Raw genomic sequence first — 57,671 nt, 5'->3', positions numbered from 1 at the left:
CTGTACGGCATGCCGCAGGAGTACGACGAGGACGGCAACTACAAGTACCCCGAGGGCTTCGACCCCGAGACCAACGAATGGGTCGAGGGCTACGAGGCTCAGCGTGAGACCTGGGAGCAGCAGTACGCCGCCGCTCAGGAACGCTGGGAAGAGCACAAGAAGCAGGTCGCCAAGGCCATCGCAGCGGATGCTGAGGCCTCCGCAGCCGATGCCGTCGGATCTGCCGAAGCCGCTCCGGCCACCGGATCGTTCTCCTCCGAAGAGGCGAGCGACGAGGGCACCCTGGCCAGCGACGAAGCTCTCGCAGCCTTGCGTGAGAAGCTTGCAGGCAGCTGATAGCAGCCACCAGAAGGGCTCCCGGTCGGAAGGCCGGGGGCCCTTTCTGTATGCCCCCACGGCTCGGGCACGCCTGCGCCCGTGGCTGTGGTACACGCTCATCCTCTGTGTCGGCAGTCTGACCGTCTTCGGCTCCGTCGCCGCGGACCCCGGCGGCAGCGTCGTCGCCTCCAATGACGACACCTCACTGTTCATCTGGTGGCTCGGGCACGGCGCACAGGTTCTCGCAGACATCCTCGGATTCGGACCTGGGGAAACCGGCGGCCTGCTGTACACGGAATCGATGAACGCCCTCGGCGGGGGAGTCAACGGAGCCTGGAATACCTCGCTCGCCGGGTTCGCGATCCTGCTCGCTCCCGTGACGTGGGTGGCCGGCCCCATCGTGAGCTACAACCTCCTCATCCTCGCCTTCCCGGTGTTCGGCAGCCTGGCCGCAGCTGTGCTCTTCCGCCGCTTCCTCGACCGTCTGCCCGCTTTCATCGCCGCTGCTGGGGTCGGCTTCTCCAGCTATGTCATTGCCCAGCTCGGCGGCCACCCGAACCTCGCCTATATCGTCACTCCGCCCCTGACCGCCTGGGCGATCCTCGCGCTCCTCGACCTCGGCCGAGCGATACAGGCGGATCCCGGCCGTTCACTGCTGCGCAGCCGTCGCCTGTGGCTGCTCGGAGGAGGCTTCGGGCTCCTCCTCGGCTTCCAGTTCTACGTCTCCACCGAAGTTCTGGCCGGGACCTTCCTCGCCGCACTCTGCTTCCTGGCCAGCCTCGCCGTCTTCGGACGCCGCCTCCACCGCTCCCGGTCATGGGTCGCCCTCGGCCTCGGTTCCGCAGTCGCCGGCTGCATCGCCATGCTGTGTGCGATCCCGCTGCTGGTGACCATGTCCGGACCGAACGCCCCACAGGGCGCCATCCGCCCACATGGAGTATGGAACACCGACCTGCTCGACCCGATCCTCCCCGCCGCCCCGGCCTGGCTGAGCTCCGGAGTGTCCCCTCTGCCCCGGATCATGGAGATCGACCCCGCCGAACTCGGCGCCTACGTCGGCGCACCAGCTCTGGCGGCGGCCGTGCTCATCGTTCTCGGCCTCGCCCGCCGGTCCGCACATGCGGTGCCGGTGCGCATCGCCGCGGCAACCGGCCTCCTCGTCGGCCTGCTGGCACTGGGCTCACCGATCCTCCTCGGCGGCCGAATCGCCCTCGAGACCGGTCCGTTCGCGCTCATCGAAGCCATCCCCGTTCTCAACAACATCCTGCCCATGCGGCTCGTCCTCCACTCTACGATCGCGCTCTTCGCCGTACTCGGAATCGGCCTCCAGTGGGCGCTGAACCACCGGAAGCTGCTTCGCGCCCGCGCCCTCCTCATCCTGCTCGTCCTCGCCGCCGTGGCCGTCCTCCCCGCTCCGCAGACCGCCCATGAGGTGACAGTTCCAGACTTCTACGAGCACTCCATCGCCGAGGTGATCCCCGCCGGATCCGTCGTCAAGACCTTCCCCCGCCCCCTCGCATGGGCCGAGCCCCACGCCGACGAAGCCATGGTGTGGCAGTCGGTCAGCGGATTCGGCTACCGCGAGACCGGCGGCTACTTCATCGGCTCGAGCCCGGAATCTGCGGTGACCTATTCCGCCCCCGAGGATGCCCTCGACGAACTCCTGCACGGCTCCGTCTTCGACGGGGAGCCCATGCCTGGCGCGGACAGCCCGGAAGTCGCCTCGGCGGTCGCCGAACTGAGGGAGACCGGGGTCGACTTCATCGTCCTCGCCCCCGAAGCTCCGCTCCTGCCGGGAGGTGAGGGAGAGTATGCGGCATTCCTCGATGCCGCCGTCGGAGATCCGATCTTCGCCGATGAGGGAGTGCGGGTCTACCGACTGGATCAGTAGGATGATCCCATGCTGAGAATCGGTCTCACCGGCGGAATCGGCGCCGGAAAGTCAACGGTGTCCGCAATGCTCGTCGAACACGGGGCAGTGCTCGTCGACGCCGACAGGATCGCCCGCGAAGTCGTCGAACCCGGACAGCCGCTGCTCGAGAAACTGGCCGGGGCCTTCGGGCCGCAGGTGCTGCACTCCGACGGTTCGCTCGACCGGCCGGCACTGGCCGCGGCAGCCTTCGTCGATTCCGACCACACAGCACGGCTCAACGGCCTGATGCATCCGGCGATCCGCGACCGGACCGCCGAACACTTCGCCAGACACGCCGATGCCGAGATCGTCGTCCACGACGTCCCGCTGCTCGTCGAGAACGACATGACATCGGCCTACCACCTCAATCTCCTCGTCGACGTGCCCGCCGAGGTGCGCCTGCAGCGGCTCATGGACTCCCGCGGAATGGACCGCGAAGACGCCGTCGCACGGATCTCCCGCCAAGCCGATGACGACACCCGCCGAGCAGCCTGCGATGTCATCATCGACAACTCCGGTCCCGTCGAAGAGACGAAGGCCGCGGTCGGCCGGCTCATCGAATCGCGGATCCGCCCCTTCGCCGCCAATCTCGCGTCCGGGCTGCGGGCATCGAATGCTGCCCTCGAACTCGTCGATCCCGCGGATGCCGACTGGATCGGTGACGCGCAGAGAGCGATCAGGAAGCTGCAACACGGCACGGGCGAGCAGTTCGCCATCGAACATATCGGCTCCACCTCTGTGCCGGGACTGCCCGCCAAGGACGTCATCGATCTGCAGCTCCTCGTCCCCGATCTCACCGCCGCCAGGGAGCTGGCACCTCGACTGGCCGAACTCGGTTATCCGGGAGCCGAGATGAGCGACCACCTCGGCGAACAGTCGACCGAAGGGAAATGGCTCCACGCGAACACGGATCCCGGCCGTGCCGTCAATCTGCATGTGCGCACCGCGGACTCGGTCGGTGTGCGCTTCGCCCGCGCGTTCCGTGACCTGCTCATCGCGGACACGGGGGAGCGTGACCGTTACCTCGAGATGAAGAGAGACCGTTTGGCCGAAGCGAAGGCTGCGGGCGGGACGAACGGGCAGATGATACGAACATATGCGGAATCGAAGGAACCGTACTTCCTGCAGATGCGCCGCCGACTGGTGCCCGACAGCTTCGACTGACACGGTGACCCACGTCGGCGGGCACTTCGCCGAGGCTGTCGTTCCGACTCCGGTCTGCCCAATGTCAGGGGCGAGGGCTAGGGTTGGACTATGAGCTCAGAACGCCCCCTGCCAGCGATCGGCCACCGCCCCGACGTCACCCGCGAGGTGGCGCCCTTCGAGGTCGTCTCCGAGTACTCTCCCTCCGGTGACCAGCCGACGGCGATCCGAGAGATCTCCGACCGGCTCGACGCGGGAGAGCGGGACATCGTCCTCCTCGGTGCCACCGGCACAGGCAAGTCGGCAACGACGGCATGGCTCATCGAGCAGGTGCAGAGACCGACCCTGATCATGGCGCCGAACAAGACTCTCGCCGCGCAGCTGGCGAACGAGTTCCGACAGCTGCTGCCCAACAACGCGGTCGAGTACTTCGTCTCCTACTACGACTACTACCAGCCGGAAGCCTATGTGCCGCAGACGGACACGTTCATCGAGAAGGACTCCTCGATCAACGACGAAGTCGAACGACTCCGGCACTCGGCCACGAACTCGCTGCTCACCAGACGCGACGTCGTCGTGGTCTCGACGGTGTCGTGCATCTACGGTCTCGGCACTCCGGAGGAGTACGTCGACCGAATGGTCACCCTCCACAAGGGCGACGAATGCGATCGGGACGAACTGCTCAAACGCTTCGTGTCGATGCAGTACGCCCGCAATGATATGGCCTTCACCCGCGGGACCTTCCGCGTGCGCGGAGACACCGTCGAGATCATCCCGCAGTACGAGGAGCTCGCGCTGCGGATCGAATTCTTCGGCGATGAGATCGAATCGCTGCAGACCCTCCACCCGCTGACGGGCGAGATCGTGCGCGACGAGGACACCATCCACGTGTTCCCGGCCAGCCACTACGTCGCCGGTGAGAACCGGATGGCCACCGCGATCAGCGGCATCGAGGACGAGCTGCAGAAGCGGCTGAGCGAGTTCGAATCGCAGAACAAGCTGCTGGAGGCACAGCGGCTGAAGATGCGCACGACCTACGACCTCGAGATGATGGAGTCGATGGGCTTCACCTCCGGCATCGAGAACTACTCCCGGCACATCGACGGCCGCGAGCCCGGTTCGGCACCGAACTGCCTGCTCGACTACTTCCCCGAGGACTTCCTGCTCGTCATCGACGAGTCCCATGTCACGGTCCCGCAGATCGGCGGAATGTACGAAGGCGATATGTCGCGCAAGCGCACGCTCGTCGAGCACGGATTCCGCCTGCCCAGTGCCATGGACAACCGGCCGCTGAAATTCGACGAGTTCCGGGAGCGCGTGGGACAGAGCGTGTACCTGTCGGCCACACCCGGCAATTTCGAACTCGGCAACGCCAACGGATACGTCCAGCAGATCATCCGCCCCACCGGACTCGTCGACCCCGAGATCAAGGTCAAGCCGACGAAGGGGCAGATCGACGACCTCCTCGACGAGATCAAGACCCGTGTCGACGCGAACGAGCGTGTGCTCGTGACGACGCTGACGAAGAAGATGGCTGAAGATCTCACCGACTATCTGCTCGAACACGATATCCGGGTCCAATACCTCCACTCCGACGTCGACACTCTGCGACGTGTGGAGCTGCTCACAGAGCTGCGCGCGGGCGAATTCGATGTGCTGGTCGGCATCAACCTCCTGCGTGAGGGTCTCGACCTTCCCGAGGTCTCCCTCGTGGCGATCCTCGATGCCGACAAGGAAGGCTTCCTCCGGTCGTCGACATCGCTCATCCAGACGATCGGTCGTGCCGCACGTAACCTCAACGGCCAGGTGCACATGTACGCCGATACGATCACGGATTCGATGCGCACCGCCATCGACGAGACCGACCGCAGGCGCGCCATCCAGATCGCCTACAACGAAGAGCACGGAATCGATCCGGCCCCGCTGGTCAAGCGAATCGCAGACATCACCGAACGACTGCAGCGTGAGGACGAGGACACTCGAGAGCTGCTCACCGAATTCGACTACGGCAAGGGCAAGCGCGGCTACAACTCGACCCTGACCGACGAGCAGAGGGAAGCCGCCGGCAAACCCGGTTCGCTGCGCCCGCCGGCGGCCGACCTCACCGAACTCATCGAATCGCTGACCTCGCAGATGCATTCGGCCGCCGCGGAGCTGCAGTTCGAGCTCGCCGCACGACTGCGCGATGAGCTCTCCGACCTCAAGCAGGAGCTGCGCCAGATGAAGGAGGCCGGGCACGCCTGATCCACACCTGTGACGCGCGAGTGATGCTCGCGTGTTTATACTGGTGTGCTGGCGAAAGGGAGTATCCCGTCCATCCGCGGTCGTCACCACGACCCCACATGGGGTCCGGCCGCGGAGCGCACGCAGCTTCACCGCGTGGGAGAGACTTTCGACCTGGATACATCCTGTTCACCACGAAAGGCATCCATGGATATCCTGTCCTCCACGCTCGCGGCCGGCGGCAATGCCGCTGCTGCGAGCGAATCTCCGATTCCCGTCTGGTTCATGATCACCTCGGGAATCATCGTCGTTGCGATCCTCGTCTTCGACCTCCTGCTGGTCGTCAAGCGACCGCACACCCCGTCGATGCGGGAAGCGAGCATCTGGGTCGCCTTCTACGTCGCCCTGGCTCTGGTCTTCGCCGGCGCGCTCTTCGCCATCGGCGATGCCCAGCACGGCAGCGAGTTCCTCACCGGCTGGCTGCTCGAGTACTCGTTGAGCATCGACAACCTGTTCGTCTTCATCATCATCATGGGCAGCTTCTCGGTACCGCGGAAGTACCAGCAGGAAGTGCTCATGGTCGGCATCATCATCGCCATCATCTTCCGCGGCATCTTCATCCTCGCGGGTGCGGCGATCATCAGCGCCTTCGTCGAAGTCTTCTTCATCTTCGGCATCTTCCTCCTCATCGTCGCCTACCGGCAGGCCTTCAGCTCCGAAGACGACGGCGACGGCGAAAACGGTCTCATCCGGTTCCTGCGCAAGCGGATCAACGTCGTCGACGAATACCACGGCAACAAGCTGCGGGTGACCCTCGACGACAATAAGAAGTACTGGACCCCGATGTTCATCGTGTTCATCGCCATCGGCTCGACCGATGTGATGTTCGCGCTCGACTCGATTCCCGCGATCTTCGGCGTCACTCAGAATGCGTTCCTCGTGTTCACCGCGAACGTGTTCGCCCTCATGGGACTGCGTCAGCTGTACTTCCTGCTCGGGGGACTCGTCGACAAGCTCGTCTACCTCCACTACGGAATCGCCGCGATCCTCGGCTTCATCGGCGTCAAGCTCATCATCCACGCTCTGCATTCGAGCGATTGGGAGTTCCTCTCGTGGGGTCACTCGATCCCAGAGGTGCCGACATGGCTGTCCCTGACCGTCATCGTCCTCGCCATGGTGGTGGCCACTGTCGCTTCACTCGTGAAGATGAAGAAGGACGGCATCTCCTTCAAGGATGTCAGCTCGAACGAATCCGAAGAGGCCTGAGCCGATCGGACCCGGTCGCGCTGACACCACCTCGGTGTCGGCACAGAACGAGCGGGGTCCGTCTCGATCTCTCGAGACGGACCCCGCTCGTGTCTTCCCGGTCCGGGCAGACCCAGACCGGCAGTCCGGCGCTCAGCCCTGGGCGAAGGGGCCGAACACGGGAGTCCATTCGCGGATGTCCGTCGACTCGATGACACCGAGCGAGGCATAGGGATCGGCGGCGAGGTGGCTTTCGACCTCCGCACGGTCGGCGACGTTGAGGATCAGCAGCCCTGCCGGCTGCGGATCGTTGTCCAGTGGACCGGAGGCGAGGATCGTCCCGGTCTCATTCAGCTCCGCCTGCCAGCGGCGATGCGCGGGGCGGTGTTCCATCCGCGTATCCGTATCGGGACCATAGTGGTAGGTGACGGCGAAGACCGGCATATGTGACTCCTCGGTGTCGAGCAATAGGATGGAATCAGTCTAATCGGAAAGGTCTGTGCATCAGCGTGGCCAGATTGCAGGAGATCCCAGCGGAATTCGCTGACGACGACACGATCTACGAGTCCTTCGGCGAATACTGTCAAGAGATCGGTGTCGAGCCTTACCCGGCTCAGGACGAGGCGTTCCTCACGATCCTCGCCGGAGACAATACGATCATGGCGACCCCGACCGGCTCGGGGAAGTCACTCGTGGCTCTGTTCGCTCTCTACCAGTCCTTCACCCGCGGGATCCGGTCGTACTACACGGCCCCGCTCAAGGCCCTGGTGAGCGAGAAGTTCTTCTCCCTCATCGACGCCTTCGGCGCCGAGAACGTCGGGATGATCACCGGCGACTCCACCGTCAACCCGGAGGCGCCCGTCATCTGCGCCACGGCGGAGATCCTGGCCAACCAGGCGCTGCGCGAAGGCGGAATGCTCGACGCCGGAATGGTCGTCATGGACGAATTCCACTACGTCGCCGACCCCTCTCGCGGTTGGGCCTGGCAGGTGCCCCTCCTCGAGATGCCGCAGACCCAGTTCGTCCTCATGTCCGCCACCTTGGGCGACACCACCGACATCCGACGGACGATGACGGAGACGACCGGACGCGACTCCTCCGTGGTCACCTCGGCGACCAGGCCGGTCCCGCTCGACTACGAATACTCGACGGAGACTCTCTCGGACACTCTCCGCGGACTCGTCCGCAACGACAAGGCCCCGGTCTACGTCGTCTCCTACTCTCAGAACGGTGCCATCGACCTCGCCACCAACCTGCTCTCGGTCGATCTTGCCTCAAAGGAACAGAAGGCCGCCATTGCCGCAGCCATCAAGGGCTTCACCTTCGGCAAGGGATTCGGGACCAGCCTGCGCAAACTGCTGCTCCACGGCGTCGGCGTCCACCACGCCGGAATGCTGCCGAAGTACCGCCGCCTCATCGAACAGCTCGCGCTGAAGGGACTGCTGCTCGTCATCTCCGGCACCGACACCCTCGGTGTGGGCATCAATGTGCCCATCCGCTCCGTGCTGCTGACCGGACTGACGAAGTTCGACGGGCGGAAGATGCGCAGACTCAGCGTGCGCGAGTTCCAACAGCTCGCCGGACGTGCCGGCCGCGCCGGATTCGACACCCGCGGCTACGTCATCGCCCAAGCCCCCGAACACGTCATCGACAACCTCAAGGCAGAAGCCAAAGCGGCCAACGATGACAAGAAGAAAAAGAAGAAGGGCAAGAAGAAGGCCGCCCCGGTCGGTTTCGTCGGCTGGTCCGAAGAGACCTTCGCAAAACTCATCGAAGGCGAATCCGAGACCCTGCGACCGCGGATGAAGATCGACCATTCGACGATCCTCAACCTCGTCGCCCGCCCCGGCTCCGATGTGTCGACCATCAGCGACTTCATCGACAAGACGCATGAGACAAGGGAACGCCGGCTCGACCTCAAACTCACCGCGATCAGCATCGGACGCTCCCTCATCGATGCCGGACTCATCGAGGTCCGCGGCAGCGAACTCATCGCCACTCAGGACCTCGGCCCCCAGTTCGCGCTCAACCAGCCCCTGGCTCCCTTCGTGCTCGCCGCACTGGAGCTTCTCGACGAGAACGACGACACCTATGCCCTCGACGTCGTATCCATCGTCGAGGCGACCACCTCGGTGCCGTTCCAGATCCTCAAGGGCCAACTCGACCGGATCAAGGGAGAGACTCTGGCCGAACTCAAGGCCGAAGGCGTCGAATACGCTGAACGCATGGCGATCCTTGACGAGATCGAAAGCCCCGCACCCCTGGCCGAGATGCTCGACCCGGCCTTCGACCACTTCGTCGAGACTCATCCCTGGCTGCACCGTGGCGGCTTCGAACCCAAATCCGTCGTCCGCGACATGCTCGAGCAGGCCATGGGCTTCACCCAGTTCGTCGGCTACTACAGTCTCGCCCGGGCCGAGGGCAGCCTGCTGCGCTACCTCACCGACGTCTACCGCGCACTGCTCCACAACGTCCCCGCGGAGAACCGGACCGAGGAACTCGAGACCATCATCGAATGGTGTGGTGAGACCATCGCACGGACGGATTCGTCGCTGCTCGACGAATGGCGCACCCTGCAGGGACTCGACCCCACCGAAGCCCCCGACGAGCTGCCGGCACTCGACCGCCGCTTCTCCGAGAATACGAAGGTGTTCACCGCGGAGGTCCGCAATGCCCTGTTCCACCGTGTTCTGCTGGCCGAACGTGCGAACTACACGGAACTCGGCCGCCTCGACGCCGAATCCGGATTCGACTCCCGTGCCTGGGAAGACGCGATCGAGGACTTCTACGACGAATACGGAGAGCTCATCGTCGACCAGAAGGCCCGCGGTCGGGAATATATCGATATCAGCCCCGGTTCAGACACATGGAGCGTCCGACAGATCCTCGCCGATCCCGACGACAACAGGGACTGGGCCATCGACGCCGAGGTGGACGTGGCCGCCAGCGACGAATCCGGAGATATAGTGCTCCGCATCCTCTCCGTCGGAGAGATCGGCAGATGAGCCGGAATCCGCTGCGAATACAGCTATGTCAGTGCCGAGTAATACAGTGGTCAAGTGATGAAAACCAATAACGGTGAGCAAGTGACAGGCGTCTCCCATCTCGACACCCTGTGGGTCAAGGGAGCGCGAGCACACAATCTCAAGAACGTCGAGATCGCGCTGCCGCGCGATTCGATGGTCGTGTTCACCGGCTTGTCCGGTTCCGGCAAATCCTCGCTGGCCTTCGACACGATCTTCGCCGAGGGGCAGCGACGCTACGTCGAATCCCTGTCCTCCTATGCCCGGATGTTCCTCGGGCAGATGGACAAACCCGACGTCGACTTCATCGAAGGGCTGTCTCCAGCGGTGTCGATCGACCAGAAGTCGACATCGCGCAATCCGCGTTCGACCGTCGGCACGATCACTGAGGTCTATGACTTCCTCCGCCTGCTGTGGGCGCGGATCGGCATCCCGCACTGTCCCGTCTGCGGTGAGATCATCACGAAGCAGACCCCGCAGCAGATCGTCGACCAGCTGCTCGAACTCGAGGAACGGACGAAGTTCCTCGTCCTCGCTCCCGTCGTCCGGTCCCGCAAGGGCGAATTCGTCGACCTCTTCACCGACCTGCAGTCCAAGGGCTTCTCCAGGGCCGTCGTCGACGGCGAGCAGATCAGCCTGAGCGAACCGCCGACCTTGGAGAAGCAGTACAAGCACACGATCTCCGTGGTCGTCGACCGCCTCGTCGCCAAATCGGGAATGCGCCCGCGGCTGACCGACTCCGTCGAGACCGCCCTTGGGCTCGCCGACGGACGCATCGACATCGAACTCGTCGACGAAGGCACGACCCGCACTTTCTCCGAGCACATGTCGTGCCCGAACGAGCACCCGCTGACGATCGACGAGATCGAACCGCGCTCGTTCTCCTTCAACTCGCCCTTCGGCGCCTGCCCCACCTGCGACGGCATCGGCACGCGCCTGCAGGTCGACGAAGATCTCGTCGTCCCCGACGAGGATCTCAGCCTCGGCTCCGGGGCCATCGCCCCCTGGTCGGGAGGCAAACAGGTCTCGAAGTACTTCAACCGTCTGCTCAAGGGGCTCGGCGACGAACTCGGCTTCGATATGAAGACACCGTGGAAGAAGCTGCCGAAGTCCGCGAAGACCGCGATTCTGACGGGCAAGGACTACAAGGTCCACGTCAAGTACAAGAACCGCTTCGGGCGTGAACGCACGTACTCGACGGGCTTCGAAGGCGTCTACCAATACATTCAGCGCAAGCACGAGGAAACAGAATCCGAGTGGTCGCGTGAACGCTACGAGTCCTATATGCGCGAGATCCCGTGTGCCAGCTGTGACGGTACGCGCCTCAAACCGGAGATCCTCGCCGTCAAGGTCGGAGACAGGTCCATCGCCGAGGTCTCCGAACTCGCCCTCGACGAAGCAGCTTCCTTCCTCGGCTCCCTCGAGCTGAGCTCCCGCGATGCCGCCGTGGCGGCGCAGGTGATGAAGGAGATCAACGCCCGACTCGGGTTCCTCCTCGACGTCGGCCTCGACTACCTCAGCCTCAACCGGGCAGCCGGTACGCTCTCCGGCGGTGAGGCCCAGCGCATCCGCCTGGCCACGCAGATCGGCTCCGGCCTCGTCGGCGTCCTCTACGTCCTCGACGAACCCTCGATCGGACTGCACCAGCGAGACAACCGCCGACTCATCGAAACACTCAACAAACTCAAGGATCTCGGCAACACCCTCATCGTCGTCGAACACGATGAGGACACCATCGAATCCGCCGACTGGATCGTCGATATCGGACCCGGCGCCGGCGAGCACGGGGGAGAGGTCGTCTATTCCGGTCCCGTCACCGGCCTCAAGGATGCCGATGGATCGATCACCGGGGACTACCTCTCCGGCCGACGAGCGATTCAGATCCCGCCGACCCGACGCCCCGTCGACGAGGACCGGATGGTCACCGTCGAGAAGGCCGTGGAGAACAACCTGCGCGACGTCACGGTGTCCTTCCCCCTCGGTGTCCTCACCGCAGTCACCGGCGTGTCCGGTTCGGGCAAATCGACTCTGGTCAACGAGATCCTCTACACACAGATGGCCAACGTTCTCAACGGCGCCTCGCGGGTGCCCGGACGGCACAAGCGCGTGACTGGCCTGGACAATCTCGACAAGGTCGTCCACGTCGACCAGTCGCCGATCGGTCGCACCCCGCGGTCGAATCCCGCGACCTACACCGGCGTCTTCGACCATGTGCGCCGGCTGTTCGCCGAAACCGAATCGGCGAAGGTCCGCGGCTATCTGCCCGGACGGTTCTCCTTCAACGTCAAGGGCGGACGCTGCGAGAACTGCAGCGGCGACGGCACGATCAAGATCGAGATGAACTTCCTGCCCGATGTCTACGTCCCCTGTGAGGTCTGCCAGGGCGCCCGGTACAACCGGGAGACCCTGGAAGTCACGTTCAAAGGCAAGAACATCGCCGAGGTCCTCGATATGCCGATCGAGGAAGCCAACGACTTCTTCGCCGCGATCCCTGCGATCTCGCGACACCTCAAGACCCTCGTCGAGGTGGGGCTCGGCTATGTCCGACTCGGCCAGCCGGCCACGACTCTCTCCGGCGGCGAGGCACAGCGTGTCAAGCTCGCCGCCGAACTGCAGAAGCGCTCCCGCGGTCGCACCGTCTACGTGCTCGACGAACCGACGACCGGTCTGCACTTCGAGGACATCTCGAAGCTGCTCATGGTTCTCCAGGGACTCGTCGACAAAGGCAATACGGTCATCGTCATCGAACACAACCTCGACGTCATCGGCAATGCCGATCACATCATCGACCTCGGACCCGAGGGCGGCCGCGGCGGTGGGCAGATCATTGCCCAAGGCACTCCCGAAGAGGTCGCCGAGGTGGCCGAATCGCACACCGGACGGTTCCTCAAGCCGATGCTCAAGTCCTGATCCGAATGCCTGATCCATCCACCTACCGTCCGGCCACCGGGTCGATCCCCACATCGGCCGGGGTCTACAAATTCCGTGACCCCGACCGGCGGGTGATCTATGTCGGAAAGGCGAAGAACCTCCGCAATCGACTCAACTCGTACTTCGCCAACCCCGCCCAGCTGCACCCGCGCACCTCGACGATGGTCCACACCGCGAACTCGGTGGAATGGACCGTCGTCGACACCGAGGTCGAAGCTCTGCAGCTCGAATGGACGTGGATCAATGAGTTCAACCCGCGGTTCAACGTCATGTTCCGCGACGACAAGTCCTACCCCTACCTCGCGATCACGATGAATGACGAGGTGCCTCGGGCCTTCATCACCCGGGGAAAACGACGCAAGGGCGTGAAGTACTTCGGTCCCTTCGCTCAGGTGTGGGCGATCAAGGACACCCTCGACCTGCTGCTCAAGGCGTTCCCGATGCGCACCTGCACAGCAGGGGTCTACCGGCGAGCCGAACGCAGCGGCAGACCCTGCCTGCTCGGCTATATCGACAAATGCGCTGCTCCCTGCGTCGGTCAGATCAGCAAGGACGATCACAAGGACTTGGCCCGCAGCATCTCCGACTTCATGTCCGGTAACACCGGCCGGTTCATCAGCCACCGGCAGAAGGAGATGGCCAAAGCCGCGGCCGAACTCGACTACGAACGCGCGGCCGGTCTGCGCGACGAGATCTCCGCCCTGCAGAAGGTCCTCGACAAATCCGCCGTCGTCCTGTCGGTGAGCGCCGACTGCGATATCTTCGCTCTCGTCACCGAGGAACTCGAAGCCTCCGTCCAGGTCTTCCACGTGCGCCAGGGTCGTATCCGCGGCCAACGCGGCTGGATCATCGAACGCTCCGATGATCACACCCCCGCGGAACTGACCACCGACTACCTGCGACAGGCATACTCCGGACTCGATGCCGATGCCATTCCGAAGGAGATCCTCGTCGACACACTGCCGGCGGATCTGGAATCCCTGGAGGCCTGGCTGAGCGAGCAGCGCGGTTCGCGGGTGACTGTGCGGGTACCTGAACGCGGGGAGAAGAAGGCGGCCCTGGAGACCGTGGGGAAGAACGCGAAGGAAGCGCTCATCCAGCATAAGCTCAAACGCTCGTCCGACCTGACGACCCGCAGCCAGGCTCTCAAGGAGATCCAGGAGCACCTCGACCTGCCGGAAGCACCGCTGCGCATCGAATGCATCGACATCTCCCATACCCAGGGATCGAACGTCGTCGCCTCCCTCGTCGTGTTCGAAGACGGAATGGCGAAGAAGCGCGACTACCGACACTTCGCCATCCACGGTGAAGCCGCGGCCGACGACACGGCTTCGATGTATGACGTCGTCTCCCGTCGCTTCAGCCGCTACCTCGAACAGATGACCTCCGAGGAGCCCGATGAGCGCTTCGGCTACCGACCCAGCCTCCTCGTCGTCGACGGTGCCGGCCCGCAGGTTGCGGCAGCGACGCGGGCACTGACGGATCTCGGCATCGTCGACATCTCCGTCGTCGGTCTGGCCAAACGGCTCGAAGAGATCTGGATTCCGGACGATCCGTTCCCGGTCATCCTCCCACGCAACTCCGAAGGGCTCTTCCTCATGCAGCGCTTGCGTGATGAGGCCCACCGCTTCGCCATCACCTATCACCGGTCGAAACGTGCGAAGGCGATGACGAGTTCCGTGCTTGACGACATTCCGGGCCTCGGAGAGTCGAAGCGCACCGCTCTGCTGCGCCATTTCGGATCTGTGAAGAAGGTCCGCGCTGCCACCGCCGAGGAGATCTGCGAGGTCAAGGGAATCGGTCCGTCCCTGGCCGCGAAGATCGTCACTGCTCTGGCCGACTGAGCTCTGCGATTCTGCCCTAGAGTAGTGCCGAGAGATACAGTGCCCACCGACCGATCGGGCACGGACAGAGGAGGACGAGTGAGCGTGCAGGCCGAATCGAACGGATCCGACCACCCGATCGAGGTTGTGCTCGTCACCGGAATGTCCGGAGCGGGCCGCACCACCGTGGCAAATGTGCTCGAAGACATGGACTGGTATGTCGTCGACAATCTGCCGCCGCAGATGATGCGTCCGCTCGTCGAACTCGTCGCCCGTGCCGACGGTGCCCTGCCGAAGATCGCCATCGTCATCGACGCCAAAGGGCGGACGAAGTACACCGAACTGCAGGAGACGATCAGCGATTTCGTCGATCAGGGTCTGTCCCTGCGCATCGTCTTCCTCGACGCCTCCGATGAAGTCCTCGTCCGACGTTTCGAATCGACCAGGCGGCCCCACCCTCTGCAGGGGGAGGGGACCCTGCTCGACGGCATCGAAGCCGAACGTGCCGAGCTCGAGTCCCTCAAGCACCGTGCAGATATCATCGTCGACACCTCCGAACTCAACGTGCACCAGCTCTCTGCGGAGGTGCGCAAACGCTTCAGCGACGATGACACCCCGCCGTTGCGTCTGACGGTGATGAGCTTCGGCTTCAAATACGGCCTGCCCAAGGACGCCGACCACGTCGCCGACGTCCGCTTCCTGCCGAATCCGTATTGGATTCCCCATCTGCGCGGACACAACGGACTCGACTCCGATGTCGCAGCCTACGTCCTCGAGCAGAACGGTGCCGAGGAATTCATAGAACGCTATGCAGCAACCCTGTCCACCGTCGCCGAGGGATATCTGCACGAGGGCCGCGGCTACGCGATGATCGGAATCGGCTGCACGGGCGGCAAACACCGTTCCGTGGCGATCAGCGAAAGGGTCGGACGACTGCTGTCGGCCCAGACCGGGATCCCGGTGGCTGTGCGTCACCGCGATCTGGGAAGAGAATGACATGGAGACCGAAGATCTGCCCGTCATCTCCACGGGCGCACAGAAGGACGGTCCCAGTATCGTCTCCTTCGGCGGAGGCCACGGACTCTACGCGGCGCTGAGGGCGTTCCGTCTGCTCACCGAAGACCTCACCGCGGTTGTCACAGTCGCCGACGACGGCGGATCATCCGGACGACTGCGCGACGAACTCGGCGGACTGCCTCCCGGCGATCTGCGGATGGCTCTGGCCGCACTCTGCGACGACGGCACGTGGGGCCAGACCTGGCGTGATGTCATCCAGCACCGCTTCGAATCGACAGGTGAGCTGCACGGTCACGCGGTGGGCAATCTGCTCATCGCAGCATTGTGGCAGATCCACGGCGACCATGTGGCCGGCCTGGACTGGATGGCCCGGCTGCTGCGCGCTCACGGTCGCGTGCTGCCGATGTCCTCGGTGCCGCTGACGATCGAAGCCGATGTGAAGTTCCCCGGCTCCTTCCAGGTCGTGCGCGGACAGTCCGTGCTCGCCTCCACGATCGGCCACGTCGAGACCGTGCGCCTCGACCCGGCGGCTCCACCGGCCCGCTACGAGACGATCGAAGCCGTGGAGGAGGCCGAGGTTCTCAACCTCGGCCCCGGCTCCTGGTACACCTCGGTGATGCCGCACCTGCTCGTGCCGTCGCTGGCCGAGGCGATCGTGGCCTCGACAGCGGTGAAATCCCTCACGCTCAACCTCGGTTCCACCGACGGTGAGACGAAGGACCTGAGCCTCGGCGAACACCTCGTCTCCCTCCACCGTCATGCCCGCTCACTGACCTTGGATTATGTTCTCGTCGACGAGGCGGCCACCGAACTCGAACCCGACCTGCCGCAGCGGGCCGAGGACATGTTCGGAGCGAAACTCTGGGAACGTCCCCTGCGTTCACGGAGGCAGGGACAGCATGACAGCCTCAAGCTGGCGGCATGCTACCGTGACATGTTGTTGGACGCCGGGATCGGCGTCGCCGAGCAGTGGTAGAACTTTAGGTGCAGGAGGACGAGCTATGGCACTGACCGCTCAGGTCAAGGACGAGTTGGCGCGAGTGAAGATCACTCGCACCTCCGCCCGCAAGGCCGAGGTGTCCTCGATCTTCCGCTTCTCCTCCGCCCTCCACCTCGTCAATGGCTCGATCGTTCTCGAGGCCGAACTCGACACTGCCCAGGCCGCCAAACGGCTGCGGACGGAGATCAAGGATCTCTACGGTCAGCATGCCGACATCGTCGTCATCAATGCCGCCGGAATCCGCCGCTCCAACCGCTACGTGCTGCGCGTCACCCGTGACGGGGGAGCACTGGCCCGCCAGACCGGACTCGTCGACAACCGCGGCCGTCCCGTGCGCGGACTGCCCTCGGCCATCGTCAACGGCTCCGTCGCCGATGCCGAAGCCGCCTGGCGCGGAGCCTTCCTCGCCCACGGCTCACTGACCGAGCCGGGGCGCTCCTCGGCGTTGGAAGTCACCTGCCCCGGCCCCGAGGCGGCTCTTGCCCTCGTCGGCGCAGCCCGCCGGCTCGGACTGAGTGCGAAAGCCCGCGAGGTCCGGGGAGTCGACCGCGTCGTCATCCGCGACGGCGACGATATCGCCGCGCTGCTCACCCGCATGGGCTCCCACAGCGCCGTGCTGGTCTGGGAGGAACGGCGGATGCGTAGGGAGGTCCGCGCGACTGCAAACCGCCTGGCGAACTTCGACGATGCGAACCTGCGTCGCTCGGCACGGGCCGCCGTGGCCGCCGGTGCCCGGGTCGAACGCGCCCTGGAGATCCTCGGTGACGACGTCCCCGAACACCTCCGCTACGCCGGTCAGCTTCGCGTGACCCACAAACAGGCGTCCCTCGAAGAGCTCGGTCAGCTCGCCGACCCGCCGATGACGAAGGACGCGGTGGCCGGCCGGATCCGCAGGCTGCTGTCCACTGCGGACAAGCATGCGGAAGAACTGGGAATTCCCGGCACCGAAGCCAGTCTGACCCCGGAAATGCTCGAGGATCGCTAAGATCGAGGCATGAGACGAATCGCCATCAACGGCTTCGGCCGCATCGGCCGTGCCCTGTTCCGTCTGTCCCTCGAACCCGATGCTGATTTCGAGGTCGTGGCCATCAACGATCTCACCGATACGACGACCCTGGCTCATCTGCTCTCCCACGACTCAGTGTGGCCTCGCTTCGACCATGATGTCGACGCCGCCGACGAGGCGATCATCGTAGACGGGCGAGAGATCGCGGTGACCAGCCAAGCCGACCCGTCCGCCATCGATTGGAGTTCGCACAAGGTCGAACTCGTCGTCGAATCCACCGGACGCTTCACCCGGCAGGATCAGGCCGAGGCCCACCTCGGCGGCACCGTGCAGACCGTCGTGCTCTCCGCACCCGGAAAGGACGTCGACGCGACGCTCGTCATGGGGGTGAACGAAGACACCTTCGACCCGTCCGCACATTCCGTCGTCTCGAACGCCTCGTGCACGACGAACTGCATGGCCACCGTCGTCAAGGCGCTCGACGATGCCCTCGGCGTCGAATCCGGTCTGCTCAACACCGTTCACGCCTACACAGGCGATCAGATGCTCGTCGACGGACCCCACAGGGACTTGCGTCGCGCCCGAGCCGCCGCCGTCAACATCGTGCCGACCACGACCGGAGCCGCACGCACCGTCGGCCGCGTGATGCCCCACCTCGAAGGCAAGCTCGACGGACTCGCCGTGCGTGTGCCCGTGCCCGCCGGATCGATCATCGACTTCACTTTCACCACCTCCACGAGCGCCGACCGCGACGAGGTCAACGCGATCCTCGCCTCCGCGGCGGACGGATCGCCCTACCTCGACTTCTCCACCGACGAACTCGTCTCCAGCGACATCGTCGGCACCACCGCCTCGGCGATCGTCGATTCCAAGCTCACGATGGTGCTGGGCGACCAGATCAAGGTCGTGGCCTGGTACGACAACGAGTGGGGATACACGAACCGACTCAAAGACATGGTCAGCTACATTCTCAGCGAAAGGGACTCATGAGGACATTCGACGATGCGGGCATCTTCGCCGGACACACGGTGCTCGTCCGCAGCGATCTCAACGTGCCGATGGACGAGGGCACGATCACCGACCGCGGTCGCATCCTGGCCTCGGCCGGAACGATCAGGTCCCTCACCGAGGCGGGAGCCAAGGTCATCGTGATGTCGCATCTGGGCCGGCCGAAGGGAGAACCGGATCCGCAGTTCTCACTGGCCCCGATCGTCCCCGAACTCGCCGAAGCCATCGGCCGTCCGGTCGCCTTCGCCGCCGACACCGTCGGTGACGATGCGCAGACGAAGGCCGCAGCCCTGTCCGACGGTGACGTGCTGCTGCTGGAGAACCTGCGTTTCAATCCCGGCGAGACGGCGAAGGACGATGCCGAGCGCCAGGAATTCGCCACCCAGCTGGCAGCGCTGGCCGACGATTTCGTCTCCGACGGATTCGGCGTCGTCCACCGCAAGCAGGCTTCGGTCTACGACATCGCCGGCCTCCTCCCGCACTATGCGGGCTCACTCGTGCGAGCGGAAGTCGAGGTCAGTGACAGGCTGCTCAACAACCCCGAACCACCGTTCACCGTCGTCCTCGGCGGATCCAAGGTCTCGGACAAACTCGGCGTCATCGACAACCTCATCGACCGCGCCGACAATCTGCTCATCGGCGGGGGAATGGTCTTCACCTTCCTCGCCGCACTCGGCCATGACATCGGCTCGAGCCTGGTCGAGAAGGACCGCATCGACGACGTCAAGGGCTACCTCGAACGCTCCCGATCCGGTGGTGCACGCATCGTCCTGCCCACGGACATCGTCATGGCCGCCTCCTTCGCCGCCGACGCCGAGCATTGGGTCCGGCCCGTCGCCGAACTCGAAGACACTCCGGCCGGAGGCGACGGCCTCGGCCTCGACATCGGCCCCGAATCGGCTCGCGCCTATGCTGAGATCATCGCAGGTTCGACCACTGTGTTCTGGAACGGGCCGATGGGCGTCTTCGAGTTCCCGGCCTTCGCCTCCGGCACCAAAGCCGTAGCCCAAGCTCTGTCCGACGAAGGCAGCAGCGGGGGACACAGGCTGACCGTGGTCGGAGGCGGCGATTCCGCGGCCGCTGTGCGCAGCCTCGGCTTCGCCGATGACGACTTCGGCCACATCTCCACCGGCGGAGGCGCCAGCCTCGAATATCTCGAAGGCAAGACCCTGCCCGGACTCGACGCACTCGGATGAGGAAGACAGACACCATGAGCGACCGCACCCTGCTGCTGGCAGGCAACTGGAAGATGAACCACGATCATCTGGAGGCGATCTCTGCTGTCCAGAAGCTCGCCTGGGCACTCGAGGACGCCAAACTCGACGACAGCCGCTGCGAAGTCGTCGTCATTCCGCCGTTCACCGACATCCGTTCGGTGCAGACACTCGTCCAGGGCGACAAACTGTGGCTGAAGTACGGTGCCCAGGACGTCTCCCAGCACGCTCCCGGAGCGCATACCGGAGAGATCGCTGCATCGTTCCTCTCCCGCCTCGGCTGCAGCTACGTGGTCATCGGCCACAGCGAACGCCGTGCCGACAACCACGAGAACAACGAGGTCGTGGCCGCGAAGATCAAGGCCGCACTTTCGGCCGGACTCACACCGATCCTCTGCGTGGGGGAGTCGCTGGAACAGCGGCAGGAGAAGAGCCACGTCGAGTTCACCCTGGGACAGCTCGACGAGTCGCTGGCCGGATTCGACGCAGGCGACCTTTCCGGCCTCGTCATCGCCTACGAACCCGTCTGGGCGATCGGCACCGGAGAGACAGCCACTGCCGCCGATGCCGCCGAGATGGCGTCGGCGATCCGCGCACGCATCGGTGAGAAGTACGGCGAGGCTCTTGCCCAAACCACCCGCATTCTCTACGGCGGGTCGGTCAAGGTCGACAACGTCGCCGAGATCGTCGCCTCCGCGGACGTCGACGGCGCCCTGGTCGGAGGTGCGAGCCTCAGCGGTCCGGACTTCGCCGCTTTGTGCAAGGCCGCGGTCGCGAAGTAGACTGACAGACGCATCATTCGACGAAACACTCGACGAAACATAGGTTGAATCCGACGTGGAAATCCTCAACATCATTCTCATCGCGCTGCTCGTGCTCACGAGCATCTTCCTCACCCTGCTGATCCTCATGCACAAGGGCAAGGGCGGTGGCATGTCCGACATGTTCGGCGGCGGAATGTCCTCGTCGCTGGGATCCTCGGGTGTCGCGGAGCGCAACCTCAACAGGTTCACGACGCTCATGGCGATCATCTGGGCGGCCTGCATCATCCTGCTGGGCGTCCTCACTCGGTTCAACTCCTGAGCCATCGTGGCCCGCTGACGCCGAGACCGTGAGCCACCGACACCGAGGCGACGCCCCGGTGGACGAATGAGAAGGACCCCGACCGATTCGGTCGGGGTCCTTTTCTGTTCGTGCTCAGTCCGTCGTTCCGACGGATCAGTGCCGTTTCGGGCAGATCAGTCGTGGCCGAAGTGGTGGCGCGGGTTGATCGACCCGATCGCCTCCCGCAGCTGTTCGAGCCCACGAGTACGATCAAGCAGGTGCAGGCGCATCACGGGTCGGCCCTTCTCACTCAGCACCGCCGCATCTCCGGCGGCCTGGGCGCGCTGCAGCTGAGCGAAGCCGAAGTCGCGTCCCGGCACCAGCAGGTCAGTGCGAGCCTCACCGGTGATCTGGAGGAACACTCCGTTCGGATGACCGCCCTTGTGGTACTGACCGGTCGAATGCAGGTAGCGGGGGCCGAAGCCGAAGGTCGTCTGCACTCCAGCATGCGTGGACACGAGCGGACGCAGATCCGCAGCCTCGGCATCGGCGATCCGATCGAGGTAGGCCTGAATGCCGACATATCCGTACTCGTCGACCTGCGAGAACAGCTCCTCCAGAGCTCCGACGAGATCAGTGGCCTCATCGACGACCTCGAGAACGTCGATGTCTCGCTCACGGAACCGCGGCTGCTCCGTCGAACCCGAGTCCGGTCCGTCGAGCAGATGCCGGGCCTGTGCCTTCGCAGCCTCGACATCAGGCTGGTCGAAGGGATTGACCCCGATGCTGTATCCGGTGATGGCCGTGGCGTATTCCCAGAATAGGAACAGCTCGCCCAACCCACCCGTGATCGTCGCTTCGAATCCGGACGGCGCACCCAGCTCTGAGTCATCGGCTGCCGGCCCGAGCAGGCACAGGAGTGCGTCTGCACGTGCATCGGAGAACCCGATGTCGGCGGGGGAGTCGACGACGACGGGAAGGATGCCCTGACCGTCCTTGCCGAGGGATTCGGCGATGAGCTGCTCGACCCAGGCCCCGAGTCCGTACAGCTGCTCAGCGGTCTCGGCGAGGACGAGCTTCTCCGTCGTGCGGGCGTGGGCGATGCTCAGCCAAGCGCCGAACCGCAGTGCAGGATTGTCCAGACCGTCGGCAGACAGAGCGGCGGCGGCCGCGGCGGCCTCTGCGACGATCCCGCGCACATCGGCACCGGCCAGACCCGCGGGGACGAGTCCGAAGGCCGAGAGAGCGCTGAAGCGTCCGCCGACCGTGGGATCGGCGCGGAAGGTCGCAAGGAAGCCCTGATCGGCGGCCAGCGCCTCGAGTTCGGTTCCCGGATCGGTGATCGCGATCATCCGGGACGCCGGATCGACGCCGATCGACTCGAAGGCCGCGGCGAAGCTGCGGCGGATCGAATCCGTCTCCACCGTGGTTCCGGACTTCGACGCGATGATGAGGGCCGTGTGTTCGAGATCGGTGCCGATCGCCTCGGCGACCTGATTGGGATCCGTCGAGTCGATGATCTCGAGTCGGACACCGGCCGTCTGAGCCATCACCTCGGGAGCGAGCGATGATCCGCCCATTCCGGCCAAGCTGATCGTGCGCAGACCCTGCTCCTGCAGACGCGCCCGCAGGGATTCGATCTCACCGAGCAGATCTGCGGCATTCTGCGGAAGATCCACCCATCCCATCCGGTCCGCGGCGTCGGCGGCCCCGTCGAACAGCTCCGCGTCCTTGGCGCTCAGCCGGGAGGCCAGGCCGGTGTCGATGAGACGCGCGGCCTCTGCCTCGAATTCCTCATCCACGGGAACAGAGAGTGAGAGCTTCATGAGCGGTCCAGAGCCGTACGGATCGTTTCCTGGAGTTCGGTCCAACTGACGTCGAACTTCTCCAGCCCCTGCTCTTCGAGCACGGTCATGACCTCGGCGTAGTCGATGCCCAATCGTGCCAGAGCGTCGAAGACCTCGTCGGCGGCACGGTAGTGCTCGGACGTGATCTGGCCGGTGACCTCACCGTGGTCGGCGAACGCCTCCAGAGTGGGTTCGGGCATCGTGTTCACGGTGTTCGGTGCGACGAGCTCGGTCACGTACATCGTGTCGGCGTAGTCGGGATTCTTCACTCCGGTCGAAGCCCACAGCAGACGCTGCGGACGTGCCCCGGCGAGTTCGAGGACTCGGAAGCGTTCGGAGGTGAACAGCTGCGAGTGGATCTCGTGGGCGAGCACGCAGTTCGCGATGCCCGCCTTGCCCTTGAGCTCCACGGCCTTCGGGTCGTCGATGGAGTCGAGTCGGGAATCGATCTCGGAGTCCACCCGGGAGACGAACACCGAGGCCACCGACCGGATCGTCGAAAGGTCATGACCGGCGGCGCGGGCCTTCTCCAGTCCCTGGAGGAAGGCTTCGACGACGTGGCGGTAGCGGGTCAGGGAGAACACGAGCGTGACGTTGACGCTGATCCCGGCCGCGATCGTCTCGGAGATCGCGCGGAGCCCCTCCTCGGTGGCGGGGATCTTGATCATCGCATTCGGTTCGCCGACGCGTTCCCACAGGGCCTTCGCCGAGGCGACGGTCGCTTGCGCATCATGGGCCAGCGGGGGAGCGACCTCGATCGACACGCGACCGTCCTCACCGTCCGTGGACTCGAAGACCGGACGGAACAGGCGGGCCGCCTCGGCGACATCCGCTGTGGTCAGCGCCTCGATGGCCTCATCCACATCGGCACCGGAGGCACCGAGCTCGGCGACCGCAGAGTCGTAGTCGTCGGCTGCCGAGATCGCGTTGGCGAAGATCGTCGGATTCGTCGTCACACCCGTGACGGAGGATTCCTCGATGAGACGGGTGAGGTCCCCGGATTCGAGTCGGGTGCGGGAGAGATCGTCGAGCCAGATCGAGACTCCGGCCGCGCTGAGCTGGTGGAGACGTTCACTCATGCTTCCGCCTTTGCTGCGTTGATGGATTCCTTGGCTGCGTCGACGACGGCCGAGGCCGTGATGCCGAACTTCTCGTACAGGGTCTGGTAGTCCGCGGATGCACCGAAATGTTCGATGGACACGGCACGACCGGCATCGCCGAGGTACTTGTGCCAGCTCATTGCCGAGGCGGCTTCGATGCTCACCCGTGCCTTGAGCGAACGCGGCAGCACGGTGGCCCGGTAGTCCTCCGGCTGAGCGTCGAACCATTCCTGGCACGGCATGGAGATGACGCGAGCGTCCGTGCCCGATGCCTGCAGAGCCTCGGCGGCCTCGAGGGCGATGGCGACCTCGGAACCGCTGGCGATGATGGCCACCTCGGGGTGGTCACCGGTATCGGTGAGCACATAGCCGCCGCGTGCGGCCTCGGAGGCGGGGGCGTACTTCTCACGGTCGAGGACCGGCACGGACTGTCGGGTGAGCACGAGTCCGCTGGGACCGTCGGTGCGTTCGAGGATCTTCCGCCACGCGACCGCGGTCTCGTTAGCATCGGCCGGTCGGACGAGGTCGAGGCCGGGGATCGCCCGCAGCGCGGAGAGATGCTCGATCGGCTGATGGGTCGGTCCGTCTTCGCCGAGGCCGATCGAATCGTGTGTCCACACGAACAGGTTCGGCAGCTGCTGGAGGGCTGCCAGGCGTACGGCCGGACGCTGGTAGTCGCTGAAGACGAGGAACGTGCCGTTGTACGGGCGGGTTCCGCCGTGCAGGGCGATGCCGTTGCCGATGAGACCGGCGGAGAACTCGCGGACGCCGAAGTGGATATTGCGTCCGTACTCGTGGCCGGAGAATGCACCCGTAGAGCGGTGAGCAGGCAGGAAGCTAGGCTCACCCTTGATCAGCGTGTTGTTCGAGCCAGCGAGGTCGGCGGAACCGCCCCAGAGTTCGGGCATGGTCTCGGCGATCGCATTGAGCACCTGACCGGAGGCCGCGCGAGTGGCGATGCCCTTCTCGCTGGCTTCGAAGACCGGGAAGGCCGCATCAAGGCCGGCGGGAAGCTCGCGCTTGGCCAGACGGTCGAAGAGGGCGGCGTTGTCCGGGTTGGCGGTGCGCCATTCGGCGAAGGACTTGTCCCAGTCGAGGTGGGCGGCACGACCGCGGTCCAGGGCCAGACGAGTGTGTGCGAGAACCTCGTCGTCGACGGCGAAGGTCGACTCCGGGTCGAAGCCGAGGATCTCCTTGGTGGCCCGGATCTCGTCCTCGCCGAGGGCCGCACCGTGGGACCCGCCGGTGTTCTGCGCGTTCGGGGCGGGCCAGGCGATGATCGTGGACAGGCGGATGAACGAGGGGCGGGAATCCGCGCGAGCGGCCTCGACGGCGGCGTGGAAGGCTTCGATGTCCTCGTGGTAATCACCACCGGCGGTGAAGTCGACATGCTGGACGTGCCAGCCGTAGGCGGCGTACCGGGCGGCCGTGTCCTCGCCGAAGGCGATCGCGGTGTCGTCTTCGATGGAGATCTTGTTGTCGTCCCAGATCACCAGCAGGTTCGACAGCTCCTGTGTCCCGGCCAGCGATGAGGCTTCACCGGACACTCCCTCTTCGAGGTCGCCGTCGGAGGCGAGCACGACGATGTTGTGGTCGAACGGTGAGGTGCCGGGAGCCGCCTCGGGGTCGAAGAGTCCGCGTTCACGGCGAGCGGCCATGGCCATGCCCACGGCCGAGGCCAGTCCGGAGCCCAGGGGCCCCGTGGTGATCTCGACGCCGGCGGTGTGGCCGACTTCCGGGTGGCCCGGGGTGAGCGAACCCCATGCGCGCAGCGCCTTGAGATCGTCGAGCTCGAGCCCGAACCCTGCCAGGTAGAGCTGGACGTACTGGGTGAGCGAACTGTGACCGCAGGAGAGGACGAAACGATCACGGCCGACCCAAGTCGGGTCGGCCGGGTCGTGAGTGAGTCCGTGCTGATACAGGTAGTGTGCGATGGGAGCCAGGCTCATGGCGGTGCCCGGGTGCCCGTTCCCTGTCTTCTGCACCGCATCCGCGGCGAGGAGGCGGGCAGTGTCGACTGCGCGATTGTCGAGTTCAGTCCAGGACAGAGTTGTCATGTCGTCGAGCGATCCTTCGTTCGTCTTAAGAGCGTGCATTCAAACTCTACCCGTCGGATGCCTGAAGCGCCGCCCCTGTTCACCTGCCGTGCTGAGAGGGAGCGAGACATTTAGACCATCGACGGGTAAAGTGTGGTCTCGCGCACAGCTGCGGGTTCGACACTCAACAGTTGCCGTGTGCTGCAGAGACCGAAAAATGGGCCGTGCCCGACTGGAGGGATGACCGGGTGAGCAAAGGTGCTGATCCCGTGGTCGATGCCGCCGTCGCCGACACCGGAGACCAGCGATCCGATCGGCTGGCGGGCAGGCGCCCCGACCTCGCCGAGGTGGCCGAACAGACGAGGGGGCTCCGTCGGCTGATCTCCCGGATCGGCACGGCGTGCCCGGTGCTCTTCGCCGTGGCGACCGTCGCCGTGACGTCGGCGATCGCCCAGCCGCTGCGCGGCACCGTCGATATCGGGGAGCTCGGCCTGTGGACGTTGGGCACACTCCTTCTGCTCACCCCCTTCGCGGCAGCGCTGGCCGTGATGCTCAATGCACGGCGCGGCGGACTGGTGTGGACGACCGCCCTGACCTATTCCGTCATCGCCGGAATCATCGGACTGTGCGTCGATGTGAATCTCCTCCGCACGGATCCGCAGTCGGCGTCGCTGAGCTTCATCTCAGTGCTCATCGTGCAGGTCGTTGTGCTTGCTCCGGTGTGTGCGGCGGTGGCGTTCCTCGTCCGCATCGTCAGTGACTCGACTCGCCTGCGCGCGACTGGCAAAAACTTCGACAACAGGTAGAATCTAGGGCGTGAGCAAACTTCGTCAGAACCGGGAAGAGCAGAGTGAACGACCTCTGCAGAGGGCCATCGACGAGCAGAGTCTCGCTACCCGACCGCGTTCGATCATCAGCGCCTATATCGCGCTGACCAAGCCGCGCGTCATCGAGCTGCTCCTCGTCACGACCGCGCCCGTGATGTTCCTGGCTGCTCAGGGACTGCCGAACATCTGGCTGGTCATCAACACCCTCATCGGCGGAGCCGCCGCTGCGGCCTCGGCCTCGGTCTTCAACTGCTATGTCGACCGTGACATCGACGCGAAGATGGAGCGGACGAAGGACCGTCCCCTCGTCACCGGTGAGATCAGCCCCCGTTCTGCACTCATCTTCGCTTTCGTGCTCGGCATCGGTTCGATCTTCTGGCTCGGCGGATTCACGAACTGGGTCACGGCGGGACTCACCGCCTCGGCGATCCTGCTCTACGCAGTCTTCTACACCCTCGTCCTGAAGCGCCGCACCTCACAGAACATCGTCTGGGGCGGCGCTGCAGGCTGCATGCCAGTGCTCATCGGCTGGTCGGCCGTGACCGGAGGAATCGCCTGGGAGCCCGTGCTGCTCTTCCTCGTCGTCTTCTTCTGGACCCCGCCGCATTACTGGCCGCTGGCGATCAAGTACAAGGCCGACTATGACGCCGCCGACGTGCCCATGCTGCCGTCGAAGGTTCCGCCGACATCCGTCGGCCGTCAGATGATCCTCTACACCTGGGCGATGATCGCCTGCTCACTCGCGCTCATTCCCGTCGCTCCGATGGGCCCGGTCTACACGATCGTAGCCGTGGGCGCCGGAGTCTGGTTCCTGTGGTCGTGCTACTCGCTGGTCTCTCGTGCCAAGCAGGGCAAGGACGGCACCTCGCTCAAGGCGATGAAGGTCTTCCACGGTTCGATCACCTACCTGTCGCTGCTCTTCCTGGCGGTGGCCATCGACCCGTTCGTGCCCACCCTGATCCCCGGTATCTGGTGAGGCTCAACCTCCGCTGATCATTCAAGGCCCGTTCCCATGCATGGGAACGGGCCTTGACGTGTCTTGGAAGATACGGCGCTGTTCGAGCGCGTGTCGAGGTTCAGCCGGCGTTGATGAGGTCGTCGATGACGATCTTCTTCATTCTCATGAGCGCCTGAGTCTGTGCCGGACCGGTCATCAGCTCGCCGAGATTCGCGGGAACGATCTGCCAGCTGACTCCGAAGCGGTCCTTGAGCCAACCGCACTTTTCGTGCTCGGGTGACGCCGACAGATGCGACCAGTAATGGTCGATCTCGGCCTGGTCAGCACATTCGACGGTCAGCGAGATCGCCTCGTTGAATGTGAACACCGGTCCGCCGTCGAGGCAGATGAACTCTGTGCCGTCGAGGACGAACCGGCCGGTCAGGACCTTCCCGCTCATCCCCTTGAAGTGTTCGTCGAGGGATTCGTCGGGATAGCGTTCGATGGACAGGACCCGCGAATCGGGGAAGACGGAGCAGTAGAACTCCATGGCCTCCTCGGCGCAGTCAGGAAACCACAGACACGGAACGATCGGTATGGACATCGGTGCTCCTCGGATATGCGCTGTCGAGGACGGCAACGCTTGCCGCAATCGTAGCCGACAGGCCGACCATGTGTAAGGCCACGAGCAGTTCGGGAACACCGAGGAAGTATTGGACGTAGCCGATGACTCCCTGTGCGACCTCGACGCCGAGAAGCACGGTCAGCGGGGCGACCATCGCCGTCTGCGCCTTCTTCCGGGCGATGACGAGCGCGGAGATCGTGGAGATGACGAGCAGCCACACCGGCGCGGCATGCAGCCGGGTGACCCAGATGTTGTCGAGGTTGTTGCGGGTCGAGATCGTCGAACCCGAATGGGGCCCGGCCCCTGTCGTGAGCACACCGAAGACGACGATGATCGCGGTGAGACCGAGGATGATCCAGCCCAAAGTCGGAAGCGGAGCCGGGGCTTTCGTCCTCAGTCGCACTCCCGTGTCATAGGTGCGGCGGACGAAATAGGCGGCGACCCCGACAGCGACGGCCGAGGGCACGAAGTGTCCGGCGACGACCCAGGGGTTGAGCTTCGTCCACACGGTGATTCCGCCGACGACGGCCTGGACGGGCACGATGGCCAGCAGGCCGATATTGAGCCAGAAGAGATCCGGGCGCTGCTTCCGGTGCCTCCACAGCATGAGCGCAATGCTCACGCCGAGGATCGCCAGCGCCACGGCCAGCAGGCGGTTGCCGAACTCGATGGCGCCGTGGATGCCCATCTCGCTGGTGGCCACGAGCGAATCCGGGGTGCACTTCGGCCAGTCCGAACAACCGAGCCCAGAGCCGGTGAGCCGGACGATTCCGCCGGTCAGGATGATCCCTGCCTGGGCGATGAGCATGGCCCAAGCGGCGATGCGGATCTTCTTCGTGACCACTTCACTCCTCATTCGAAACGGAACCACCTGCGTGCCGCAAGCGTTCCCACAAGCCCCCATATCAGGAGCACGATGATTGCCTTGACGTCTGTGCCGGCGTGTCCGACGGCGGACCGCATGGCATCGCCGAGCGCACCGGAGGGCAGGTAGCCCACAACCGTTCCCCATTCTCCCGGATGTGCGATCACGAGGCCACCGACGCCTGCCATGAGCACCCAGATGAGGTTCGTCGCCGCCAGAGTCGCCTCGGCGCGGACTGTGCCTGCCATGAGCAGACCGAGCGAGAGCAGCGCGGCAGTGCCGAACAGCGTGGTCAGGATGAGTCCGAGGATGTCGACGGGACCTCGGAAGCCGAGAATCGCCGCCGCGGCGAAGACGAGTGCGTACTGGATGAGAACGACGACGATGACGGCGCCGAGTTTGCCGAGGATGAGTCCGTTGGTCCCCAGCGGAGTCGTCGCCAGCTGCCGCAGCACTCCGTAGCGGCGGTCGAAGGCGGTTGCGATCGCCTGCCCGGTGAATGCGCTGGAGGCCAGGCTCAGGCTCAGCGCCCCGGGGACGGCGATCGACAGCGGATCGGCACCGGCCTCGATGACCCCGAGCCCGGTGAGCAGGGGAGTCTTCGCGAGGAAGACGAGCAGACCCAGCGGGAAGATGATTGAGAGCAGCAGCTGTTCGCCGTTGCGCAGAACGGACAGTGTCTCGAACTTCGCCTGCGAGACGATGCGTGTCGAGGTCATCGCAGCGGCCTCCCGGTCAGTTCGAAGAAGACGTCGGACAGGGACTGCCTCTGCATGCCGATGTCCGTGATCTGCAGTCCCGCCTCGGCGACGGCGGCGCACGCAGCCGCGATCTGGCTCGCAGTCGGTGCTCCGTCGAGGGAGATCAGTGAGCCCTGCGCCGAGGTGGGACCGAGCTCGGTGAGCCGATCGACGAGAGCGGCGGGGACGGGGGAGTCGAGGCGTATCGTCAGCGACCGGGACCCGCCGGAGGCGCTGCGCAGCTCCTCTGGCGCTCCCTGAGCGATGATCCGTCCGCGATCGATGACGACGACCTCGTCGGAGAGCTCCTCGGCCTCGGCGAGGTCGTGGGTGGTGAGGACGACGGCGACTCCGCGGTCGGCGAGATCGCGGATGAAGCTGTGGACGACCTCGCGAGCCTGCGGGTCGAGACCGGCGCAGGGTTCGTCGAGGAAGACGAGGCGCGGCCGTCCGATGAGGGCCGCGGCCAGCGCGACTCGCTGCTTCTGTCCTCCGGAGAGCCTGCGCATCGTGCGTCCGGCGAAGTCGTAGAGACCCAGGGGTTCGGCGAGTTCGTCGACCGGTACGGGATTCTCATAGAGGGTGGAGAGGTGCCGCAGCACCTGCAGGGGCTTCGAGCTCATCGGCAGTCCGCCGTCCTGGAGCATGACCCCGGCCAGCTGCGACGTCGTCGCGTGTTCGGCGACGGGGTCGTGCCCGAAGATCTCCACCGTGCCCGATTCGGGACGGCGGGTGCCCACGGCCAGGGAGATGGTCGTGGATTTTCCTGCGCCGTTGGGTCCGAGAACGCCGAGGACGGATCCGGACTCGGCCGTGAGGTCGATTCCGTCGACGACACGGTGGGTGCCGTAGGAGTACTGGAGACCGCGAATGGTCAGGGCCGGATATGACACCAGGCTATTCTACGACGCGTCGAAACGGGTGTCGAAACCGCAGGTTTCCGCGCGCGACGCGGGCGGTGGTTAGGCTCACCTAGTTTTACGAAACAAATTACGCAACAATATTGTTGTGTTAGTCAAGGAGGTGGATTATGGCTGCAAACGACACGGAAGATCGCCGAACCCGGCAGAAGGTCTTCCAGTCGGTGCTCGACGAAGGTCCGATCACTGCTTCGTCTTTGGCCAAAGCCCTCGAGCTGACTCCCGCGGCGATCCGTCGTCACCTGGACGCGCTGGAGAGTGAGGGCCTTCTCGAGGTTCGTGAACTCGCCGGCAAACAGGCGGGCAGGGGCCGACCGGCCCGGCACTATGTGGTCACGACGGCCGGACACGATTCGGTCAGTCATTCCTACGACGAGTTGGCCGTGAACATCCTGCGCTTCATGGAGGACAAGCACGGCAGATCGGCAGTGGAGGGATTCACAGAAGACCTCGTGAACCGACTGCGGGAGCGACTCGGACCGGAACTCGAGAAGCGCGGCGGCACCACAGTGGCGTCTCGCTCACGTGCACTTGCCGCCGCACTCACACGGGAAGGGTACGCCGCCTCGGCGACCCCGGTCGCGGCTGGAACCCCGTTGGAGGCGATGCAGCTGTGCCAGGGACACTGCCCGATCCAGGCCGTGGCGACGGAGTACCCGGAGATCTGCGAAGCAGAGCTCGCGATGTTCTCCGACTACCTCGGTGTTGATGTACGGCGGCTGTCGTCGCTGGCGCAGGGCGACCATGTGTGCACCACCCACATTCCGACTTCGGAACTGACCAGACCACTCATCCACAGCAATGATCGACCTCAAGGAGGTTCACGATGACTGACACAGGAAATCGGATCATCGATGCGAATCCCGAGCTCAAAGACCTCGGGCAGTACGCATACGGTTGGCACGACGAGAACGACGCCGGCGCGACCGCGACCCGCGGCCTCAGCGAGGAAGTCGTCCGCAACATCTCGAAGCTCAAGGACGAACCAGAGTGGATGCTCAAGCGTCGACTCAAGGCTCTGCGTCTGTTCGACAAGAAGCCGATGCCGAACTGGGGCGCTGACCTCACCGGAATCGACTTCGCGGACATCAAGTACTTCGTCCGCTCCACCGAGGGACAGGCGACGTCCTGGGAGGATCTGCCTGAGGACATCCGCAACACCTATGACAAGCTCGGCATCCCCGAGGCCGAGAAGCAGCGCCTCGTCGCCGGTGTCGCCGCTCAGTACGAGTCCGAGGTCGTCTACCACCAGATCAACGAGGAGCTCGAGGCTCAGGGTGTCATCTTCATGGACACCGACACCGGCCTGCGCGAGCACCCGGAGATCTTCGAAGAGTACTTCGGGTCGATCATTCCGTCCGGTGACAACAAGTTCGCCGCTCTGAACACCGCTGTCTGGTCCGGCGGTTCCTTCGTCTACGTCCCCAAGGGCGTCCACGTCGAGATCCCGCTGCAGGCCTACTTCCGCATCAATACGGAGAACATGGGCCAGTTCGAGCGCACGCTCATCATCGCTGACGAAGGTTCCTCGGTCCACTACGTCGAGGGCTGCACCGCTCCGATCTACAAGACCGACTCCCTGCACTCGGCCGTCGTCGAGATCATCGCGAAGAAGGATGCGAAGGTCCGCTACACGACGATCCAGAACTGGTCGAACAACGTGTACAACCTCGTCACCAAGCGCGCCATCGCCGAAGAGGGCGCCTCCATGGAATGGGTCGACGGCAACATCGGCTCGAAGGTGACCATGAAGTACCCGGCCATCTGGCTGACCGGTGAGCACGCCCGCGGCGAGACGCTGTCCGTGGCCTTCGCCGGCGAGGGACAGCACCAGGACACCGGTGCGAAGATGGTCCACGCCGCTCCGCACACCCATTCGTCGATCGTGTCGAAGTCCGTGGCCCGCGGCGGCGGCCGCGCCGGCTACCGCGGACTCGTCCACGTCCACCCGGGCGCCGAAGGCTCGTCGAACAACGTCCTCTGCGACGCCCTGCTCGTAGACAACGTCTCCCGTTCGGATACGTACCCCTACATCGACATCCGCGAAGACGACGTCACACTCGGCCATGAGGCCACCGTGTCGAAGGTCAGTGAGGATCAGCTCTTCTACCTCATGTCCCGCGGCATGGAGGAGACCGAGGCGATGGCGATGATCGTGCGCGGCTTCGTCGAGCCGATCGCACGCGAACTCCCGATGGAGTACGCCCTCGAACTCAACCGCCTCATCGAACTGCAGATGGAAGGCGCGGTCGGCTGAGAACCGACCCAGCGCCCACTGCACTCAAAGGAGTAAATCTGTGACTGATACCACCAACCCGCTTGGCCTCTCGGAGCATTCGCACGGTTCCGAGGTCCAGGTGCCCGATTCGAAGCGCGATGCGCGCACGCGCAGCTTCGATGTCGCCGACTTTCCCGTGCCCACCGGCCGGGAGGAGGAATGGCGCTTCTCTCCCGTCCGCAAGTTCAGCGAGTTCTTCGAGGACACCGCCACCGAGGCGAAGCTGAAGTTCGAGTCGGATCTGCCCGCGGGCCTGTCCGTCGAGGAGATCTCGCTTGAGTCGGCTCAGGAACTGGGCATCCTCGAGCCCGAGGACCGCGCCGCGGCCGTCGCCGCCAACCGTGCCTCTGCGGTGACGCACTACTCGATCCCCGCAGACACCGAACTCGAGCGGGCCGCGATCATCCACGCCGACGGCACCGGTGAGGCACTCGGCCACGGCCATGTCGTCGTCACCGTCGGCGCGAACTCGAAGGCGACCATCGTCGTCGAACACGAGGGACTGGCCCGGTACTCCGAGCTCGTCTCCCTCGTCATCGGCGATGGTGCAGACGTGACCTTCGTTTCGCTGCAGCTGTGGGACGACGGCTCCCAGCACCTCGGTCAGCACGATGCGATCGTGGGCAAGGACGCGAAGTTCAAGCACATCCACATCACCCTCGGCGGTGACGTCGTACGCCTGAACACGAACGTGCGCTACTCGGCAGCCGGGGGAGAGGCCGAACTGCTCGGACTCTACTTCGCCGACGCCGGTCAGCACCTCGAGCACCGCACCTACATCGACCACAACACGCCGAAGGCCCAGTCGAACGTCCACTACAAGGGCGCTCTGCAGGGCAAGGACGCGCGCAGCGTGTGGATCGGCGATGTGCTCATCCGTCCCGAAGCCCTCGACATCGACACCTACGAGCTCAACCGGAACCTCATCCTCACCGATGGCGCCCGCGCCGACTCGGTGCCGAACCTCGAGATCGAGACCGGTGACATCGCCGGTGCCGGCCACGCCTCCTCGGTGGGACGCTTCGATGAGGAGCACCTGTTCTACCTCATGAGCCGCGGCATCCCCGAGGACGTCGCTCGTCAGCTCGTGGTCCGCGGATTCTTCAACGAAGTGATCCAGAAGATCCAGGTGCCCGAGATCGAAGACGTGCTCAACGAACGCATCGAGGCCGAACTGTCCCGGAGTGTTCTGTGACCATGATCGACGTGGCGGCCACCGACGAGGTGGCCCCCGGCGGCACCATGCGCATCGAGGTCGGCGAGTTCGAGATCTGCATCGCTCGCGACTCCGACGGCACGATCCACGCCATCGACGACCTGTGCACCCACGGTGAGGTGTCGCTGGCCGAAGGAGACGTCGAGGACTGCACCATCGAATGCTGGCTGCACGGCTCTCAGTTCGACCTCAACACGGGCAAGCCGGTGAATCCGCCGGCGTTCGAACCCGTCGCGGTCTATGACTGCAAAGAGATCGCCGGTCGCATCCTCGTCGACCCGAACACCACCCTGAACTGACCCAAGACCGAAGAAGAAGGATCATTATGTCCACTCTCAAGATCGAAGACCTGCACGTCGGTGTCAACACCGAAAACGGTCTCAAGCCCATCCTCAACGGCATCGACCTCGTCATCAACTCCAACGAGACCCACGCCATCATGGGCCCCAACGGCTCCGGCAAGTCGACCCTGGCCTACGCCCTGGCCGGCCACCCCAAGTACGAAGTGACCTCCGGTTCGGTCACCCTCGACGGTGAGGACGTCCTCGAGATGTCCGTCGACGAGCGTGCCAAGGCCGGACTGTTCCTGGCCATGCAGTACCCCGTCGAGGTTCCCGGCGTGACCGTGACGAACTTCCTCCGTTCGGCCAAGACCGCCATCGACGGTGAGGCTCCGAAGCTGCGCAACTGGACCAAGGACCTCAAGCAGGCCATGGAGAACCTCCGTGTGGATCCCGCCTTCGCCTCGCGCAACGTCAACGAAGGCTTCTCCGGCGGCGAGAAGAAGCGTCACGAGATCCTGCAGCTCGAGATGCTCAAGCCGAAGTTCGCCGTACTCGACGAGACCGACTCCGGCCTCGACGTCGACGCGCTGCGCATCGTGTCCGAAGGCGTCAACCGCGTCAAGGACGCTACTGACGTCGGCATCATGCTCATCACCCACTACACGCGCATCCTCAACTACATCAAGCCCGATCACGTCCACGTGATCATCAAGGGCAAGGTGGCCGAGGAAGGCGGACCGGAACTGGCCGAACGCCTCGAGAACGAAGGCTACGACCGCTTCTTCACCGCCGGCGTCTGATGTTCTCACGTCTGAGGGGCGACTTCCCGATCCTCGATGTGAGGGTCGGGGAGTCGCCGCTGTCGTATCTCGACTCGGGAGCGACATCGCAGAAGCCGCAGTGCGTCATCGACACCTTCGTCGAGTACTTCCAGCAGCGCAACGCCGCCGTTCACCGAGGCGCGCACTCCCTGGCCGTCGAGGCCACCGACGCCTTCGAGAACGGTCGGATCGCCGCTGCCGGACTCGTCGGCGGGGCACCGGAACAGGTGTGCTGGACGAAGAACGCGACCGAGGCGCTCAACATCGTGGCCCTCGGCATCGATCGGGCCAGCCATGGCTTCGGGGGAGACGACGCAGAGCGTTTCGCCCTCGCCCCCGGTGACTCGATCGTCGTCACCGAGATGGAGCACCATGCGAATCTCGTGCCGTGGCAGCAGCTGGCTGCCTCCACAGGAGCACAGCTGCGCTGGCTGCCGGTCACCGACTCCGGTGAACTCGATCTGACCGATCTCGACACGATCGTCGACGAATCGACGAAGGTGCTCGCGTTCACGCACGTCTCCAACGTCCTCGGCACGATCAACCCCGTCCACCGCCTCGTGGAACGGGCCCGCGCCGTCGGAGCCTACGTCGTGCTCGACGCCTGCCAGTCCGTTCCGCATATGCCCGTGGACTTCGTCGACCTCGACGTCGACTTCGCCGCTTTCTCCGCTCATAAGGCACTCGGCCCCACCGGTCTGGGTGTGCTGTGGGGCAAGTCCGAACTGCTCGACGCTCTGCCGCCGGTGCTCACCGGCGGATCCATGATCACCACGGTGACCATGGAGGAGACCGAGTTCATGCCCGCTCCGCAGCGGTTCGAGGCCGGCACTCAGCCGGTCGCCGAGGTGGCGGCTTTCGCGACAGCGATCGGATACCTCACCGAGGTGGGGCTGGACAATGTTCTCGAGCATGAGAAGGAACTCGCCCGAGTCCTCCTCGACGGGATCGGCCAGATCCCCGGAATCCGCATCCTCGGCGAGGCCGAAGACCGGATCGGAACCGTGGCCTTCGACGTCGACGGTGTGCACGCCCACGATGTCGGACAGTATCTCGACTCGCAGGGCATCGCCGTGCGGGTGGGCCACCACTGCGCTCAGCCGCTGCACCGCCGCTTCGGGGTCACCGCCTCGACGCGGGCGAGCACGTACCTATACAACAACGTCGAAGACTGCACCCGCTTTCTCACCGCTCTGGCGGAAGTGCGGCCCTTCTTCGGAGTCGCCTGAGGAGGGGAGCGATCCGATGAGCACACAGATGCAGCAGCTCTACCAGCAGGTCATCCTCGACCAGTCGCGGGCACGCATCGGCAACACCGAACTGCTCCGTGACGCTGCAGAGTCACCGCACGGGTATTCGCACCAGGTGAACCCGACGTGCGGCGATGAGATCGAGCTCGAGACCGAACTGCGTGAGGACGGCACGATCGAGGTGCGGTGGACCGGAGACGGCTGTTCGATCTCGATGGCCTCGGCCTCGGTACTGTCGGAGCTGGCCGCCGAATCCTCCGTCGCGCAGATGCTCGAGATCGAAGGCGCGTTCCACGAACTCATGCATTCCCGTGGGACAATGGAAGCGGATGAGTCAATTCTCGGGGACGCCGCGGCGTTCACCGGAGTGTCGAAGTTCCCCGCCAGGATCAAATGCGCTCTCCTGGCATGGATGGCGTTCAAGGACGCACTCAACCAAGCACAAGCAGCTCGTGAGGAGAAACACAATGCCTGAAGTCATTGACGCACCGCAGAATGCCAGCGTCGACGAAGTGCGCGAGGCGATGATGGACGTCGTCGATCCCGAGCTCGGTGTCAACATCGTCGATCTCGGCCTCGTGTACGGACTCTCGGTCGAAGACGACGGCACCGCCGTGATCGAGATGACCCTGACCTCGGCGGCCTGCCCACTGACCGACGTCATCGAGGACCAGACCGCACAGTCCCTCGAGGGAATCGTGCCGGCCTACCGGATCAACTGGGTCTGGATGCCGCCATGGGGCCCGGAGAAGATCACCGAGGACGGCCGCGAACAGATGCGGGCGCTCGGCTTCAACATCTGATCCGACACCGACGACGTTCGGTTGTCCGTGTCTCTCGGGGACGCGGACGAACACCATCGCCGAGGCGGGGCGACCTGAGAAGGTCAGCCCCGCCTCGGCGATCGTCGTCCGATCCGGCACTCGTCTTCGGGCAGGGTCGCGGAGATCACCGCCCCGCGGACCGAGAACCCGAGAGCGGCGTGAAAGAATGGAATCCGACTTTCCAAGGAGAACCATTGACGATCATCGCTGCCGCCGACGGATCCGCGCTCGGCAACCCGGGGCCCGCCGGGTGGGCCTGGTACATCGACGACACCTCCTGGCACGCCGGCGGGTGGAAGAACGCGACGAACAACCGCGGTGAGCTCATGGCCGTCCTCGACCTGCTCCGGTCGACCGCGGACAGCGACGACGAGCTGAAGATATACTGTGATTCGCAGTACGTCATCAACGCCCTGACCAAATGGATGCCGGGGTGGAAACGCAAAGGGTGGAAGAAAGCCGATGGAAAAGAAGTCCTCAACAAGGACCTCTTAGCGTCTCTCGATGAGGCACTGAGCGGGCGGACTGTCGAGTTCGAGTGGGTCAAGGGACACAACAACCACGAACTCAATGAGGCTGCCGATGTTCGCGCACGTGCGGCTGCCACAGCTTTCCAGAAGGGCACGCCCGTGCCGGAAGGCCCCGGATACGTCCCCGCGGGGACGTCGACCGCGACGGCCGACGACGAACCGGCAGACAACCCGACGGAACCTGTTGCTCAGGACGATGTTTCCGTCGAGCCCGTGACCGCAGCAGCCGGGCCGAACACCACTGTCGTATCCTGCCGTGTGCCGTCCTCTGTCGCAGATGAACTCGTCGCCCGGGCTCAGGCCCGCGGCATCCACCCCCAAGAATTTCTGGCCGAACTCATCGGCCGCAGTTTGGAGAGAGAATGATTCAGGCCTCCGGCCTCGAAGTCGCCGTCGGCGCCCGCACCCTCATGTCCGAGGTGTCCTTCCGTGTCGACAAGGGCGACCGAGTCGGTCTCGTCGGCCGCAACGGCGCCGGCAAGACGACCCTGACCAAGGTGATCATGGGCGGACACACTGCCCAATCCGGATCCGTGTCGATCTCCGGCACCGTCGGCTACCTGCCGCAGGATCCGCGCAGCGGTGACCTCACTGCCACCGGAATGGAACGCATCCTCTCGGTGCGTGACCTCGACGTCCTCGTCAAGCGTCTGCGCAAGGCCGAACGGCAGATGGCCTCACCGGACGAGAAGGTGGCGACGAAGGCCATCGACCGCTACCCGCGCATCGAAGCGGAGTTCATCGCCGCCGGTGGTTACGCCGCCGAATCCGAAGCCTTCGCGATCGCCGCGAACCTCGGCCTCGACGAGGCACTGATCAGCCAGGAGATCGGGACGCTCTCCGGCGGTCAGCGTCGCCGTGTGGAACTCGCCCGGATCCTGTTCTCGGCCCCGGATACGATGATCCTCGACGAGCCGACGAACCACCTCGACGCCGAATCCGTGCTGTGGCTGCGCGACCACCTCAAGGCCTACTCCGGTGGCCTGATCATCATCAGCCACGACCTCGATCTCATCGACGAAGTGGTCAACAAGGTCTTCTTCCTCGACGCCACCCGTCAGACCATCGACATATATTCGATGGGCTACCGGCTGTACCTCAAACAGCGTGAGGACGATGAGCGGCGTCGCCGCCGCGAACGTGCCAATGCCGAGAAGAAGGCCGCGGCGCTCAACGCTCAGGCGAACAAGATGATGGCGAAGGCGACGAAGACCGTCGCCGCCCAGCAGATGGCCAAGCGCGCCGACCGTCTGCTCGCCGGGCTCGAGGACGAACGCGCCACGGAGAAGGTCGCGAATCTGCGCTTCCCGGCCCCAGCCGACTGCGGACGTGTGCCGCTGACGGCCGAGGGACTCTCTCGCAGCTTCGGTTCGACCGAGGTGTTCACCGGTGTCGATCTCGCCATCGACAAGGGCACACGAGTCGTCGTACTCGGCTACAACGGCGCCGGAAAGACGACGCTGCTGCGTCTGCTCGCCGGGCTCGACGATCCCGACTCCGGAGAAGTCGTGCCCGGACACGGCCTCAAGCTGGGCTACTATGCGCAGGAGCATGAGACCCTCGACCTCGAGCGCACAGTGCTGGAGAACATGTCGCGGAACTCTCCGCATCTCGATGACACCGCGGTGCGCAATGTGCTCGGTTCGTTCCTCTTCAGTGGTGACGATGTGCACAAACCTGCCGGGGTGCTCTCCGGCGGTGAGAAGACGCGTCTGGCTCTCGCGACCCTCGTGGTCTCGAGTGCGAACGTGCTGCTGCTCGACGAGCCGACGAACAACCTCGATCCGGCCTCTCGCGAGGAGATCCTCTCGGCGATCCGCCGCTATGAAGGTGCGATCGTGCTCGTCACCCACGATGAGGGTGCTGTGTCCGCGCTCGACCCCGACCGTGTGCTCCTGCTGCCCGACGGCGACGAAGACCTGTGGAACGACACGTACCTCGATCTCGTCACGCTCGCCTGAGCCGGCTCATCGCACTCGGCTGAGCCGGTCGGCCTCAGTCGGCTGATCGGCTCACTGAGAGCGGAAGCGCTCCTCGAACAGGGCATCCTCATCGGCTTCGGCCTGCCCGCGCACGGTGGGCGAGGCCCAGCGGTTGCGGCCATAGCGGCTGCCGGGCTGACTGATCTTCGCACCAGCGTCGAGGGCGGCCTTGTCGATGACGACCAATTCGTGGTCGGCAGCGCCATGCTCGACCGCCTCGGCGGCGGCCTTGCGCTCACGACGGGCCGAGATGACCACGGCGATGATGATCATGATTCCGAAGGCGAACCACTGGAGCATATAGGACAGGTGGTTGCCCGGATCGAGCTCGGGCATCGGCAGCGGGGTCAGTCCTTCCTCTGGGTAGCCGCCTGTCTCGGCCGGTGAGGCCTCGACGTAGACGTGCGAATAGGCATCGTCCATTCCCGGAATGCGCGCGGGATCGATGGCTTTGATGAGTCCCTTCGGGTTCTCATCCTCGGATCCGTCCTGAGCAGGACGCAGATGGGCGACCACGGTCTGCTCACCCCGTGGAGCGGGCGGCACGGAATCCTGTTCGGCGGTGAAGCCGCGGACGACGGCGATCGTCGAACCGCCGGTGATCTCGAACGGAGTCACCACATAGAAGCCGGGTTTGTCTTCGACCGTGCGGTTGCGTGCGAGGACGGTGTCCTCGTCGGAGAACTCTCCGCTCAGTTCCACCTGGGTCCACTCATCGGTGGTCTCCAGCGTCGAATTCGGTGTCGAGAGCACCGAGGTGATGTCGACGGGGTCGGCGGAGTAGTTCGCGGTGATCGTCGCGATCTCCTGCTCCCGCTGATCGCGGCGGTCCTTCTGCCACAGGGCGAGGAACACGCAGGCGATGATGACGATGATCGCCATGGCGATGTATTTGAGCCAGCGTGCGGAGAAGAGGAAGGAATAGCGGCTCAACCTGCGTCCTCCGGAATCTCGTCGACGGAGACGTCGGTGATGAAGAAGTCGCGCAGAGTCAGGAAGTCACGCAGATAGTCGAGGTGCTCATCACAGGCCAACCACGTCTTCTTCCGCTCGGGAGTGTGGACGCGGGGATTGTTCCACAGCAGGGCGCGGGTCGCGAACGCCCGGCATTCCTTCGCGGAACACTGCAGCTGCTCGCTCAAGCCTGGTCCCTCCTGTCCTCGTCGTTGTCGTCGACGGTCTCATCTTGGACGGTTTCGCCCGGGATGGTCTCGCCCTGGATCGTTTCGCGCTGGTGATCCGCACCTGGATCGGTCTCGTCAGGGGCGCCGCCTCGGGGATCTGCATCGTCGACCGTCTCGTCACCGACCGTCTCCCCCCTGAGGGTGTCGCCGGAGATCGTCTCACCTCGCGCCGGCGGCAGCTCTGTCAGCGGGGCCTGTTCGAGCAGCGCGGAACGATCATCTCGGGTGCGTTCGCGGCCCGCATTGGCGAAGATGACCGCAGGGTAGGGGAGGACGACCGCACCGGCCACGCAGATCCACATGAGGATGTGCATCTCTGCGACGAAAGCGAAATAGGCGGCCACGAAGCAGACCGTCCTGATGCCCATCGTGATCGAATACTTGATGATCCGAGACCGCATATCGTCATCAAGGGCGGTGTCTGCCGTTGTGATCTGCTGAGCGTGCCTGACCATATCCTTCTTCGATCGATGACTGCCAAACATGATACTCGTCCTTTGTGAGAGTCATATCCATCGGCCAAAGGACAGGATAGGTTTGTCCACGATAGATTTGAAGAACACAGTCGATCAACAGGAGACCAACGTGTCAGAACCACGCACAGTCCTCGTCACCGGCGGCAACCGCGGAATCGGTCGCACCATCGCCGAGGAATTCCTCGCCCAGGGGGACAAGGTGGCAGTCACCTCCCGCAACGGTCAGGCCCCGGAGGGAGCGCTGGCCGTGGCCGCCGATGTCACCGACAGCGAATCGATCGATCGGGCGTTCACCGAGATCGAGGAGAAGCTCGGTCCCGTCGAGGTCGTCGTGGCCAACGCCGGAATCACCGCCGACAATCTGCTCATGCGGATGAACGATGACGAATTCGAGTCCGTCATCAACACGAACCTCACCGGTGCCTTCCGCACCGTCAAGCGCGGAATCACCGGGATGATCCGCGCGAAGAAAGGCCGCATCGTCCTCATCTCCTCCGTGTCGGGTCTCTACGGCGTGCCCGGTCAGGCGAACTACTCGGCCTCGAAGGCCGGCCTCGTCGGCTTCGCCCGTTCCATCACCCGTGAGGTCGGCTCCCGCGGAATCACCGCCAATGTCGTCGCCCCGGGCTTCATCCGCACGGATATGACCGATGAGCTCAGCGAGAAGCAGCAGAAGGAGTACCTCGCCACCATCCCGGCCAAGCGATTCGCCGAACCCGGTGAGGTCGCCAAGGTCGTCCGCTGGATGGCCTCCGATGAAGCCGCTTACATCTCCGGTGCCGTCATCCCCGTCGACGGCGGACTTGGCATGGGCCACTGACTCCGACGGCGCTGGGCCGGTCACAACCGGATCCTGGGCCGCAGACGATGCGGCCCCGCCGGGCCGCAGCCCGTAGACTTCGATACAGAGACACCGCCCGAAGCGGCGTCATGCACACGCAACCACCTTCCTTTCGAAAGGACCACCATGGGAATTCTTGACGGAAAGCGCATCCTCGTCACCGGCGTGCTCACCGAGGCGTCGATCGCCTTCGCCGCTGCCCGCATCGCACAGGAGCAGGGAGCCGAGGTCATCCTCTCGAGCTTCGGCCGCCAGATGAAGATCACTCAGGTGATCGCCGAACGCCTGCCCGAGACCCCGCAGGTCATCGAACTCGACGCCACGAACGAAGAGGATCTCGCGGCCCTGCCCGAGCGCCTCGGCGGCAACATCGACGGAATCGTCCACGCCATCGCCTTCGCTCCGAAGGACGCCCTCGGCGGAGTCTTCCTCGACACGCCTTGGGACTCCGTGTCCGCGGCCATCCACGTCTCCGCATACTCGCTCAAGGCCATCGCCGTGGCCGCGAAGCCCGTGCTGAACAAGGGCGCCGGAATCGTCGGACTGACCTTCGATGCGACCATCTCCTGGCCGGTCTACGACTGGATGGGTGTGGCCAAGGCCGCCTTCGAATCGACCGCCCGCTACCTCGCCAAGTACGTCGGCGAAGACGGCGTGCGCGTCAACCTCGTCTCGGCCGGACCGCTGAAGACCACCGCCGCAACTTCCATCCCCGGCTTCGGAACGCTTGAAGACATGTGGGGCGACCGCGCACCCCTGGGCTGGGACCAGAAGGACACCACTCCTGCCGGCAAGGCCATCGTCGCCCTGCTCTCCGACTGGTTCCCCGCCACCACCGGCGAGATGATCCACGTCGACGGCGGATTCCACTCCACAGGCGCCTGAGATCACTCATGCCTGTGCTCATCCTCGCCCGCCACGCCAAGGCGGAAGCGCACGGTCCGACCGACTTCGAACGGTCCCTGGATGCGAAGGGTCTGGCTCAAGCGGTCGAGGCTGGGGCCGAGATCGCCGAGCGCTGGTCACCCGATGTGGCCATCGCCTCGGCGGCCAGGCGCACCGTGCAGACCGGACAGGCCGTCGTCGAAGCCGTCAACCGCGCTCACGGAGGAACTCTCGACGAACCGGGTGACCTGACCCTGCGCGAGGATCCCTCGCTGTATTCCGGGTCCGTCGACGACTGGTTGGATGCGATCAACTCGATTCCTGCGGATGCGCAGTGCGCGTACATCGTGGGCCATCAGCCGACCGTCGCCGAGGTGGTCGGCCACCTCGATCCGGAAGGAGGGGTTCCCGATACCTTCCGTCCCTCGTCGATCGCGGTCTTCGACCTCGAGAGCTGGGACGTGGAGCCGGGCCACTACCCGACTCCGCAGATCCGGGTCTTCCACGGAGTCTGAACGCACCGCCTGAACGACGCGATCTGCCGACAACACGCCTGTGGCGCTGACGAAAAAATCGTCAGCGCCACAGGCGTCTTCGGTCAGTCAGCGGTCAATGGCGCCGGTGACACACCCTGGGAGGGATCGCTCACACGTCTGCACGCGCAGCGACCAGGTCGATGACGGCTCGCAGGTCGCGTGTCTCCACGGACGCGTCCGCTGCGGCGACGAGGGCCGGTTTCGCACAGAAGGCGATTCCGAGACCGGCGGCTTCGACCATGCCGATGTCATTGGCGCCGTCACCGATCGCCACCGAGGCGGCACGATCGTATCCGCCGGCTGCGAGCAGATCCTCGAAGATCTCGGCCTTGGCGCTCGGGTCGATGACACGGCCGTTCGTCCGCCCGGTCAGCAGCCCGTCATGGATGTCGAGTCCGTTGGCGAAGACGTCGGTGATGCCCAGCTGTGCGGCGACGGGAGCGATGATGGCGGTGAAGCCGCCCGACACCAGCGCCACCTGGCCGCCGGAGGAGTGCACTGCCGCGACCAGGTCGGCGGCTCCCTCGGTGAGGGTGATCTGCTCTCGCACCTCATCGAGCACGGTCTCCGGCAGCCCGCTCAGCAGGGCGACCCGTTCGGCGAGGGATTCGGTGAAGTCGAGCTCACCGGCCATGGCGCGTTCGGTGATGTCGGCGACCTTGTCCCCGACCTCGGCATGGGCGGCGATGAGGTCGATGACCTCTTCGTTGATGAACGTCGAGTCGACGTCCATGACGAGCAGTTGGACGGGGATCTGGGAGGCGGTGGCCTGAGGCGTCTCATTCACCCCTTCATCGTAGCCACTGCCATGATGTAGTCCGCGGCGGCGGGGTGCAGCTGAGACAGCAGCGCACCGAACTCGGGTGGGGCGACCGTCGCAGGGGCGAGCACGGTGCGCATCCGGTGGTGGATGTCGAGGGCGGCGTAGATCGCACGGGAATCCGCCTCGGTGGGGATGAGCCGCGAGATCGGGTGCATCGTCGACAGCTCCTCCTGCCAGTCACGCCACGGCCCCTGCCGCCAGTCCTCGGGAACGTCGATGGTCTCGATGAGACGCAGGCCCTCCATCACCAGCAGGCGCAGACGCCGCAGCGCCTCGGGGGCGGACCCGACCGTGACGGGGCGGAAGACGGTGGGCGCACAGGCGATGATCTCGACGTTCGCTTCGGCGCCGATGAGGGCGATCGCTGCCTGCTCGTCGCCGCGATGGAGGACGACGGGGGCGGTGTGGCGTCCGACTTTCGTCCGGGCGGTGCGATCGACCGGGGGAGTCGTATGCGGCAGGGACGGGTGGTGCAGTGCCAAACGCGCATGTGTGATTCCGGCGGCGGCCGCTACGGCTGCGAAGAGCAGCAGACCGGTGGGAACGACCGAGTCGAAGACCTCATCAGAGACGATGAGAGGAACATCACGATCGTCGTCGAGGAATGCAGAAGTCACCTCGTCAGGGGGCAGGGTCGAGCGCAGACGGTGGTTGAGGGCCAGGGTCAGCAGCAGTGAGTCGGTCGTGAGGTCCATGTCGAACCAGGATAGACGGCTCGTCTGCGATAGAGTCTGAAGATATGAGTGAAGTCCTGAATCTGGATTCTGTGTCCGTGCGCCGGGGGACGAATTTCCTCCTCGACGATTTCTCGCTGACCGTCGCCGAAGGCGAGCATTGGGCAGTGCTCGGACCCAATGGTGCGGGCAAGACGACCCTGCTCGAAATCGCGGCCGGTCGCATGCATCCGACGACGGGTACGGTCAACATCCTCGAGGAACAGCTCGGCCGCGTCGATGTGTTCGAACTGCGCCCGCGCATCGGGTATGCCTCGACGATTCTGGCCAACCGCATTCCGAGTTCCGAAGCGGTCCTCGACACCGTCCTCACCGCCGCCTACGGCGTCACCGGACGCTGGGTGGAAGAGTACGAACAGGACGATACCGAGCGTGCCCGCGATCTGCTGGCCGCGTTCCACATCACTCACTTGGCCGATCGCACCTTCGGCACGCTGTCCGAGGGCGAGCGCAAACGTGTGCAGATCGCGCGTGCGCTCATGACCGACCCGGAGCTGCTTCTGCTCGACGAGCCGGCCTCCGGACTCGACTTCGGCGGGCGTGAGGAGCTGCTCGGCGCACTTTCGGAGATACTCTCGTCGAAGTGGGCGCCGGCCACGATCATGGTCACCCACCATGTCGAGGAGATCCCGGAGGGCATCACGCATGTGCTGCTGCTGTCCGAGGGCACCGATCTGGCCGCCGGTCCGATCGAGGAGACCCTGACGGCGGAGAACCTCGCGGCGACCTTCGGCATCGACGTCAAGCTCACCCAGGACGGTCAGCGCTACCACGCACGTTCCGCCCTCTGAATATGGAGTTCCTGGCGAACCTGAGCCTCGAACCGTGGCAGATCGGCCTTGTCATCGTCGCCGGAATCGCGGCAGGAGGCATCAACGCCGTCGTCGGCTCCGGAACGCTCATCACCTTCCCCGCGCTCGTCGCTTTCGGAGTGCCGCCGGTGGTGTCGACGATGAGCAACGCTGTCGGTCTCATCCCCGGCAATATCGCCTCCTCGTTCGGATACCGTGAAGAGCTGCGAGGGCAGTGGAAGCGGATTCTCGGATACGTTCCGGCCTCTCTGCTCGGGTCGCTGACCGGGGCGTATCTGCTGCTTCACCTGCCCGAGGATGCTTTCGAGACGATCGTGCCGGTCCTCCTCGTCGTGGCCTTGATCATGGTGGTCGGCCAGCCGTACCTCTCCCGCTACCTGAAGAACCGGTCCCTGCGCCGTGCCGAGGCCGCCGGAGTCGAGCATCGGGCCGCCCAGGCGGGGGATCGCCTGTCCACGGGCCGGTATATCGCGGTGCTCATCGTCGTCTTCCTCACCGCGATCTACGGCGGCTACTTCGCCGCCGCCCAGGGCATCATCCTCATCGCCCTGCTCGGTCTGCTGCTGCCCGATGATCTGCAGCGACTCAACGGGCTGAAGAACGTCCTCGTCCTCGTCGTCAATACGGTCTCGGCGAGCACGTACATCATCGTCGGCCACGATCGGATCAACTGGATCGCCGTTGTCTGCATCGCCATCGGCTCACTCATCGGCGGGTACTTCGGTGCCCGTATCGGGCGGAAGTTCTCACCCGTGCTGCTGCGCTCCATCATCGTGGCGCTCGGACTCGTCGCGATCTGGAGGATCCTCACCCTGTGAACGGAGTTCCGCTGTGAAGGGGAGCGCGCTGTGAACACTCCGGCCAAGGCACCCATGACCCGCCAGCAGGTCATCGATCGGTCCGCTGAGCTCGGGATCGCCGTCGAGCGTCTGCGCTTCTTCGATGAAGCGGACCTGGCTGCGGAGAGCCAGGGCGATGATTCCAGAGCTGTCCTGCACGGTCGTCTCGAGGGCATGCGTGACTACACGCAGCTGACCGACGTCGCCCTGCGCAGCGTGCGCGAACCCGCCGAGGGGCTGTTCATCGCCGAATCTTCGAAGATCATCCGCCGCGCTCATGCTGCCGGCCTCTCACCACGGTCGTTCCTCACCAGCCCGAAATGGCTGTTCGACTTGGCCGACATCATCTCTGAGAGCGATGCGCCGATCTTCATCGGCACGGATGCCGCCGTGGAGTCCCTGACCGGATTCCACCTGCACCGAGGAGCTCTGGCCGCCATGGGCCGACCCGCTCCGGCTCCGGTCGCCTCCTTGATCGCCGATGCCAGACGACTCGTTGTCATCGAAGACATCGTCGACCACACGAACGTCGGCGCCATCTTCCGCTCTGCGGCCGCATTCGGCGCCGACGCCGTGCTCGTGACCCCGCGCTGCGCCGATCCGCTCTACCGCCGGTCGATCCGCGTGTCGATGGGCACGGTCTTCCAGGTGCCGTGGACTCGCATCGAATCCTGGCCAGACGGGATCGCAGAGCTCCAGGAAGCCGGTTTCCATGTCGCGGCACTGGCACTCGATGACGAATCGGTGAGCCTGCGGGAGTTCGCCGCCACCGCACCCGAACGTACCGCCGTGGTCTTCGGCACCGAAGGCGACGGTCTGAAGAGATCGACGATCGCCGCCTGCGACTCGACCGTGATGATCCCCATGAGCGGGGGAGTGGACTCCCTCAACGTCGCGGCCGCCTCGGCGGTCACCTGCTTCGCCCTGCAGGAAGAGTGAGTTGTTCCAGTGCCCTTTTTCCCCGCAAGCTACAGAGAGGACCCCCGTGGACCGCAGCACCCTAGCCCTTGCTCTTGAAGCCGGACGGATCACTGGGGAGGTCGCCACCCCGAGAGAGAACAACCTCTCGCACATCCACCGGTTCCTCGACCAGGAGCGCCAATTCGACTTCGGAGTCGAACTCACCCGCGCATGGGACTACGACGGGGTGTTCGCGCTCATGGTTGAGCGCTGCGGCCTGCGGCCCGATCCCGAGTTCGTCGAAGGCGTGGACACGATCTCCACCGATGCCTGCATCGACGCTCTGGAGAAGCTCGCCGAGGCCGTCGGTGAGGTCGCGCGCGCCGGTGGCCGGATCCTCTTCGCCACTGGTCACCCGGCCGGACTGCTGCCTGTGCATATGGCAATTGCCGCCGCAGCGAAAGACGCCGGCGCCGTCATCGACACCCGTGATCACTTCATCCCGGTTCCGGAGATCGGCGGGGACGTCCGACAGATCAGCAACGTGTGGACCTGGCACCTGCACGGCGGAAGTCCGCACACGCATCTGGCCGAGCCGATGCGTGCGCTGCTCGATGATATCGCCGCCCGCGGCGGATCTGCCCCCGACCTCGTCGTCGCCGACCATGGGTGGGCCGGTGCCGCCTCGAGTCGCGGACTGCGTACGATCGGCTTTGCCGATTGCAACGACCCTGCCCTTTTCGTCGCCGAGGCACAAAGGCAGATCGAAGCGACCATCCCGCTCGACGACGACGTCGTGCCGAACCTCTACGCCCCGCTCATCGACTTCGTGATCGACCGTGCCGGACTGAACTGACGAGCCGCATCTGACTGACGGATGGCGCGGGCCCGAGCGCCATGGTCAGCCGATCTCGTTCGCGAGATCCTCGATCACCTCGGCGCCGGGCAGGGACGCGAGAGTGGAACCGGAGAGGAGCAGCTTGGAGCCGCGGATACCGGAACCGATGATGAGTTCGTCGGACTCGGCGACACGGGAGTCGATGAGCACCCGATAATCCTCCGGCAGGCCGATCGGTCCGATACCGCCGTACTCCATCCCGGATTCGCTCACGGCGCGCTCGAGCGGCAGGAACGAGGCCTTGCGGACATCGAGGAGCTTCTTGACCCGCTTGTTGACATCGGCGCGCGTGTTCGCAAGCACCATGCACGCGGCGATCCGCTCCTCGCCACCCCGGGACCCGGCGACCAGAACGCAGTTCGCCGAGGTGGCCGGAGGCAGATCCGTGGCATCGAGGAGAGCAGCGGTATCGGCGATCTGCGGATCGATGTCGAAGACGTCGACATCGCCGGAGACCGTGGACAAGGCGGCAGCCGTCGATTCGGCCATGAGGTCGGGGGCGGTGGCGGCGGGTCGGAGAGTGAACTGAGTGGAGAGGCGTTCCTTCGTGGTCATGGCCACAGTTTAGGAGATCCGTGTCGAATCGCTTTGTCCGGGCCCATCAGTTAGAATCGATTGTCGCTCCGTGTCCGGTTCCTACGGTTCGGAGCGTGTCCAGCAGACGAATTCGGGCACTGGCAGATGAGTTCAACTCATATCAGGCGCCTGAAAGAATTCAGCAGAGGTAAGAAAATGAAGAAGGACATCCACCCGGAATACGCGCCGATCGTGTTCAACGATCTGGCTTCCGGCACCAAGTTCCTCACCCGCTCCACCGCTAAGAGCGAGAAGACCATCGAGTGGGAAGACGGCAACACCTACCCCGTGATCGACGTCGAGATCTCGTCCGCTTCGCACCCGTTCTACACGGGCAAGCAGCGCATCCTCGACTCCGCCGGCCGCGTGGAGAAGTTCAAGGACCGCTACAAGGGCTTCGGCAAGCGCTGATCTCGGGCGTTCCCAACAGCTTCATACGAATCGCCCCGCACACCGGAATGGTGTGCGGGGCGATTTGCCGTCTGCAGAGCGACTGACTCTGATGCGACGTCCCGACTGTGACCGGCTGCGTCCCCGCGGGGACGCAGCCGAAGCACCGGTGATCAGTCGACGGTGACTGAGACCTCGGTGGAGGGGCTCACCCGTGCCGCCGGATGGTAGAGCGAGGCGACGCCGGTGGCATTGTCGAGGCAGTTTGCGATTCCGTGAGCGACCTTCTCCTTGGCAGAGACGACGGCGTCCTTGATGTCGAGACCGGTGGCGATTCCTGCCGCGATCGAGGAGGCGAAGGAGCAGCCTGCGCCGTTGACGAGCTTGTTGTTGACCTTACGCGAGCGCAGAGTCGTCACGGTCTCTCCGTCGAAGAGGATGTCGATGGCATCGTCCCCGGCGAGGCGGGCTCCGCCCTTGACGACGACGTTCTTCGCGCCCTGCCCGTGGATGATCTTCGCGGCCTCGATCATGCCTTCGACGGAGTCGATGGGGTCGACCCCGGCCAGGGTCGCGGCCTCTTCGAGGTTCGGGGTGACGACGGTGGCCAGAGGCACGAGGTTCTCGACGAAGAGATCCTTGAGATCGACCATGGTGCCTGCGCCCTTGCACACGAGCACAGGATCGAAGACGTACGGCAGATCATTGGTCTTCAGCTCTTCGGCGAGGACCAGTGCCGAGTCGACGGAGCCGAGCATGCCGGACTTGATGGCGGTGAACTCGTGCACGGCCAGAGTCGATTCGAGCTGACGGGTGACGACCTCGGGCTCGATGAACTCGAGGACGTGGGCGAATCCGTCATTGGGATCGAAAGTGACGATGCAGGTGACGACGGCAGTGCCGAATGCCCCGTATTCGTCGAACATCTTCAGGTCGGCTTCGAGTCCGGCTCCTCCGGAGACATCGGATCCGGCGACAGTGAGTACCTTTGCGGTCATAGTGGTCCTTTCAGGTAAAGCGTTCGCGAAGAAGTCTACGCGGGTTCAGGCCCCTGCGTATCCGTGCTGACGCCAGGCTTCGTAGATGGCGATGGATGCCGAATTCGCCAGGTTGAGCGAGCGGCGTGCAGGCAGCATCGGAATCCGCACCGTCATATCCACATGCTCGTCGTTGACGACTTCGTCGGGCAGTCCCGTCGACTCGCGTCCGAAGAGGAGGACATCACCGTCTTGGTAGTCCACCTCGGCAAAGGAATTGTCCGTATGCGTGCTGAACGCGATCACCCGACGTTCGCCGAGGTGGCCCCAGAGTTCGTCGATCGAAGGATGGACGGTGACATGGGCGAGGTCGTGATAGTCGAGACCGGCTCGGCGCAGCTTCGCGTCGGAGAGGTCGAAGCCGAGGGGCTCGACGAGATGCAGATGGGCTCCGGTGACCGCGGCGAGCCGGATGGCGTTTCCGGTGTTTCCGGGGATCTCGGGAGTGTGGAAGACGATGTCGATGTTCATATCACCCTCATCTTCTCACCTCAGAGGCTGGCCTTACGAACGAGGAGGTACCCCTGCCTGGTCGTCTCCGGGAAGCGACCGGTCCGGTCGGGTTCGCGTTCGAGACGGGTGGCAGGAATGAAGCCGTGCGGTTCGAGCGCGGTGAACACGTCATCGATCGAGCGGCGGTGGAAGTCGAGGTCGACGTCGAAGCCGGCGAGATCGGAGAAATGATCGACCCGGTCCCCGAGCTGGAACGCCAACTGGAACCAACCGCCCGGACGCAGGGCACGGGCCGCCTCGGCGAAGGTGAGGACAAGCTCATCGTCCGGGACGTGGATCGTCGAATACCAGGCGACGAGACCGGAGAAGGACTCATCGGCATAAGCAGGGCGGTCATCGACCCGATGTCGAACTGATGCGCCGGATAGAGGCCCTGCGCGAGTTCGATCATGGCAGGGGAGAGGTCGAGTCCGCGCGGTTCGAGTCCGAGGGCGGCGAGGAATGTGGTGATGCGACCGGGCCCGCATCCCATGTCGAGGACCTCCGTCGAGCCGGTGCCGAGGACGAGCTCGGAGAAGGCCCCGAGGACGGCGCGGTCATGCGGTTTGGCAGTGAGCTCATCGGCGACCCATTCCGTGTAGGTCCGGGCGATCGCATCGTAGGAATCACGCGTGGCCGCTTCGCGGATGCGGGCTTCGTCAGTCATGACGTCACCCTACCCGTCGGCGCTGACACCACCGGTGTGGGGCAGTTCGGCGATCTTCGGGACACACGTGGTTCGGTTCCGTCACCTGAAGAAACGAAACTCAATCGAATCTCGGCAATCATCGAGTGCTGAAGACTGTCTTCGCTCGAATTCTGGTGTCAGTGCCGAATCCTAGAGTGGAGGCACGGTCGGTGGTCATGGGGATCGCCGGGCCAGAGGGCCGAAGCGGCCGCGGGAGGGGAGCGCCATGAGTGACGATGAGCCGAATGCGGCGGAGGCGGCCGACCCGGGAGGTGACGGTGAGTGCTGCGGCTTTGATCTCGTTTCACTACCGCATGAAGGCTCGAATCCGAATGGCGACACGCCCGGGAAGACAAAGCTGTTGTCTGAATCTTGCCAATTTAGAACACCAGTTCGATAATGGATGTCATGTCAGCAGCACCGGTCATCGAACAGCTCAGTCGGGAGACGGGGATCTCCACGGCTGCGGCACTGTTCGACAAGATCCCACCCCATCCGGTGGATCCTGTGCTCTCGCCGCTGTTCCGTCGCGGCGGTCTGCCGCGTGGGGAACTCGTCACCGTCACCGGTGAGCTGTCGCTGAGCTGCGGCCTGGCGACGATCGCTGCGGCGACCCGGGAACAGAAGTGGTGTGCCGGCATCGGGCTCGGCGAACCGTCCGTGTCCTCGATCGCCGACCTCGGTGTCGATCTCGATCATTTCGTCAACCTCGCGACCCCTGGTGAGGACTGGCTGCGAGTGGCGTCGATCCTCATCGAATCCTTCGACATCATCCTCGTCGACCCCGGCTTCGCCCCGAGCGCGTCGGAACGGGCCCGACTCCTGGCGAAGATCCGTGAACGACGAATGAGCCTTATCAGTCTCCGACCTCTTTCTGGCGGTACGGAGCAGATCGAGATCACCGACACCCGTTGGACGGGTGCCGAACACGGTCACGGCCGTCTGCAGTCCTGCCTCGTCCGTGCTCGTTCACAGACGGGAACCCACCGGTTCCTGCTGCCCGGGCCGTCAGGAACTCCCGCCAGCGTCCCCGCGGGGACGCTGGAAGTGGTGGCAGACGGCGGAGGAGCGTCCATTGCCCCGACAACGGATCTGGACACAGATCCGGCCACGGACACGGACGACGATCCTCGGTGGTCGACGATCACACAGCTGCGGCAGGTGATCAGTCATGTCGGATGAGTCCGGCCGCACCCTCGTGCTCACCGTTCCCGACTGGCCGGCGGTGGCCGCCGCGGTCGAACACGACATCGCACCGGGCCGCCCTGTCGCGGTCCTCCACGCCGGCAAGGTCATCGCCGCCGATGCTCCGGCCCGTGCCGCCGGAATCACCGCCGGGAACAACAAACGCGCCGTGGGATACCGCTGTCCGGAAGCCCACATCGCGGTCTGGGACGAAGAGGCCGACAACCGACATTTCAGTGCCGGGGTCGGTGCCCTCGACAACCTCGTCGCACGGTTCACCCTGCTCAGCCCGGGAACATTGGCGATCCCTCTCGACTCGCTCAGACACGGCTACGCCGACGAAGCCGAGGCGGTCGAAACACTGGTCTCGGCGCTTGTCGATGACACCGGATGGGAGTTCTTCCCGGGGATCGCCGATACCGTCTTCGCCGCGGTCCTCGCCGCCGGACAGGCGCGCCGCGTCGAATCCGGACAGACCGTGGACTTCCTCTCCGCCCAGCCGATCACCACCCTGGAATACGCCGGCGCCGAGGCGACCGCGCTGATCGAGGTCTTCCTGCAGCTGGGGCTGCGCACCCTCGGTGACCTCGCCCGCCTCGCGACCAAAGACGTGAACGCACGCTTCGGCGCCTTCGGTCGGCATCTGCACGACCTGGCCTCCGGGCGGGCAGGAGCCCCGCTCGCCGATCATGTCCGCGGCGAACAGCTCGACGTCGAACTCGACCTCGATGCCCCGACGGCCCGCAGCGATACCCTCGGCTTCCTCGCCCGCCAGCTCGGTGCCGACCTGCTGGCCAAGGTGCGCAGACAGGGGCTGGTCTGCACCCAGATCACGATCGAACTCGATGCCGCGGGCGGCCAGTCCTCGTCCCGGACCTGGCGGATCGAGGACATGCAGGAGAATGCGATCGCCGACCGCCTGCGGTGGCAGGCCGAAGGCTGGCTGGCGGGAGTGGGCCGGGGTTCGCCTCCGGGACAGAATCCCCGCACGGCGCAGCCTGACACGCAGGAACTCGACATCGTCGACGAGCCGGCGCCCGACGCCGAGGACTTCTCCGACGACGGCATCATCGCGCTGCGCCTCATCGCGGCCGAACTGACCACCCCGATCGGTGCCACACGCAGCCTGTTCGACGAGAACACCGGGCAGATCACCCATACGCTCGAGCGTCTGCAGGGACTGTTCGGTCCCGATGCCGTCCTGGTTCCGGGCATCCAAGGCGGGTGGGACCCGGCAGAGACGAACCTGTGGACCCCGTGGCAGCAGGCGGCCGTCCCCGAACGCAGCCCTGCCGCTCCCTGGCCCGGTGCTCTGCACGCACCCCGTCCGACGACCGTCGAACACTCCGCCGTCGACGTGCTCGCCGCGGACGGCTCACCGGTGGAAGCACGCCCCTCGGGTCTGGGTGCGGCCCCGGCGACGATCAGATTCCCCACCGGGCAGACCGAGACCATCACCGACTACTCCGGTTCCTGGCCCATCGAATCCGGATGGTGGGACCCGAACCGAGCCGTCTACCGCACCCGGCTGCAGGTGGTCACCGATGCCGGCCGTGCCCTTCTGCTGAGCAAAGAGCACGGTCAGTGGTACCTCACCGGCCGTTACCGCTGACCGGCAACCTGCCGACCGACGACTCCAACTGAGAGAACGACCCCACCTGAGAGGAGGAGATCCCGATGGGATTCTCGAACCCGCGCACACCGTGGTCGAAGCTGGCCCGCCGCCTCGAGGGCAAGGACATCCGGTCTTCCCCGGCGGACAAACAGCCTGCTGGCGAGAACTCGGCAGGAAAACAGCCTGTCGACAAGCACGCTGACGGCTCCGATGCCCCTGCGTTCTCCCGCCCCGACCGCTACCAAGTCTCGGTCGGCCCCGGCGGTTCGGACGGACTCAGCCGCTATCAGGAGCCGGCAGGCGCCGGCAGTGCTCAGGGGCCGAACCGCGGACCGGGACTGCTGCGGAAGCAGGTCGACTGGGCGGAGCTGCATGTGCACTCCCAGTTCAGCTTCCTCGACGGAGCCTCCGACCCCGAAGAGCTCGTCGCCGCCGGCGCCGCCGCCGGGCTGAGCTCCCTGGCGCTGACCGACCACAACGGACTCTACGGTGCCGTCCGCTTCGCCCATGCCGCTGCCGAGGCGGGACTGGACACCGTGTTCGGCTCCGAACTGTCCATCGGGCTGGCCGAGAAGATCCCCGGACAGACCGACCCCGATGCCACCCACCTGCTCGTCCTCGCCCGCAGCGTCGAGGGCTACCGCCAGCTCTCTCAGGTCATCACCGAGGCGAACCTGCGCGGTGAGAAGAACCGTCCGCTCTTCGACCTCGAAGAACTCGCGGCAGAGGACGGAGACTGGATGATCCTCACCGGCTGTCGCAAAGGACCGCTGCGACGAGCCTTGGGCAACGATGACGGCGGGCTCAGCGCTCTGCGCGAACTCACCGCACTCTTCGGACCCGACCGGGTCGCCGTCGAACTCAGCCGGGACGGAACCCCGGATGACGACGAACGGCTGCGCCACCTCGGCGATCTGGCTCAGCGGACGGGCCTGCCGATCATCGCCAGCAATGCCGTCCACTTCGCCACCCGGGCCGAGTGGAAGTCGGCTCAGGTGCGCGCCTCGGTGCGGTCGCGGAAGTCCCTGGACGAACTGGCCGGATGGCTGCCGGCGACGGCGAGCGCACGCATCCACACCGGCCAGGAGATGCTCGCGCGATTCCCGCGGCAGGCTGTGGACAATGCGGTGCGGATCGGTCAGGACTGCTCCTTCGTCCTCTCCTCGGCCCGTCCCGACCTGCCGAAGGCGCCGATGCCCGATGAGACCGAGGGGGAGACGTATCTGCGCGGCCTCATCGCCGAACGCGGCCGTACCCGCTACGGATCCCGAGCAGAGCATCCGCGGGCCTGGGAGCAGCTGGACCGGGAGATGGACATGATCGCCCAACTGGGCTTCTGCGGCTACTTCCTCATCGTCTTCGACATCACCGAGTTCTGCCGCAATATGGGCATCTTCTGCCAAGGCCGGGGTTCGGCGGCGAACTCCGCGGTCTGCTTCGTCCTCGGCATCACCGCCGTCGACGCCGTCAAACACGGACTGCTCTTCGATCGGTTCCTGTCCCCGGACCGCAAGGGGTACCCGGACATCGACATCGACATCGAATCCGGCCGCCGCGAAGAGGTCATCCAATACGTCTACGACCATTTCGGCCGTGACCGGGCTGCCCAGGTCGCCAATGTCATCACCTACCGTGCGAAATCGGCCATCCGGGATGCCGCCTTCAGCCTCGGCTATGCCCCCGGCCAGCAGGATGCGTTCTCGAAGTCGAGCAACCGGTGGTCGAGCCTGCCCGATGCTGAGGACTCACCGGTGCCCGCACCGGTGCTCGAGGTCGCCGAGGATCTGCTCGGCTCACCGCGCCATCTGGGCATCCACTCCGGTGGGATGATCCTGGCCGACCGTGCCATCGGCGAAGTTGTGCCGATCGAGAAGGCAACGATGGGCCACCGCACCGTCGTCCAATGGGACAAGGACGACTGCGCGGCCATGGACCTGGTCAAGTTCGACCTGCTCGGTCTGGGCATGCTCACCGCCCTGCACGAGATGGTCGGACTCGTCCACCGTCACACCGGGGTCCTCATCGACCGGGCGGAGATCGATGACGACGACGAAGCCGTCTACGAGATGCTCTGCCGCGCCGATGCGATCGGGGTCTTCCAGGTCGAATCCCGCGCCCAGCTGGCCACCCTGCCCCGGCTGCGCCCGGAGAAGTTCTACGACTTGGCCGTCCAGGTCGCTCTCATCCGACCGGGGCCGATCCAAGGTGGATCCGTCCACCCCTATATCCGCCGACGGCAGGGTCTGGATGAGGTCGAATACCTCCACCCGCTGCTCGAGAAGTCCTTGGCCAAGACCTGCGGGGTCCCTCTGTTCCAAGAGCAGCTCATGCAGATGGCCATCGACGTCGGCGGGTTCACCGGTGCCGATGCCGACCGGCTGCGGCAGGCCATGGGCTCCCGTCGGTCGGAGAAGCGGATGGCCGAACTCGCCGAGAAGTTCCGTACCGGAGCCATGGAGCGCGGAGTCGACGCGGAGACCGCCGAGACGATCTTCTCCACCATCGCGGCCTTCGCGAACTACGGATTTCCCGAATCGCATGCCATCAGCTTCGCGAACCTCGTCTACCAGTCCGCCTGGTTCAAATACCATCACCACGCCGCCTTCACCGCCGGTCTGCTGCGCAGCCAGCCGATGGGCTTCTACTCCCCGCAGTCGCTCATCGCCGACGCCCGCCGGCACGGAGTACCGATCCTGCCCGTCGACATCCGCCGGTCCCAGGCGGCCACGGACCTCGAACGGGTCGCAGAGGCAGGGGATGGGGACACCGCC

The 57,671-nt window shown here is 64.9% G+C and carries 55 protein-coding genes and 1 pseudogene (1 of these 56 running past the window's edge); 38 read left to right on the top strand and 18 right to left on the bottom strand.

Annotated features, from left to right (window positions below):
• From rpsA to D3I60_RS12610, 5 genes are all read left to right on the top strand, one after another.
• On the top strand, positions 1–336 hold the end of the coding sequence (rpsA, locus tag D3I60_RS12630) for a 30S ribosomal protein S1 (protein ID WP_139467300.1). It extends 1,149 nt beyond the left edge of the window; 336 of the gene's 1,485 nt are visible here — the last part of the coding sequence; the start codon falls outside the window, past its left edge; its stop codon occupies positions 334–336.
• Positions 314–2,209 (top strand): hypothetical protein, encoded by a 1,896-nt coding sequence (locus D3I60_RS12625; RefSeq protein WP_262776653.1) that lies wholly within the window; start codon positions 314–316, stop codon positions 2,207–2,209. The genes rpsA and D3I60_RS12625 overlap by 23 nt, the downstream gene beginning before the upstream one ends.
• Before the next feature lie 9 nt (positions 2,210–2,218).
• Positions 2,219–3,394, top strand: coding sequence for a dephospho-CoA kinase (gene coaE, locus D3I60_RS12620; protein WP_262776652.1), 1,176 nt, complete (start codon positions 2,219–2,221; stop codon positions 3,392–3,394).
• A gap of 90 nt (positions 3,395–3,484) precedes the next feature.
• The gene (uvrB, locus tag D3I60_RS12615) at positions 3,485–5,617 is read left to right on the top strand and encodes an excinuclease ABC subunit UvrB (RefSeq protein ID WP_262776651.1); all 2,133 of its coding nucleotides are present in this window, start codon (positions 3,485–3,487) and stop codon (positions 5,615–5,617) included.
• Positions 5,618–5,803: 186 nt separating this feature from the next.
• Positions 5,804–6,862 (top strand): TerC/Alx family metal homeostasis membrane protein, encoded by a 1,059-nt coding sequence (locus D3I60_RS12610; protein WP_139908084.1) that lies wholly within the window; start codon positions 5,804–5,806, stop codon positions 6,860–6,862.
• Between the two features lie 132 nt (positions 6,863–6,994).
• On the opposite strand, the gene D3I60_RS12605 is transcribed toward D3I60_RS12610, so the two are convergent.
• Positions 6,995–7,285 (bottom strand): YciI family protein, encoded by a 291-nt coding sequence (locus D3I60_RS12605; protein ID WP_262776650.1) that lies wholly within the window; start codon positions 7,283–7,285, stop codon positions 6,995–6,997.
• A 65-nt stretch (positions 7,286–7,350) separates the two neighbouring features.
• Between D3I60_RS12605 and D3I60_RS12600 the strand changes: the two genes are divergently transcribed.
• The 10 genes from D3I60_RS12600 (at position 7,351) to secG (ending at position 20,946) form a co-directional block, all read left to right on the top strand.
• Positions 7,351–9,846 carry a DEAD/DEAH box helicase gene (locus tag D3I60_RS12600; RefSeq protein ID WP_262776649.1) on the top strand — a complete coding sequence of 832 codons (2,496 nt, stop codon included), beginning with the start codon at positions 7,351–7,353 and terminating at the stop codon, positions 9,844–9,846.
• A gap of 57 nt (positions 9,847–9,903) precedes the next feature.
• The gene (gene uvrA / locus D3I60_RS12595) at positions 9,904–12,774 is read left to right on the top strand and encodes an excinuclease ABC subunit UvrA (protein ID WP_262776755.1); all 2,871 of its coding nucleotides are present in this window, start codon (positions 9,904–9,906) and stop codon (positions 12,772–12,774) included.
• A 5-nt stretch (positions 12,775–12,779) separates the two neighbouring features.
• Positions 12,780–14,639, top strand: a complete 1,860-nt coding sequence (gene uvrC, locus D3I60_RS12590; protein WP_139908081.1) for an excinuclease ABC subunit UvrC — start codon at positions 12,780–12,782, stop codon at positions 14,637–14,639.
• A gap of 84 nt (positions 14,640–14,723) precedes the next feature.
• Complete coding sequence (gene rapZ, locus D3I60_RS12585; protein ID WP_440588577.1) at positions 14,724–15,614, top strand: RNase adapter RapZ; 891 nt, start codon at positions 14,724–14,726, stop codon at positions 15,612–15,614.
• Position 15,615: 1 nt separating this feature from the next.
• Positions 15,616–16,611: a gluconeogenesis factor YvcK family protein gene (locus tag D3I60_RS12580; RefSeq protein WP_262776647.1), complete on the top strand. Its 996-nt coding sequence runs from the start codon at positions 15,616–15,618 to the stop codon at positions 16,609–16,611.
• A gap of 25 nt (positions 16,612–16,636) precedes the next feature.
• Positions 16,637–17,620: a DNA-binding protein WhiA gene (gene whiA / locus D3I60_RS12575; RefSeq protein ID WP_262776646.1), complete on the top strand. Its 984-nt coding sequence runs from the start codon at positions 16,637–16,639 to the stop codon at positions 17,618–17,620.
• Between the two features lie 9 nt (positions 17,621–17,629).
• Positions 17,630–18,631 carry a type I glyceraldehyde-3-phosphate dehydrogenase gene (gene gap / locus D3I60_RS12570; protein WP_139467291.1) on the top strand — a complete coding sequence of 334 codons (1,002 nt, stop codon included), beginning with the start codon at positions 17,630–17,632 and terminating at the stop codon, positions 18,629–18,631.
• On the top strand, positions 18,628–19,845 hold the full coding sequence (locus D3I60_RS12565; protein ID WP_262776645.1) for a phosphoglycerate kinase: 1,218 nt from the start codon (positions 18,628–18,630) through the stop codon (positions 19,843–19,845). Before gap ends, D3I60_RS12565 begins: the two co-directional genes overlap by 4 nt.
• Before the next feature lie 14 nt (positions 19,846–19,859).
• Positions 19,860–20,645 (top strand): triose-phosphate isomerase, encoded by a 786-nt coding sequence (gene tpiA / locus D3I60_RS12560; RefSeq protein ID WP_262776644.1) that lies wholly within the window; start codon positions 19,860–19,862, stop codon positions 20,643–20,645.
• 55 nt (positions 20,646–20,700) lie between these two features.
• Entirely contained in the window at positions 20,701–20,946 is a 246-nt protein-coding gene (secG, locus tag D3I60_RS12555; protein ID WP_101544300.1) for a preprotein translocase subunit SecG, read from the top strand.
• 155 nt (positions 20,947–21,101) lie between these two features.
• Here secG and D3I60_RS12550 read toward each other — a convergent pair whose 3' ends face one another.
• Genes D3I60_RS12550 through tkt form a run of 3 tightly spaced genes read right to left on the bottom strand, consistent with a single transcriptional unit; the run spans position 21,102 to position 25,911 of the window.
• The gene (locus tag D3I60_RS12550) at positions 21,102–22,733 is read right to left on the bottom strand and encodes a glucose-6-phosphate isomerase (RefSeq protein WP_262776643.1); all 1,632 of its coding nucleotides are present in this window, start codon (positions 22,731–22,733) and stop codon (positions 21,102–21,104) included.
• Positions 22,730–23,833, bottom strand: a complete 1,104-nt coding sequence (gene tal, locus D3I60_RS12545; protein ID WP_262776642.1) for a transaldolase — start codon at positions 23,831–23,833, stop codon at positions 22,730–22,732. The genes D3I60_RS12550 and tal overlap by 4 nt, the downstream gene beginning before the upstream one ends.
• Positions 23,830–25,911 (bottom strand): transketolase, encoded by a 2,082-nt coding sequence (gene tkt / locus D3I60_RS12540; RefSeq protein WP_262776641.1) that lies wholly within the window; start codon positions 25,909–25,911, stop codon positions 23,830–23,832. The genes tal and tkt overlap by 4 nt, the downstream gene beginning before the upstream one ends.
• Before the next feature lie 227 nt (positions 25,912–26,138).
• On the opposite strand from tkt, the gene D3I60_RS12535 reads away from it, so the two are divergent.
• Both D3I60_RS12535 and D3I60_RS12530 read left to right on the top strand, forming a co-directional pair.
• Entirely contained in the window at positions 26,139–26,696 is a 558-nt protein-coding gene (locus tag D3I60_RS12535) for a hypothetical protein (protein WP_262776640.1), read from the top strand.
• A gap of 10 nt (positions 26,697–26,706) precedes the next feature.
• Positions 26,707–27,693, top strand: a complete 987-nt coding sequence (locus D3I60_RS12530; RefSeq protein ID WP_101544292.1) for a heme o synthase — start codon at positions 26,707–26,709, stop codon at positions 27,691–27,693.
• A gap of 100 nt (positions 27,694–27,793) precedes the next feature.
• Here D3I60_RS12530 and D3I60_RS12525 read toward each other — a convergent pair whose 3' ends face one another.
• Genes D3I60_RS12525 through D3I60_RS12510 form a run of 4 tightly spaced genes read right to left on the bottom strand, consistent with a single transcriptional unit; the run spans position 27,794 to position 30,777 of the window.
• Positions 27,794–28,258: a VOC family protein gene (locus D3I60_RS12525; RefSeq protein WP_262776639.1), complete on the bottom strand. Its 465-nt coding sequence runs from the start codon at positions 28,256–28,258 to the stop codon at positions 27,794–27,796.
• Positions 28,221–29,123: a COX15/CtaA family protein gene (locus tag D3I60_RS12520; protein ID WP_262776638.1), complete on the bottom strand. Its 903-nt coding sequence runs from the start codon at positions 29,121–29,123 to the stop codon at positions 28,221–28,223. The genes D3I60_RS12525 and D3I60_RS12520 overlap by 38 nt, the downstream gene beginning before the upstream one ends.
• Before the next feature lie 8 nt (positions 29,124–29,131).
• The gene (locus D3I60_RS12515; protein WP_262776637.1) at positions 29,132–29,863 is read right to left on the bottom strand and encodes an ABC transporter permease; all 732 of its coding nucleotides are present in this window, start codon (positions 29,861–29,863) and stop codon (positions 29,132–29,134) included.
• The gene (locus D3I60_RS12510; RefSeq protein WP_262776636.1) at positions 29,860–30,777 is read right to left on the bottom strand and encodes an ABC transporter ATP-binding protein; all 918 of its coding nucleotides are present in this window, start codon (positions 30,775–30,777) and stop codon (positions 29,860–29,862) included. Before D3I60_RS12510 ends, D3I60_RS12515 begins: the two co-directional genes overlap by 4 nt.
• A 137-nt stretch (positions 30,778–30,914) precedes the next feature.
• Here D3I60_RS12510 and D3I60_RS12505 point away from each other — a divergent pair, with 137 nt between their 5' ends.
• The 10 genes from D3I60_RS12505 to D3I60_RS12460 all read left to right on the top strand — a co-directional run bounded on the left by D3I60_RS12505 (position 30,915) and on the right by D3I60_RS12460 (position 39,968).
• Positions 30,915–31,634, top strand: a complete 720-nt coding sequence (locus D3I60_RS12505; RefSeq protein WP_262776635.1) for a helix-turn-helix transcriptional regulator — start codon at positions 30,915–30,917, stop codon at positions 31,632–31,634.
• Positions 31,631–33,061, top strand: a complete 1,431-nt coding sequence (gene sufB, locus D3I60_RS12500) for a Fe-S cluster assembly protein SufB (RefSeq protein ID WP_039207512.1) — start codon at positions 31,631–31,633, stop codon at positions 33,059–33,061. The genes D3I60_RS12505 and sufB overlap by 4 nt, the downstream gene beginning before the upstream one ends.
• 40 nt (positions 33,062–33,101) lie before the next feature.
• Positions 33,102–34,277, top strand: a complete 1,176-nt coding sequence (gene sufD, locus D3I60_RS12495; RefSeq protein WP_262776634.1) for a Fe-S cluster assembly protein SufD — start codon at positions 33,102–33,104, stop codon at positions 34,275–34,277.
• Positions 34,274–34,597: a non-heme iron oxygenase ferredoxin subunit gene (locus D3I60_RS12490; protein ID WP_440588575.1), complete on the top strand. Its 324-nt coding sequence runs from the start codon at positions 34,274–34,276 to the stop codon at positions 34,595–34,597. Before sufD ends, D3I60_RS12490 begins: the two co-directional genes overlap by 4 nt.
• Positions 34,598–34,623: 26 nt before the next feature.
• Positions 34,624–35,382 carry a Fe-S cluster assembly ATPase SufC gene (gene sufC, locus D3I60_RS12485; protein WP_262776633.1) on the top strand — a complete coding sequence of 253 codons (759 nt, stop codon included), beginning with the start codon at positions 34,624–34,626 and terminating at the stop codon, positions 35,380–35,382.
• Positions 35,382–36,632, top strand: coding sequence for a SufS family cysteine desulfurase (locus D3I60_RS12480; RefSeq protein ID WP_262776632.1), 1,251 nt, complete (start codon positions 35,382–35,384; stop codon positions 36,630–36,632). The genes sufC and D3I60_RS12480 overlap by 1 nt, the downstream gene beginning before the upstream one ends.
• A 16-nt stretch (positions 36,633–36,648) precedes the next feature.
• Complete coding sequence (gene sufU / locus D3I60_RS12475; RefSeq protein WP_262776631.1) at positions 36,649–37,128, top strand: Fe-S cluster assembly sulfur transfer protein SufU; 480 nt, start codon at positions 36,649–36,651, stop codon at positions 37,126–37,128.
• Complete coding sequence (locus D3I60_RS12470; protein WP_025778421.1) at positions 37,121–37,456, top strand: metal-sulfur cluster assembly factor; 336 nt, start codon at positions 37,121–37,123, stop codon at positions 37,454–37,456. Before sufU ends, D3I60_RS12470 begins: the two co-directional genes overlap by 8 nt.
• 215 nt (positions 37,457–37,671) lie before the next feature.
• A complete protein-coding gene (locus D3I60_RS12465) occupies positions 37,672–38,373 on the top strand; it encodes a ribonuclease H family protein (protein WP_262776630.1) in 702 nt (233 codons plus the stop codon).
• Complete coding sequence (locus D3I60_RS12460) at positions 38,370–39,968, top strand: ABC-F family ATP-binding cassette domain-containing protein (protein WP_262776629.1); 1,599 nt, start codon at positions 38,370–38,372, stop codon at positions 39,966–39,968. The genes D3I60_RS12465 and D3I60_RS12460 overlap by 4 nt, the downstream gene beginning before the upstream one ends.
• Positions 39,969–40,019: 51 nt before the next feature.
• Here D3I60_RS12460 and D3I60_RS12455 read toward each other — a convergent pair whose 3' ends face one another.
• The 3 genes from D3I60_RS12455 to D3I60_RS12445 are packed head-to-tail and all read right to left on the bottom strand — an operon-like array spanning position 40,020 to position 41,658.
• Positions 40,020–40,922 carry an SURF1 family cytochrome oxidase biogenesis protein gene (locus D3I60_RS12455; protein WP_262776628.1) on the bottom strand — a complete coding sequence of 301 codons (903 nt, stop codon included), beginning with the start codon at positions 40,920–40,922 and terminating at the stop codon, positions 40,020–40,022.
• Positions 40,919–41,131, bottom strand: a complete 213-nt coding sequence (locus tag D3I60_RS12450; protein ID WP_101544269.1) for a hypothetical protein — start codon at positions 41,129–41,131, stop codon at positions 40,919–40,921. The genes D3I60_RS12455 and D3I60_RS12450 overlap by 4 nt, the downstream gene beginning before the upstream one ends.
• Positions 41,128–41,658: a DUF3099 domain-containing protein gene (locus tag D3I60_RS12445; RefSeq protein ID WP_262776627.1), complete on the bottom strand. Its 531-nt coding sequence runs from the start codon at positions 41,656–41,658 to the stop codon at positions 41,128–41,130. The genes D3I60_RS12450 and D3I60_RS12445 overlap by 4 nt, the downstream gene beginning before the upstream one ends.
• A gap of 100 nt (positions 41,659–41,758) precedes the next feature.
• Here D3I60_RS12445 and D3I60_RS12440 point away from each other — a divergent pair, with 100 nt between their 5' ends.
• From D3I60_RS12440 to D3I60_RS12430, 3 genes are all read left to right on the top strand, one after another.
• Positions 41,759–42,469 (top strand): beta-ketoacyl-ACP reductase, encoded by a 711-nt coding sequence (locus D3I60_RS12440; RefSeq protein ID WP_139467272.1) that lies wholly within the window; start codon positions 41,759–41,761, stop codon positions 42,467–42,469.
• A 147-nt stretch (positions 42,470–42,616) separates the two neighbouring features.
• Positions 42,617–43,375: an enoyl-ACP reductase FabI gene (fabI, locus tag D3I60_RS12435; protein ID WP_101544266.1), complete on the top strand. Its 759-nt coding sequence runs from the start codon at positions 42,617–42,619 to the stop codon at positions 43,373–43,375.
• An 8-nt stretch (positions 43,376–43,383) separates the two neighbouring features.
• A complete protein-coding gene (locus tag D3I60_RS12430; protein WP_262776626.1) occupies positions 43,384–43,890 on the top strand; it encodes a SixA phosphatase family protein in 507 nt (168 codons plus the stop codon).
• A 130-nt stretch (positions 43,891–44,020) separates the two neighbouring features.
• On the opposite strand, the gene serB is transcribed toward D3I60_RS12430, so the two are convergent.
• Both serB and D3I60_RS12420 read right to left on the bottom strand, forming a co-directional pair.
• Positions 44,021–44,698, bottom strand: coding sequence for a phosphoserine phosphatase SerB (gene serB / locus D3I60_RS12425; protein WP_262776625.1), 678 nt, complete (start codon positions 44,696–44,698; stop codon positions 44,021–44,023).
• Positions 44,695–45,429 carry a hypothetical protein gene (locus D3I60_RS12420; protein WP_262776624.1) on the bottom strand — a complete coding sequence of 245 codons (735 nt, stop codon included), beginning with the start codon at positions 45,427–45,429 and terminating at the stop codon, positions 44,695–44,697. The genes serB and D3I60_RS12420 overlap by 4 nt, the downstream gene beginning before the upstream one ends.
• A gap of 44 nt (positions 45,430–45,473) precedes the next feature.
• Between D3I60_RS12420 and D3I60_RS12415 the strand changes: the two genes are divergently transcribed.
• From D3I60_RS12415 to D3I60_RS12400, 4 genes are read left to right on the top strand one after another with little or no spacing between them, the layout of a single operon-like run.
• Positions 45,474–46,259, top strand: coding sequence for an ABC transporter ATP-binding protein (locus D3I60_RS12415; protein WP_262776623.1), 786 nt, complete (start codon positions 45,474–45,476; stop codon positions 46,257–46,259).
• 2 nt (positions 46,260–46,261) lie between these two features.
• On the top strand, positions 46,262–47,098 hold the full coding sequence (locus D3I60_RS12410) for a sulfite exporter TauE/SafE family protein (protein WP_262776622.1): 837 nt from the start codon (positions 46,262–46,264) through the stop codon (positions 47,096–47,098).
• A gap of 30 nt (positions 47,099–47,128) precedes the next feature.
• A complete protein-coding gene (locus tag D3I60_RS12405) occupies positions 47,129–48,058 on the top strand; it encodes a TrmH family RNA methyltransferase (RefSeq protein WP_262776621.1) in 930 nt (309 codons plus the stop codon).
• Between the two features lie 46 nt (positions 48,059–48,104).
• Complete coding sequence (locus D3I60_RS12400) at positions 48,105–48,875, top strand: phosphatase (RefSeq protein WP_262776620.1); 771 nt, start codon at positions 48,105–48,107, stop codon at positions 48,873–48,875.
• Between the two features lie 45 nt (positions 48,876–48,920).
• Here D3I60_RS12400 and D3I60_RS12395 read toward each other — a convergent pair whose 3' ends face one another.
• Positions 48,921–49,472, bottom strand: a complete 552-nt coding sequence (locus D3I60_RS12395) for a YbaK/EbsC family protein (protein WP_262776619.1) — start codon at positions 49,470–49,472, stop codon at positions 48,921–48,923.
• 177 nt (positions 49,473–49,649) lie between these two features.
• Here D3I60_RS12395 and D3I60_RS12390 point away from each other — a divergent pair, with 177 nt between their 5' ends.
• Positions 49,650–49,904: a type B 50S ribosomal protein L31 gene (locus tag D3I60_RS12390; RefSeq protein ID WP_101544255.1), complete on the top strand. Its 255-nt coding sequence runs from the start codon at positions 49,650–49,652 to the stop codon at positions 49,902–49,904.
• A gap of 152 nt (positions 49,905–50,056) precedes the next feature.
• Here the strand turns inward: D3I60_RS12390 and D3I60_RS12385 are convergent, their stop codons facing one another.
• From D3I60_RS12385 to D3I60_RS12370, 4 genes and pseudogenes are all read right to left on the bottom strand, one after another.
• Positions 50,057–50,881: a PfkB family carbohydrate kinase gene (locus D3I60_RS12385; RefSeq protein WP_262776618.1), complete on the bottom strand. Its 825-nt coding sequence runs from the start codon at positions 50,879–50,881 to the stop codon at positions 50,057–50,059.
• Positions 50,882–50,926: 45 nt separating this feature from the next.
• Positions 50,927–51,391 carry a tRNA (cytidine(34)-2'-O)-methyltransferase gene (locus tag D3I60_RS12380; protein WP_139467259.1) on the bottom strand — a complete coding sequence of 155 codons (465 nt, stop codon included), beginning with the start codon at positions 51,389–51,391 and terminating at the stop codon, positions 50,927–50,929.
• A gap of 20 nt (positions 51,392–51,411) precedes the next feature.
• Complete coding sequence (locus D3I60_RS12375; protein WP_262776760.1) at positions 51,412–51,633, bottom strand: hypothetical protein; 222 nt, start codon at positions 51,631–51,633, stop codon at positions 51,412–51,414.
• A 188-nt stretch (positions 51,634–51,821) separates the two neighbouring features.
• Positions 51,822–51,905, bottom strand: a pseudogene (locus tag D3I60_RS12370) (class I SAM-dependent methyltransferase); the annotation flags it as partial.
• Positions 51,906–52,508: 603 nt separating this feature from the next.
• Here D3I60_RS12370 and D3I60_RS12365 point away from each other — a divergent pair.
• From D3I60_RS12365 to D3I60_RS12355, 3 genes are all read left to right on the top strand, one after another.
• On the top strand, positions 52,509–53,282 hold the full coding sequence (locus D3I60_RS12365; RefSeq protein ID WP_262776617.1) for a DNA recombination/repair protein RecA: 774 nt from the start codon (positions 52,509–52,511) through the stop codon (positions 53,280–53,282).
• On the top strand, positions 53,272–54,897 hold the full coding sequence (locus D3I60_RS12360; RefSeq protein WP_262776616.1) for a Y-family DNA polymerase: 1,626 nt from the start codon (positions 53,272–53,274) through the stop codon (positions 54,895–54,897). Before D3I60_RS12365 ends, D3I60_RS12360 begins: the two co-directional genes overlap by 11 nt.
• 65 nt (positions 54,898–54,962) lie before the next feature.
• On the top strand, positions 54,963–57,671 hold a 2,709-nt coding region (locus D3I60_RS12355; RefSeq protein WP_262776615.1), incomplete at its 3' end, for an error-prone DNA polymerase.

It is taken from the genome of Brevibacterium permense, from assembly GCF_025506275.1.
GTDB lineage: Bacteria > Actinomycetota > Actinomycetes > Actinomycetales > Brevibacteriaceae > Brevibacterium > Brevibacterium permense_A.
This window is presented reverse-complemented; position numbering and strand designations above follow the sequence as displayed.

Excerpts from the sequence above, each read along its gene's own strand:
- whiA (WP_262776646.1), top strand. The coding sequence starts at position 16,637 with ATGGCACTGACCGCTCAGGTCAAGGACGAGTTGGCGCGAGTGAAGATC.
- sufU (WP_262776631.1), top strand. The coding sequence starts at position 36,649 with ATGAGCACACAGATGCAGCAGCTCTACCAGCAGGTCATCCTCGACCAG.
- uvrA (WP_262776755.1), top strand. The coding sequence starts at position 9,904 with ATGAAAACCAATAACGGTGAGCAAGTGACAGGCGTCTCCCATCTCGAC.
- D3I60_RS12380 (WP_139467259.1), bottom strand. The coding sequence starts at position 51,391 with ATGAACATCGACATCGTCTTCCACACTCCCGAGATCCCCGGAAACACC.
- D3I60_RS12385 (WP_262776618.1), bottom strand. The coding sequence starts at position 50,881 with ATGACCGCAAAGGTACTCACTGTCGCCGGATCCGATGTCTCCGGAGGA.
- D3I60_RS12430 (WP_262776626.1), top strand. The coding sequence starts at position 43,384 with ATGCCTGTGCTCATCCTCGCCCGCCACGCCAAGGCGGAAGCGCACGGT.
- D3I60_RS12360 (WP_262776616.1), top strand. The coding sequence starts at position 53,272 with ATGTCGGATGAGTCCGGCCGCACCCTCGTGCTCACCGTTCCCGACTGG.
- D3I60_RS12605 (WP_262776650.1), bottom strand. The coding sequence starts at position 7,285 with ATGCCGGTCTTCGCCGTCACCTACCACTATGGTCCCGATACGGATACG.
- uvrB (WP_262776651.1), top strand. The coding sequence starts at position 3,485 with ATGAGCTCAGAACGCCCCCTGCCAGCGATCGGCCACCGCCCCGACGTC.
- D3I60_RS12550 (WP_262776643.1), bottom strand. The coding sequence starts at position 22,733 with ATGAAGCTCTCACTCTCTGTTCCCGTGGATGAGGAATTCGAGGCAGAG.
- D3I60_RS12460 (WP_262776629.1), top strand. The coding sequence starts at position 38,370 with ATGATTCAGGCCTCCGGCCTCGAAGTCGCCGTCGGCGCCCGCACCCTC.
- coaE (WP_262776652.1), top strand. The coding sequence starts at position 2,219 with ATGCTGAGAATCGGTCTCACCGGCGGAATCGGCGCCGGAAAGTCAACG.
- tkt (WP_262776641.1), bottom strand. The coding sequence starts at position 25,911 with ATGACAACTCTGTCCTGGACTGAACTCGACAATCGCGCAGTCGACACT.
- tal (WP_262776642.1), bottom strand. The coding sequence starts at position 23,833 with ATGAGTGAACGTCTCCACCAGCTCAGCGCGGCCGGAGTCTCGATCTGG.
- D3I60_RS12505 (WP_262776635.1), top strand. The coding sequence starts at position 30,915 with ATGGCTGCAAACGACACGGAAGATCGCCGAACCCGGCAGAAGGTCTTC.
- D3I60_RS12410 (WP_262776622.1), top strand. The coding sequence starts at position 46,262 with ATGGAGTTCCTGGCGAACCTGAGCCTCGAACCGTGGCAGATCGGCCTT.
- D3I60_RS12525 (WP_262776639.1), bottom strand. The coding sequence starts at position 28,258 with ATGTCCATACCGATCGTTCCGTGTCTGTGGTTTCCTGACTGCGCCGAG.
- sufC (WP_262776633.1), top strand. The coding sequence starts at position 34,624 with ATGTCCACTCTCAAGATCGAAGACCTGCACGTCGGTGTCAACACCGAA.
- D3I60_RS12610 (WP_139908084.1), top strand. The coding sequence starts at position 5,804 with ATGGATATCCTGTCCTCCACGCTCGCGGCCGGCGGCAATGCCGCTGCT.
- D3I60_RS12580 (WP_262776647.1), top strand. The coding sequence starts at position 15,616 with ATGGAGACCGAAGATCTGCCCGTCATCTCCACGGGCGCACAGAAGGAC.
- uvrC (WP_139908081.1), top strand. The coding sequence starts at position 12,780 with ATGCCTGATCCATCCACCTACCGTCCGGCCACCGGGTCGATCCCCACA.
- D3I60_RS12365 (WP_262776617.1), top strand. The coding sequence starts at position 52,509 with ATGTCAGCAGCACCGGTCATCGAACAGCTCAGTCGGGAGACGGGGATC.
- D3I60_RS12480 (WP_262776632.1), top strand. The coding sequence starts at position 35,382 with ATGTTCTCACGTCTGAGGGGCGACTTCCCGATCCTCGATGTGAGGGTC.
- D3I60_RS12565 (WP_262776645.1), top strand. The coding sequence starts at position 18,628 with ATGAGGACATTCGACGATGCGGGCATCTTCGCCGGACACACGGTGCTC.
- D3I60_RS12415 (WP_262776623.1), top strand. The coding sequence starts at position 45,474 with ATGAGTGAAGTCCTGAATCTGGATTCTGTGTCCGTGCGCCGGGGGACG.
- sufB (WP_039207512.1), top strand. The coding sequence starts at position 31,631 with ATGACTGACACAGGAAATCGGATCATCGATGCGAATCCCGAGCTCAAA.
- D3I60_RS12420 (WP_262776624.1), bottom strand. The coding sequence starts at position 45,429 with ATGGACCTCACGACCGACTCACTGCTGCTGACCCTGGCCCTCAACCAC.
- D3I60_RS12470 (WP_025778421.1), top strand. The coding sequence starts at position 37,121 with ATGCCTGAAGTCATTGACGCACCGCAGAATGCCAGCGTCGACGAAGTG.
- D3I60_RS12515 (WP_262776637.1), bottom strand. The coding sequence starts at position 29,863 with ATGACCTCGACACGCATCGTCTCGCAGGCGAAGTTCGAGACACTGTCC.
- D3I60_RS12390 (WP_101544255.1), top strand. The coding sequence starts at position 49,650 with ATGAAGAAGGACATCCACCCGGAATACGCGCCGATCGTGTTCAACGAT.
- D3I60_RS12445 (WP_262776627.1), bottom strand. The coding sequence starts at position 41,658 with ATGTTTGGCAGTCATCGATCGAAGAAGGATATGGTCAGGCACGCTCAG.
- D3I60_RS12395 (WP_262776619.1), bottom strand. The coding sequence starts at position 49,472 with ATGACCACGAAGGAACGCCTCTCCACTCAGTTCACTCTCCGACCCGCC.
- gap (WP_139467291.1), top strand. The coding sequence starts at position 17,630 with ATGAGACGAATCGCCATCAACGGCTTCGGCCGCATCGGCCGTGCCCTG.
- fabI (WP_101544266.1), top strand. The coding sequence starts at position 42,617 with ATGGGAATTCTTGACGGAAAGCGCATCCTCGTCACCGGCGTGCTCACC.
- tpiA (WP_262776644.1), top strand. The coding sequence starts at position 19,860 with ATGAGCGACCGCACCCTGCTGCTGGCAGGCAACTGGAAGATGAACCAC.